The organism is Kitasatospora sp. NPDC018619, from assembly GCF_044391605.1.
Taxonomy (GTDB): Bacteria; Actinomycetota; Actinomycetes; order Streptomycetales; family Streptomycetaceae; genus Kitasatospora.
This window is the reverse complement of sequence record NZ_JBISAI010000003.1, coordinates 225652-280914: the sequence shown is the minus strand read 5'-3', so window position 1 is coordinate 280914 and position 55263 is coordinate 225652. Positions and strand designations below refer to the sequence as shown.

Here is a 55263-nt window from a genome sequence, read left to right as displayed (position 1 = left end):
CTCGTCGACGACCTCTTCGGTCAGCGAAGGACGCTGAGCGATAAGCATGGGGTTTCGATCCTCCAGTTTTCGGCGCCCACTATTTGACGCCGAACGAATGGCCACGAGGCGGTGGCCTCATGCCAAGAGTACGGGGTCCCGCACACGACGGGACCCCGTACCAGGTCAAAGCATTACCCGCGTGCCCGAAGGCGCTGCGTCAGACGCGGCGGCGCTTCGGCGGACGGCAGCCGTTGTGCGGGGTGGGGGTGACGTCCTGGATCGAGCCGACCTCCAGGCCGGTGGCCTGGAGCGAGCGGATCGCGGTCTCGCGGCCGGAGCCCGGACCCTTCACGAAGACGTCGACCTTGCGCATGCCGTGCTCCTGCGCGCGACGGGCAGCGGCCTCGGCGGCCATCTGCGCGGCGAACGGGGTGGACTTGCGCGAGCCCTTGAAGCCGACATGGCCGGCGGAGGCCCAGGAGATCACGTTGCCCGAGGGGTCGGTGATCGAAACGATGGTGTTGTTGAACGTGCTCTTGATGTGCGCGTGGCCGTGAGCGACGTTCTTCTTTTCCTTGCGGCGGATCTTCTTCGCGCCGGCAGCCTGACGACCCTTGGGGGGCATAAGTCTGTTCTCCTACTGAGGTGGTCGGTCCGCTGACCCGCGGGCCGGAGGGATGTCCGGTGACGGGACGGACTACTTCTTGCCCGGCTTCTTCTTGCCGGCGATCGCGCGACGCGGGCCCTTGCGGGTACGCGCGTTGGTGTGGGTGCGCTGACCGCGGACCGGCAGGCCGCGGCGGTGACGCAGACCCTCGTAGCAGCCGATCTCGACCTTGCGGCGGATGTCGGCGGCCACCTCACGGCGGAGGTCACCCTCGACCGTGTAGTTGGCGTCGATGTACTGGCTCAGCTTGACGAGGTCTTCCTCGGAGATGTCGCGAACGCGGACATCCGGGTTGACACCGGTCTCGGCCAGGGTCTGCTGGGCGCGGGTACGGCCGATGCCGTACACGTAGGTGAGGGCGATCTCGATCCGCTTCTCACGGGGGAGATCAACGCCGGCGAGGCGTGCCATTCAAGGCTCCTGTGGTTCTTCAGAGGTCTTGCGTGCCACCTACTCCTTCGCCTCTCGACGAGGGAGCCCCGGCCTCTGACCGGGGGCGGCAGTCCGCCCGCGAACGGACGGATCGGGTGGCCCGCTTATGACGTTTTCGCGTCGCGCGAAGTACTACGAGAAATGCTGGAGAGCGATCAGCCCTGGCGCTGCTTGTGGCGCAGGTTGTCGCAGATCACCATGACCCGGCCGTGGCGGCGGATCACCTTGCACTTGTCGCAGATCTTCTTGACGCTCGGCTTGACCTTCATGTTCAGGTTCTCCGGGTCTAGATCTGACGTTCTTACTTGTAGCGGTAGACGATCCGCCCGCGCGTGAGGTCGTAGGGGCTGAGCTCCACGACGACCCGGTCGTCCGGCAGGATGCGGATGTAGTGCATGCGCATCTTGCCACTGATGTGCGCGAGGACCTTGTGACCGTTCTGCAGCTCGACCTTGAACATCGCGTTCGGAAGAGACTCGATCACGGTGCCCTCGATCTCAATGGCGCCTTGCTTCTTAGCCATGAACTGCGAGATCCACCTTCCGGGACCGGCTACCGTATGCGGAACGCTCGTGCGAACCTGGGTTCACCCCTCCCCCGGAGGGAAGAGGGCGCGCTGAAGCACGCTACGAGTGAGCCGACGGTCCATCCTACGCCAGCGCGTGCGGTGGACCAAAACCGGGGCCCCGGAAAGCGGTCGCCGTCACACCCGTCGCGTCAGGCCTTGGCGACGGCGGCCGGCGGCTCGACGTGGGCGGTGCAGGCCGAGCAGCGGCGGGCGGCCGCGGGGATCTCGGTGAGGCACTCGGGGCAGGGCCGCATCGGCGCCTTCGGCTTCTTCGGCATGTAGCGGGCGGTCGCCTTGGTGATCGGCAGCACCACGCAGAAGTACAGCACCGCGGCGGTCATCAGGAACGCGATCAGGACGTTGAGGAACTGCCCGTACGGGAAGGTCACGCCCGCGACGGTCGCCTTGTACGAGCTGAAGTCGCCGGCCGCGCCGACCACCACGCCCACCAGCGGGGTGAGGAAGGCGGACACGAAGCCGGTCACCACCGCGGTGAACGCGGCGCCGATGACCACACCGACGGCCATGTCGACGACGTTGCCGCGCATCATGAAGTCGCGGAATCCCTTGAGCACGTGCTCTCTCCTGCTCGCTCGTAAGCCACTGCGGACCATGCCAGCGGATAAAAATAGGACAAAAGCCCTGGAGGTCCAAACCTCCAGGGCCCTGATCCCGTGTCAGCAGCGGCCGCCGAGCGCCGGGGGCGACTACCCGAGGGGGTCCGGAGCTGCGGTGACGCCCAGCTTGGCCAGCTCCGCCTTGCCGCCGTCGAAGGCGGTCAGCACCAGCGGACCCTGCTCGGTGACGGCCACCGAGTGCTCCCAGTGCGAGGCCCAGGTGCCGTCGTTGGTGACGACCGTCCAGTCGTCCTCCAGCACGGTGGTGTGCGGCGTGCCGAGCGAGACCATCGGCTCGATCGCCAGCACGGTGCCGGGCACCAGCTTGGGGCCCTTGCCGCGGCCGCGCTCGACGTAGTTCAGCACGTGCGGCTCCATGTGCATCGCGGTGCCGATGCCGTGGCCGCCGTAGCCCTCGGTGATGCCCCACTTGCCCTTGGGCGGCAGCGGCTGGCGGCGGATGTAGCCCTCGATCGCCTTGGAGACGTCCACCAGGCGGTTGTTCTTCTTCATCTGGGCGATGCCGGCCCACATCGAGCCCTCGGTGACCCGGCTCAGCATCTCGACCTCCGGGCGGACCTCGCCCACCGCGACGGTGATGGCCGAGTCGCCGTGCCAGCCGTCCAGGATGGCGCCGCAGTCGATCGAGATGACGTCGCCCTCCTGGAGCACCCGCTCGCCGGGGATGCCGTGCACGACCTCGTCGTTCACCGAGGCGCAGATCACGCCCGGGAACCAGAGCCCGCCGTGGTGGGCCCGGAAGTTCGAGGTGGCGCCGTGGTCGGTGATGACCTTGTCCGCGATGTCGTTGAGCTCCTGGGTGGTCACCCCCGGCACGACCGCCTCGCGGCAGGCCTTCAGGGCCTCGGCGACGACCAGCCCGGCCGCTCGCATCTTCGCGATCTGCTCGGGGGTCTTGATCTCCACCATCTGGTCACGCCTTCCAAGTCCGGATTGCCACTGCTACCACCGTACGACGCCGAAACGGCCGGGCCACCCGCGTGGGCGGGCGACCCGGCCGTACCGTCGTACCTTCGCCGAGGAACTCAGCGGTCCTGCTTCAGCGCCTCGATCGAGCGGGCGGTGACCTCTTCCACCTTGCCGAGGGCCGAGATCGTCGCCACCAGGCCCTGCTGGGCGTAGTAGTCGATGATCGGCTCGGTCTCCGTGTGGTAGACCTCCAGGCGCGTGCGCACCTTGTCCTCGGTGTCGTCCGAGCGCTGGTACAGCTCGCCGCCGCACTCGTCGCAGACGCCGTCGACCTTCGGCGGGTTGTAGTCCACGTGGAAGACGTGGCCACCGTCGTTGCGGCACAGGCGGCGGCCGGCGATCCGGCGGACGACCTCGTCCTCGGGGACCTCCAGGTCCAGCACACCGTCCAGCTGGATGCCCTGCTCGGCGAGGAACTCGTCCAGCGCCTTGGCCTGCCCCAGGTTGCGGGGGAAGCCGTCGAGCAGGAAGCCGTTGGCGGCGTCGTCCTGGAGCATGCGGTCCTTGGCCATCCCGATGGTGACCTCGTCCGGCACCAGGCGCCCGGCGTCCATGTAGCTCTTGGCCTCGAGCCCGAGCGGGGTGCCCTGGCTGATGTTCGCCCGGAACAGGTCACCGGTGGAGATGTGGGGGATGGACAGGGTCTTGGCGAGCAGGTGCGCCTGAGTACCCTTCCCGGCCCCGGGAGGACCAACGAGGACGATACGCATCAGCGGAGGAACCCTTCGTAATTGCGCTGCTGGAGCTGGCTCTCGATCTGCTTCACAGTTTCGAGTCCGACGCCGACGACGATGAGCACGCTGGTGCCGCCGAACGGGAAGTTGGTCTGCTGTCCGAAGGCGACCAGGGCGATCATCGGGATCAACGCGATCAGGCCCAGGTAGAGCGAACCCGGCCACGTGATTCGGGTCAGCACGTAGTTCAGGTACTCGGCCGTCGGCCGGCCGGCCCGGATGCCCGGGATGAACCCACCATACTTCTTCATGTTGTCGGCAACTTCTTCGGGGTTGAAGGAGATGGCGACGTAGAAGAAGGCGAAGAAGACGATCAGCAGGAAGTAGGTGGCCATGTAGATCGGGTGGTCACCCTTGACGAAGTTCGTCCGGATCCACGTGGCCCAACCGGCCTGGCTGTTGGTCAGCTGGACCACCAGCGCGGGGATGTACAGCAGCGACGAGGCAAAGATGACCGGGATGACACCGGCCTGGTTCACCTTGAGCGGGATGTAGGTCGAGGTCCCGCCGAACGCCCGGCGGCCGATCATCCGCTTCGCGTACTGGACCGGGATCCGGCGCTGGGCCTGCTCGACGAAGATGACCAGCATCACGACGATGACGCCGACGGCGACCACGGAGAGGAACTCGACCCAGCCGTCGCCGATGGTGCCGGACTGCTTGATCGCCCACATCGAGGACGGGAACTGGGCGGCGATCGAGGTGAAGATCAGCAGCGACATGCCGTTGCCGATGCCGCGGTCGGTGATCAGCTCGCCGAGCCACATGATGACCGTGGTGCCGGCGGTCATGGTGAGCACCATGACGGCGATCCGGAACACGCCGGTGTCCGGGACGATCTGGTTCGCCAGCGGGCAGCCGGAGAACAGCGCGCCGCTGGAGGCCGTCGCGACGATGCCGGTGCCCTGGAGCACGGCGAGCGCGATGGTCAGGTAGCGGGTGTACTGGGTGATCTTGGCCTGGCCGGCCTGTCCCTCCTTCTTCAGCATCTCCAGTCGCGGGATCACGACGGTGAGGAGCTGGAGGATGATGCTCGCCGTGATGTACGGCATGATGCCGAGGGCGAAGATCGTCAGCTGGAGGAGCGCGCCCCCGCTGAACAGGTTGACGAGTCCGAAGAGCCCGCTGTTCTTGGTCTCCTTCACGCACTCGTTCACGGCCGTGAAGCTCACGCCCGGGATCGGAATGTGCGAGCCCAGCCGGAACAGCACCATGATGCCCAGCGTGAACAGCAGCTTCTTGCGCAGGTCGGGCGTCTGGAACGCCCGCGCGAACGCACTGAGCACGGTGCCTCCTGCGCCTCCCGCGCGTCGTCGGCGGGAGGGTCGGTCCTGAATGGGGAGTTTGGCGGTACGGGCTCCCGTACAGACGGCACAGGCGAGCCTACGCGCAGCCTACAAGGGAACTCCACGGACTCTAACAGTGCGCGGCCACTCGGAAGAAGCACGTCCTGCCCCTCCCCCACTCACGGGGTACGGGATGCCCGGGTTTGCCACACAAAAGAACGAGCACCGCCGCGGCCGGAAAGTCCGGACACGGCGCGAGCCCCGCACCTCCCGGAGGAGGTGCGGGGCTCGTGACGACGGCGTCAGCGGGCTCAGACGAGCTCGGTGACCGTACCGCCGACGGCCTTGATCTTCTCGGCGGCCGAGCCGGAGACGGCGTCGACCGTCACCTGGAGGGCGACCGAGACCTCGCCGGTGCCGAGCACCTTGACGAGGGAGTTCTTGCGAACCGCGCCCTTCGCGACCAGGTCCTCGACCGTGACCTCGCCACCCTGCGGGTAGAGCTCGGCCAGCTTGTCCAGGTTCACCACCTGGAACGTGATCTTGAACGGGTTCTTGAAGCCCTTCAGCTTCGGCAGGCGCATGTGGAGCGGCATCTGGCCACCCTCGAAGCGCTGCGGAACCTGGTAGCGGGCCTTGGTGCCCTTGGTACCACGACCGGCGGTCTTACCCTTGGAGCCCTCACCACGACCCACACGGATCTTGTCGGTCTTGGCACCCGGGGCGGGACGCAGGTTGTGGATCTTGATCGGGTTGTCGCCCATGATCAGTCCACCTCCTCAACCGTCACCAGGTGACGGACCGTGTGGGCCATCCCGCGGATCTCGGGACGGTCCTCCTTCACCACGACGTCGTGCATGCGCTTGAGACCAAGCGAACGCAGGGTGTCACGGTGGTTCTGCTTGCTGCCGATGTACGACTTGGTCTGCGTGATCTTCAGGCGAGCCATCAGGCGCTCACCCCAGCAGCACGCGCCCGCAGCAGAGCGGCGGGGGCCACGTCCTCCAGCGGCAGGCCACGACGGGCGGCGATCTCCTCGGGGCGCACGAGGCCCTTCAGAGCCACCACGGTGGCGTGCACGATGTTGATCGCGTTGTCCGAGCCGAGCGACTTCGACAGGATGTCGTGGATGCCGGCGCACTCCAGGACGGCACGCACCGGACCACCGGCGATAACACCGGTACCGGGGGCGGCGGGCTTCAGCAGCACGACGCCGGCGGCCTTCTCACCCTGGATCGGGTGGGGGATGGTGCCCTGGATACGGGGGACCTTGAAGAAGTTCTTCTTGGCCTCCTCAACACCCTTGGCGATGGCGGCCGGAACCTCCTTCGCCTTGCCGTAACCGACACCCACGGTGCCCTCGCCATCGCCCACCACGACGAGCGCGGTGAAGCTGAAGCGACGGCCACCCTTGACAACCTTGGCGACACGGTTGATCGCGACGACGCGCTCCACGTAAGCGGTCTTCTCGACAGCCGGGGCGTTGCCCTGACCATCACGCTTACGGTCGCGCCGCTCGCCACCCGTGCCGCGACCGGCGCCGCCTTCGCGGCGCTGGGGTCCAGCCATTGGAATTACCTCTCTCGTTTACGTCCGTCGACAGAGTCGACGAGCGGCTTAGAAGTCGAGCCCGGCCTCGCGGGCCGCGTCCGCCAGGGCGGCGATGCGGCCGGCGTACCGGTTGCCCGCGCGGTCGAAGACGACCGACTCGATGCCGGCGGCCTTGGCGCGCTCGGCGACCAGGCTCCCGACCTTCTTGGCCAGCTCGGTCTTGTCGCCCTCGGCGCCCTTGATGGACACGTCGAGGGTGGACGCCGACGCCAGGGTGTGACCCTTGGCGTCGTCGATGACCTGGGCGACCATGTGACGGTTCGAGCGCGTCACGACGAGACGCGGACGCACCTCGGTGCCGACGACGCGCTTGCGAACGCGGATCGCGCGGCGCTTGCGAGCGGCGCTCTTGTAGGCGTTGCCCTTGCCGATCTTGACAGAGACGCTCATCGCTTACTTACCACTCTTTCCGACCTTGCGGCGGATGACCTCGCCCGCGTACTTGACGCCCTTGGCCTTGTACGGGTCGGGCTTGCGCAGCTTGCGGATGTTCGCGGCGACCTCGCCGACCTTCTGCTTGTCGATGCCGTCCACGTGGAACTTGGTGGGCGACTCGACGACGAAGGAGATGCCCTCCGGCGCGGAGACCAGGATCGGGTGGCTGTAGCCGAGCGAGAACTCCATGTCGGAGCCCTTCGCGTTCACACGGTAACCAACACCGCTGATCTCCAGCGACTTGCGGTAGCCCTGGGTCACGCCGGTGATCATGTTCGCCACCAGCGTGCGGGTCAGGCCGTGCAGGGCCTTCGAGCGACGCTCGTCGTTGGGGCGGGTGACGAGCACGGTGCCGTCCTCGCCCTTGCCGATCTCGATCGGCTCGGCGACGACGTGGGTGAGCGAGCCCTTCGGGCCCTTCACCGAGACCGCCTGGCCATCGATGGTGACGTCCACGCCAGCGGGGACCTGGATGGGCAGCCGTCCAATGCGCGACATTGCTGTACCTCCGTTTCCCGAATTACCAGACGTAGGCGAGAACTTCTCCGCCTACGCCCTTCTTGGCGGCCTGCTTGTCGGTCAGGAGGCCGGAGGACGTGGAGATGATCGCCACGCCCAGGCCGCCGAGAACCTTCGGCAGGTTGGTGGACTTTGCGTAAACGCGCAGACCCGGCTTGCTGATGCGCTTGATGCCGGCGATGGAGCGCTCACGGTTGGGGCCGAACTTGAGCTCGATGGTCAGCTTCTTGCCGACCTCGCCCTCAGCCGGCTCCTCAACCTTGTAGGAGGAGATGTACCCCTCCTGCTGCAGGATCTGGGCGACGTGCGCCTTGATCTTGCTGGCCGGCATCGCCACGGTGTCGTGGTACGCCGAGTTCGCGTTACGCAGACGCGTGAGCATGTCTGCGATGGGGTCGGTCATGGTCATGATGGCCTCAGGCCTCTCTCGCCGTGGTTTCTCCGCGCCAGGTCCCCCTTCCGCACTCTCGCGAGTTCGTCAGGGGCACAAGCGCAGGGGACCTACGACGTAGTAAGACTGGGTGCGAGCCCTCCGAGAAGGGCCACGGACGTCCATGGGGAAGCCGCGGCAGGGGGCCCGACCCCACTACCTTACGGGAATCCGTACGGCAGCCCAAACCTCAGCAATGTGAGATCGGCGGGCCGGTGGGGTCGGGCACCTCTGCGTCGCTGTGTGCCTAGGGCGCCTGGATTACCAGGAGCTCTTGGTCACGCCCGGCAGCTCGCCGCGGTGCGCCATCTCACGGAGGCAGACACGGCACAGGCCGAACTTGCGGTACACCGAGTGCGGACGGCCGCAGCGCTGGCACCGGGTGTAGGCCCGGACGCCGAACTTCGGCTTGCGCTCGGACTTCGCGATGAGGGACTTCTTCGCCATTGGCTCACGCCTCCTTGAACGGGAAGCCCAGAGCGCGCAGCAGCGCCCGGCCCTCGTCGTCGGTCTGAGCGGTGGTCACGACGGTGATGTCCATACCGCGCTGACGGTCGACCTTGTCCTGGTCGATCTCGTGGAACATAACCTGCTCGGTCAGACCGAAGGTGTAGTTGCCACGGCCGTCGAACTGCTTCGGGGAGAGACCGCGGAAGTCGCGGATTCGCGGCAGGGCCAGCGAAACCAGACGGTCCAGGAACTCCCACATGCGGTCACCACGGAGGGTGACGTGGGTGCCGATCGGCTGGCCCTCGCGCAGCTTGAACTGCGCGATGGACTTGCGAGCCTTGGTCACGGCCGGCTTCTGACCGGTGATCGCGGTCAGGTCGCGGATCGCGCCCTCGATCAGCTTGCTGTCACGGGCAGCCTCGCCGACGCCCATGTTGACCACGACCTTGACCAGGCCGGGGATCAGCATGACGTTCTCGTACTGGAACTGCTCGTTCAGCTGGCCCTTGATCTCGGAGTTGTAACGCTCCTTGAGTCGCGGGGCCACCTTCTCAACAGACGTCTCAGACATCAGATGTCCTCACCGGTTCGCTTGGCAACGCGGATCTTGTTGCCCTGGTCGTCGAAGCGGTAGCCGACGCGGGTGACGACCTTCTTGCCGTCCTTCTCCACGACCAGCTGGACGTTGGAGACGTGCACCGGGGCCTCGACGGTCACGATGCCACCCTGGGTACCCGGACCCGGCTTGGTGTGCTTCTTGACCCGGTTGACACCCTCGACGAGGACCTTGTTCTCAGCCGGCATGGCCTGGATGACCTTGCCCTGCTTGCCCTTGTCCTTGCCGGTGATGACCTGGACCAGGTCACCCTTCTTGATCTTCATGCTGTTCGCCATGGGTCAGAGCACCTCCGGCGCCAGCGAGATGATCTTCATGAACTTCTTGTCGCGCAGCTCGCGGCCCACCGGGCCGAAGATGCGCGTACCACGGGGGTCACCGTCGGTGTTCTTCAGAACGACCGCAGCGTTCTCGTCGAAGCGGATGTACGAGCCATCCGGACGACGACGCTCCTTGACGGTGCGGACGACGACGCACTTGACGACGTCACCCTTCTTCACCGAACCGCCGGGGATCGCGTCCTTGACGGTCGCGACGATGACGTCCCCGATACCGGCGTAGCGGCGACCGGAGCCACCGAGAACACGGATGCAAAGGATCTCCTTGGCACCAGTGTTGTCGGCGACGCGCAGTCGCGACTCCTGCTGGATCACAGCTTTCTCCTGATCGTCAACGAGAGTCGACGGGCCGGCCGCTGCTCACACCGGCGCCCCAGGGGGACCCGCTGCACATACGGCCGTACCACATCGGCTTCGTTACTTGGCCTTCTCGAGGATCTCGACGACGCGCCAGCGCTTCGTCGCGGACAGCGGGCGGGTCTCCGCGAGGAGAACCCGGTCGCCCACGCCGCACGCGTTCTGCTCGTCGTGCGCCTTCAGCTTGTTCGTACGGCGGATGACCTTGCCGTACAGAGCGTGCTTGACGCGGTCCTCGACGGCGACGACGACGGTCTTGTCCATCTTGTCGCTGACGACGAGACCCTCACGGGTCTTGCGGAAACCGCGCGTCTCGTTGGTGTTCTCAGTCATCAGGCGTTCTCCACCGTCTCGATGCCCAGCTCGCGCTCGCGCATCAGGGTGTAGATCCGCGCGATGTCCTTGCGGACGAGCTTGAGCCGTCCGTGGTTGTCGAGCTGCCCGGTCGCCGCCTGGAAGCGGAGGTTGAACAGCTCCTCCTTGGCCTCGCGAAGCTTGGCAACGAGACCCTCGTTGTCCAGCGAACGAAGCTCAGCAGCCTTGGTAGCGGCCGACATCAGCTCTCACCGTCCTCGCGCCGGACGATCCGGCACTTCATCGGCAGCTTGTGCGCGGCACGGGTGAGCGCCTCGCGAGCAACCTTCTCGTTCGGGTACGACAGCTCGAACATGACCCGACCCGGGTGCACGTTCGCGATCCACCACTCCGGCGAACCCTTACCGGAACCCATGCGGGTCTCGGCCGGCTTCTTGGTGAGCGGACGGTCCGGGTAGATGTTGATCCAGACCTTGCCGCCACGGCGGATGTGACGGGTGATCGCGATACGAGCGGACTCGATCTGACGGTTCGTCACGTAGGCCGGGGTCACGGCCTGGATGCCGAACTGGCCGAACGCCAGCTCGGTGCCACCCTTCGAGGCGCCGCGGCGCTTCGGGTGGTGCTGCTTGCGGTGCTTGACCCGACGGGGGATCAGCATTGCGGTCAGGCCTCCGTTCCGGTGTTCTCGGCAGCCGGAGCCTCCACCGCAGCGGCCGCGGGGGCCTCGGCAGCGGCAGGACGACGGCCGCGGCCACCGCGCTCGCCACCACGGCGGTCGCCACCGCGGGCGGGACGACCACCCTCGGGACGGGCCGGGCGGTTGCCCGAGCGGGCAGCGGCGTTCTCAGCGCGGACCTCGGCGATGTTCTTGACGTCGCCCTTGTAGATCCAGACCTTCACGCCGATGCGGCCGAAGGTGGTCTTGGCCTCGAAGAAGCCGTAGTCGACGTTCGCCCGCAGGGTGTGCAGCGGCACGCGACCCTCGCGGTAGAACTCCGAACGGCTCATCTCGGCGCCGCCGAGACGACCGGAGCACTGGACCTTGATGCCCTTGGCGCCGGACTTCATGGTGCCCTGCATCGACTTGCGCATGGCACGGCGGAAGGAGACGCGGGAGGACAGCTGCTCCGCGACGCCCTGGGCCACGAGCTGGGCGTCCAGCTCGGGGTTCTTGACCTCGAGGATGTTCAGCTGGACCTGCTTGCCGGTCAGCTTCTCCAGGTCGCCGCGGATGCGGTCGGCCTCCGTGCCACGGCGACCGATGACGATGCCGGGGCGGGCGGTGTGGATGTCGACGCGGACGCGGTCGCGGGTGCGCTCGATCTCGACCTTGGAGATGCCGGCGCGCTCCATGCCCTTCGTCATCATGCGACGAATGGCGACGTCTTCCTTGACGTAGTCCTTGTACAGCTTGTCGGCGTACCAGCGGGACTTGAAGTCCGTGCTGATGCCGAGGCGGAACCCGTGCGGGTTAACCTTCTGGCCCATTACCGGGTCCCTTCCTTGCTGCTGACGACCACGGTGATGTGGCTGGTCCGCTTGCGGATCCGGTAGGCGCGGCCCTGGGCGCGCGGACGGAACCGCTTCAGGGTCGGGCCCTCGTCAACGTACGCCTCGGAGATGTAGAGGTCGTCCACGTTGGAGTGGTTGTAGTTGTGCGCGGCGTTGGCGATGGCGCTGTCGAGCACCTTGCCGACCGGCACGGTGGCGGCCTGCGGAGCGAAACGCAGGACGGCCTGGGCCTCCGTGGCATTCATGCCACGGATGAGGTCCACCACGCGGCGGGCCTTCATGGGCGTCACGCGGATGTACCGCGCCTGAGCCCTGGCTTCCATGGTTGTCCCCTTAATGGAGTAAGTCATTGAGTCTTTTTGGCGCGCAAGCTCTGGCTTAGCGACGCTTCGACTTCCGGTCTTCCTTCACGTGGCCACGGAAGGTGCGGGTCGGAGCGAACTCGCCGAGCTTGTGGCCGACCATCGACTCGGTGACGAACACCGGGACGTGCTTACGGCCATCGTGAACCGCGATCGTGTGGCCGAGCATGCTCGGGGAGATCACGGAACGACGGGACCAGGTCTTGATGACGTTCTGGGTACCCGCCTCGTTCTGAGCGTCCACCTTCTTGATGAGGTGGCCGTCGATGAAGGGGCCCTTCTTGAGACTGCGCGGCATCTGACCTGCTCCTAGCGCTTCTTGTTGGTCTTGCGGCGGCGCACGATGAGCTTGTCCGACGCCTTGTTCGGGCGACGGGTACGGCCCTCGGGCTTACCCCACGGCGAGACCGGGTGGCGACCACCGGAGGTCTTACCCTCACCACCACCGTGCGGGTGGTCGATCGGGTTCATGGCCACACCACGCACGGTCGGGCGGACGCCCTTCCAGCGCATACGGCCGGCCTTGCCCCAGTTGATGTTCGACTGCTCGGCGTTGCCGACCTCGCCGACGGTGGCACGGCAGCGCGCGTCGACCAGGCGGATCTCACCGGAGGGCATGCGCAGGTGCGCCATCTTGCCCTCACGCGCCAGCAGCTGGATGCCGGAGCCGGCCGAGCGGGCCAGCTTGGCACCGCCGCCGGGACGCAGCTCCACCGCGTGGATGGTGGTACCGACCGGGATGTTGCGCAGCGGCAGGTTGTTGCCCGGCTTGATGTCGGCGCCAGCGCCGTTCTCGATCCGGTCACCCTGCGCGATGCCGCGCGGCGCGATGATGTAGCGCTTCTCGCCGTCCGCGTAGTGCAGGAGCGCGATGCGCGCGGTGCGGTTCGGGTCGTACTCGATGTGAGCGACCTTGGCCGGCACGCCGTCCTTGTCGTGACGACGGAAGTCGATCACGCGGTAGGCGCGCTTGTGACCGCCACCCTGGTGGCGAGCGGTGACACGACCGGCGTTGTTGCGGCCGCCCTTGCTGTGCAGCGGGCGAACCAGCGACTTCTCCGGGGTGGACCGCGTGATTTCTACGAAGTCGGCCACGCTGGAGCCGCGACGGCCCGGCGTAGTCGGCTTGTACTTGCGGATGCCCATTTGGCTCTCTCGTCCTCGTCCTAATCGACGATCACGATCTCCTGGTTCAGGAGACCGGACCACCGAAGATGTCGATGCGGTTGCCCTCGGCCAGCGTCACGATGGCGCGCTTGGTGTCCTTGCGCTTGCCAAAGCCCGTCTTGGAGCGCTTGCGCTTGCCCTGACGGTTGATCGTGTTGACAGCCTCGACCTTGACCGAGAAGACCGCCTCGACGGCCTGCTTGATCTGGGTCTTGTTGGCGCCCGGCGACACGATGAACGTGTACTTGTTCTCGTCGAGGAGCGAGTAGCTCTTCTCCGAGATGACCGGCTTCACCAGGACGTCACGGGGGTCCGTGAACGTCTTGCTCGTAACGTCGCTCATCAGGCGGCGCTCCCTTCGAGCTCGCCCTCAGCGGCAACGGCCTTGGCGGACGCGACCGGACCGGCCACGAAACGCTCGAAGGCGGCCTGGGTGAAGACCACATCGTCGGAGACGAGCACGTCGTAGGTGTTCAGCTGACCGGCGTCCAGGATGTGCACGTGCGGCAGGTTGCGAGCGGACTTCAGGCCCAGCTCGTCCTCGCGCTCGACGACCAGGAGGACGTTCTTGCGCTCGGTGATCTTGCCGAACAGGCTCTTGGCGGCCTTGGTCGACGGCGCCTCGGTCGCGGTCACGCCGGTGACGACGTGAATGCGGTTGTGGCGGGCCCGGTCGGTGAGCGCACCGCGCAGGGCGGCGGCGATCATCTTCTTCGGGGTCCGCTGCGAGTAGTCGCGCGGCACGGGACCGTGCACGACGCCACCGCCGGCGAACTGCGGCGCACGGGTCGAGCCCTGGCGGGCGCGGCCGGTGCCCTTCTGGCGGTACGGCTTCTTGCCGCCACCGCGGACCTCGCCACGAGTCTTGGTCTTGTGGGTGCCCTGACGGGCCGCAGCGAGCTGCGCCACGACGACCTGGTGCATCAGCGGAACGCTGACCTTCGCGTCGAAGATCTCGGCCGGCAGCTCGATGCTGCCGGTCTTGTCGCCAGCCGGCGACAGGATGTCAATGGTGCTCATATCCTTCACAGCCCCTTCGCCGCGGTGCGGACGAGGACGAGGCCGCCGTTCGGGCCCGGGACGGCGCCCTTGATGAGCAGCAGACCCTTCTCCGCGTCGACCGCGTGCACGGTCAGGTTCTGGGTGGTCACACGCTCGTGGCCCATCCGACCGGCCATGCGCAGGCCCTTGAACACACGGCCCGGGGTGGCGCAGCCACCGATGGAACCGGGCGAGCGGTGCTTGCGCTGGGTGCCGTGACCGGCGCCGAGGCCCTTGAAGTTGTGACGCTTCATGACACCGGCGAAGCCCTTGCCCTTGGAGGTGCCGGTCACGTCGACCTTGACACCCGCCTCGAACAGCTCCGCGGTGATCTCCTGGCCCAGGGTGTACTCGGAGGCGTCCGAGGTACGCAGCTCGACCAGGTGGCGGCGCGGGGTGACACCGGCCTTGGCGAAGTGGCCCGCGAGGGGCTTGTTCACCTTGCGGGGGTCGATCTCGCCGAAGCCGATCTGCACGGCGTCGTAGCCGGCCGGGCTGTCGGCGGTGTGGACCTGGGTCACGACATTCGGCCCGGCCTTGACGACGGTCACCGGGACGACCCGGTTGTTCTCGTCCCAGACCTGGGTCATGCCGAGCTTCTCGCCCAGGATGCCCTTAATCTGCTTAGCCATCTTCGGTGCGCCTCTCAGAGCTTGATCTCGATGTCGACGCCGGCCGGCAGGTCGAGACGCATCAGCGAGTCAACCGTCTTCGGCGTGGGGTCGAGGATGTCGATCAGACGCTTGTGAGTACGCATCTCGAAGTGCTCGCGCGAGTCCTTGTACTTGTGCGGCGAGCGGATGACGCAGTACACGTTCTTCTCAGTGGGCAGCGGCACCGGGCCCGCGACCTGCGCACCAGTACGGATCACCGTCTCGACGATCTTCTTCGCCGAGGAGTCGATGACCTCGTGGTCGTAGGCCTTGAGCCGGATGCGGATCTTCTGTCCCGCCATGGCTACTCAGTAGTCCTTTGTCCTTAGTTACTGCACGACTTCCCCTCCGACCCCCGCGCTCGGGCGTGTCGCACTCGCGCTTGCAAAAAACCGGCGAAGTGCTTCGTCGGTTTCAAACTTTCGGGGTGGGGGCGGCCGGGTCGAGGCCCCGCACACGCTTCCCGGAAGATTCCCGTACTTTCGCCCCGCAGCTGCCGTGGCGTAGAACTCACGCTTGACGGCCATCACGGGAACGACGAGTACATGGGACTCGCTTCCGGTCCTCCCGGCGGGAGGCGCGCAGCATCGGCACTCAACCGAGCAACTTGGACATACTGCCACATGGAGCAGTCCGGATGCCAATCGGGGCCGGTGAGGCGCTCCTCACCGGCCCCGGAGGGGTGACGGCCCCGGTCAGTCCCGGCGCCAGAGCACCCAGCCGCGGTCCTTGTTGTACTTCGCGATGTGCCAGCCCGGCTTCGGGTACGGCCAGCTGGCCTCCGGCGGGGCGTCCTTGCGGGAGGACGTCGCCGCCAGGTACGCGGTGGCCCTCTCCGGCGGGTTGGAGCCGTCCTTCAGGTCGTCCGACCAGACCCGGCCCCAGTAGACCTCGTAGGCCATCGCCATCCGGGTGTCCCAGTCGAGGTCCATGTCCAGGACGACGTTGTCGCCCTTGCGCAGGCCCGCCTCCTTGGCCACCCCGACCGCCTGGTACTTGCGGAACTTGGCGTGCGGCTCGGAGACGTTGTCGGTGACGGCGACCGTCGCGTAGACGGCGAACAGCGCCACGCAGCCCACCACCGCGGCCACCACCCGGCGCCCGCCGGCCACCCGCAGCAGCAGGCAGGCGGCCAGCACCGCCAGCGCGCCGAAGCTGGTGCGGACCATGTGCAGGCCGTCCCAGGTCGAGGCCAGGAACATCGCGTCCGGCACCGTCCACGGGCTGATCCACAGCTTGAGCGCCGACCCGGCGTACGCGCCGACCGACAGCTGGATGATCCCGATCGCCGCCGTCCCGGCCAGCGCCGCCCACAGCAGGGCCCGGGCCCCGGCCCGGAACAGCGCGGCCAGCCCGACCACCAGGAACAGCGGCACCAGCACCGCGCAGTACCGGGCGTACACCCAGTTGTCGGTCCGGTCGTTGTCCGCCAGGCCGGCCGCGGCGGCCAGCGCGGTGCCGAACAGCATCGCCACCAGGGCGAAGGCCACCACCCGGTCGGCCACCGGGTACCGCCGCCGGAAGACCACCGCGACGCACAGCACCAGGGCGACCGCCCCGAAGCCGTAGGTGGAGGTCATGAAGTACCACAGCTGCCCGAAGGTGCGGGCGACGATCGTGCCGATGTACCTGCTGTCCTCCAGGTTCTCGAAGACCTTGTTGCCGACCGTGCTCGGCGGCACGTCCTTGAACTGGCCCTCGACGAAGCGCTCCAGCAGCTTCGCGCCCAGGTACGAGACCCCGAGCCCGCCGAGGCCGGCCAGCGAGGCGAGCCGCGGCGCCCAGCCGGCGGCCAGCACCACCAGCAGGACCAGCGCCGTCAGCGCGACCACCACCCCGCCGCGGTCGTGGGTGGCCATCGCGTAGCCGGCCGCCAGGCCCGTCCCCGCCGCGTACAGCGCCCGGCGGCGCAGCGGGCCGGGCGACAGCCAGCCGTGCATCGCGATCGCCCAGGCCAGCAGCAGCACCGGGAGCACGGTGTCCGACATGGCGAACTGGGAGTAGAAGACCACCGGCGGCACCACGGCCGCGGCGGTGCCCACCAGGTACGCCTGCGGGCGGGACAGGCCCGCCCGGCGCGCCGCCGCCACGGCGAGCGGGAACACCAGCGCGTTGAGCACCGCGTTGATGCCCATCACCAGGTGGTACGCGGCGGCCGGGCTGTCGGCGATCCGCAGCGCCGGCGAGATCAGCAGCGGGTACCCCCCGGGGATCACCACCCCGACCGGCATCTCGGTGGTCGGCCGGCCGGCCAGCACCCGCGCGATCACCAGGTAGGAGTCCTCGTCGGCGTGCACCGAGGGGAAGTAGTTGTGGACCGACAGCACCAGGCGGAACGCCACCTGGGCGCCGTACCCCAGCAGCAGGGCCAGCGGCCAGGACCAGCGGTGGGCGGCCAGCGCCCGCAGCCGGGCCGGCACGGCCGGGCCCGCGGTGCCGGGCGCGTTCGTGCCGCCGCCCTCACCCCGGCCCGGCCCGTCGGACGTGTGGGCAGAGTCGATCAGCGGCTGCACCGAGACACTTCCCTACTTGTATGAGTGGACGACCTCGTCATGGCCGGCCCCGGACGGGGCGCCCGCGGTTCCCGCACCGCTCGTCGAAGCGCATCGGCAGTGTGCCACGCGGCGATCGGCCGGAGCCAACGCGCTCCACCCCCCTGGACGACAACGTCCCGCACGGGCACGGGGGTTCGGCCCGCGCTGAACCCCCGACCGCGGGGCTGGCAGAATCGCGGTGTCCGGCCACCGAAACCACACACCGCCCGCGCACCACCACCGCCGCGGGAGCAGAAGGACCCACCAGTGACGACCAGCGTCGAGCCCGCCCCCGCCTCGGGCAGGCAACAGGGCATACCGCCCAGCCAGGGGAGACGGGCAGCCGCTCTTCGCCTTCCCGCCGTGCTCTGGACCGCCGAGATCCTGACCGCTGCCACGGCGGCGCTGCTGATGACCGGGCTGGCGTGGTCCGTCCGGCTGAACCCCATGTCCAGGATCGGGCAGGTCAGCGGCCTCGCCGCGCTCCAGCTCCGGCTCCTGCTGCTGATCGGCGTCGTCGTCCTGGTGCTCGTCCCGGCGATGCGCCGCTGGGCGGACGTCCCGGTGCGGTTCGCCGCCGCGGCCGTCGCCGGCCTGTCCTCCGGCGTCCTGGCCGCCGGCGTCTCGCTCGCGCTGCGGGACACCAACTGGCCGCTCTACGCCCAGCAGGGCGACTCCGGCAGCCTCCAGGCCTGGGTCGGCGCACTGATGGACGGCAAGTCGCTCGACGGCGCCTACCCGCCGATGTTCCCGCACATCGTCGCCTTCGTCGCCGAGCACGTCACCCACGGGCAGGTCGGCTACGCCCTCAAGCTCGTCGACCTGGTGTTCGTCGCGATGCTCGGCCCGCTCGCCTACCTGTCCTGGCGGCTGCTGCTGCCGCCGCTGTGGGCGCTCGGGATCGGCGTGACCGCCGCGCTGCCGATGGCGCAGCCGTACAAGCCGTACACCACCTTCGTGCTCGTCGCCTTCCTCCCGGTGCTGGCGAAGCTGATGCAGCTGCTCCAGCGCGCCCCGGGGCTGCCGCGCCGCACCGCCGCCGTGCGCGGAGCCGTGCTGGGCCTCGGGATCGGGCTGCTGTTCCTCCTCTACTCCGGCTGGTTCGTGTGGTCCGCCGCCGGCGTGGTGGTGCTGACCGCGGTGCTGCTGCTGCGCGCCCGCCGCACCGGCGGGACGCCCGGGCTGCTCAACGGCCTGAGCGCGATCAGCGCCGCCGGCGGGGTCTTCCTGCTCGTTTCCGGCGTCTACCTGGTCCGGCTGCTCGGGTCCGCCGGCAGCACGATCGACCGGTACTGCTACTTCGACACGTACACCGAGCCGACCTACTTCGCGATGTGGCGCGACGACCTGCCCGGTGCCGACGGCCAGAGCACCTGGCCGGTCCCCGGCGAGATCGGCGGGGTCGGCCTCTTCACGATCCTGCTGCTGGTCGGCCTGGGCGTCGCCCTGGCCCTCGGAATCGGCCGGACCACCGTCCTGACCGCCGCCGCCTGCACCGCCAGCGCCCTGCTGATGCGCTACTGGTACGCCTCCCACATGGAGCGCGACCAGGCCGTCATGCTCTACCCGCGTACCAGCGCGCAGCTGCTCTACTGCCTGCTGGTCCTCGTCGGCCTGGCCTGCTACCTGGTCGTCCGCCGCCGCCAGGGCGCCGCCGCGGCCCCGGCCGCCGACTCCGCCGAGTCCGCCGAGGGCACCGGCCGCCGGCTCCCGCTGCGGCTCAACCCGCGCGGCGTCGCCGTCGGCGCCGTCTGCGCGCTGGGCCTGCTCTTCGGCATGGCCGGCTCCGCCACCGCCAGCAAGTACATGCCCGACCCGCACTGGGGCCCCGGCGCGCTGGCCTGGATCGCGCAGAGCACCGCCGACTTCGAGGGCCACTGCTCGCGCTACGCGCCCGACGGCCAGTGCAAGCAGCCCCGGGACATCAGCGACCTGCTGGTGCCGGTGCCCGACACCGGCAGGCTGATGTGCCCGAAGGTCGACCCGTACCCGCCGCGGCAGCCCGACCCGCTCGGCCCGTCCGGCTGGGGCGAGTAGCCCGGCGGCAGCGCCCGCGAACGGCACTGGGCCGGTAGTCCGAACCCGGACTACCGGCCCAGTGCCGTGATTCAGGCCGTACGGGGGGTCAGTGCCGCTCCCCGCCGGTCAGCGCGTGGCGGACCAGCACCTTGGCGCCGGCCCGCTGGCCGCGCTTCAGGGCGCCCGGCAGCATGGTCAGCGCGTGCAGGCGGGAGGCGCTGCGGAACCGCGCCGCCCGGGCGGCCTTCGGCCAGCCGCGGGCGTCCATCCGCTCGGCCACGGCGTTGAAGTACCGCTCCGCCTCGGTGAACCGGGTGCCGGAGAAGGCCTGCACCGAGGACTCGCTGACGGCGTGCCGGCGGTACTGGAAGACGACGGTGGTGTTGTCCACCATCATCTGCTCGCCGCGCTCCAGCAGGTCGACGACCAGGGCCAGGTCCTGGATCACCGAGTACTCGTCGCGGAAGTTCACCGCGCGCAGCGCCTCGCCCCGCCAGCAGATCGACGGGAAGTAGAGCCAGTTGCCGCGCAGCACGCTCGCGGCCAGCTCCTCGCCGCCCATCAGCCGCCGGCCCTTGACGGTCGGGGCGTAGATCTTCTCCTTGACGTTGTCCGCCAGGCCGGAACGGGTGACGTCGCCGTTGCCGTCGATGACCTCGACGCCCGGCTGCACCATGCCCAGGTCCGGGTTGGCCTTGAGGATGCCCCGGACGGTCTCCAGGTAGTGCGGGTGCAGCAGGTCGTCGCAGCCCATGATGACCACGTGGTCGGCCGTGGACAGCTCCACGCACTTCTGGAAGTTCTTGGTGATGCCGAGGTTCTGCTCGTTGCGCAGGTAGCTCACCCGGTCGTCGCCGAGCTCGGCGAACCAGCCCGGGACGTCCGGCTCCCTGCCGTCGTCGATGACGGTCAGCCGGAAGTCCCGGTCGGTCTGCGCGAGGATGCTCCGCACCGCGGCCTGCATCAGCGCCACGTCGCCGTAGTACGGCAGCATGAACTCGAAGGTCGCCACGGGATCAGGCCTTGCTGCGGTCGACCGGCGCCGAGACCGGCAGGTCCAGGTCGAAGCGCTCCTCGTTCAGGCGGGCACCCTCGTTGATCGCCACGGTGCGCGCCAGGTCGGTGAGCTTCTTCTCCAGCGAGCGGAAGCGCAGGAAGGTGTTCAGGGTCAGGAAGCCCATCGCCAGCACCATCCCGTACAGCACCAGGTCGGTGCCGCGGCCGACGCCGAGCTGGTGGGCCAGCCAGGTCACGTCGGTGGGGCGCAGCACCGCGTAGATGTTCACGATCACGAAGACCGAGAACGCGATCCGCTTCCAGGCGCGGGTGTTGGCACGGTCCCAGCGCCGGATGAACATGTAGGCGAGAGTGACCGAGCCGAGAATGAGAACCAGCTGGATCCAGAAGAATTTCATCGGCGGCTACGCTCCCGCAGCGAGATGTCGAAGATGATGTTGACGCCGTTGATCAGGGACTGACCCTTGGCGCGAGAGTAGTCGGTGTACAGGATGTCCACCGGGAGCTCGGCGACCCGGAGGTCCGAGCCGGCGAGGAAGCTGACGATCTCCGACGCGTGCGCCATGCCGTTCATGGTGATCCGCAGCCGGGTGGCGGCCTCGCGGTTGAGCACGCGCAGACCGTTGTGGGCGTCGGTCAGCTTGAGCTTGCGCGCGGTCGGGCTGACGGTCGCCGCGGTGCGCAGGACGACCCGCTTGATCCACGGCACCTGCCCGTTCTGCTCGATGAAGCGCGAGCCGAGGACGACGTCCGTCTCGCCCTCCCGCAGCAGGGCGACCATCTTCTCGACGTCGGCGGTCTGGTGCTGGCCGTCCGCGTCGAAGGTGGCGAAGTACTTGGCGTCCGGCTGGGCCAGGGCGTAGGCGAGGCCGGTCTGGAGGGCGGCGCCCTGGCCGAGGTTGACCGGGTGGCGCACCAGGTGCGCGCCCGTCGCCATGATGTGCTTGGCCGAGTCGTCGCCGCTGCCGTCATCGACCACCACGATGTTCGGGAACGTCTTTCGCGCCCCCTCCACAACGTCGGCGATCACCTGGCCCTCGTTGTAGGCCGGGATCACCAGCCAAACATCGTCGTACTGGGACACGGAGGCTCCATGAATGGGGTCTGGCCCGCGCTGCTGCGCGGCGATCTGTAGATGGGGGGCGGACACGGTCAGTCACCGGCCGTCCGGCTGCTCAGCACCGCGGTGCCCGGATCCCCCGGCTGCTGGACGGGGCCGGCGGAATTCGTCGTCGAACGGGCGAAACTCTGCCTCAGGACCGCCAGCATACCGAGGACGGTGGCCACCGAACCCGCCGTGTACGCAACGACCACGCGGGTGGACACGTCGCCCGGCAGGAAGGTGATCCCGGCGAGGACCGCCGTACCGACCGCCCAGCAGAGCAGCTGAAGGTTGTGCCGCTTGAATACCATCAGCGCCTGGCCGAGCACCATCGCGAACATGTACGCCACGGTGCCGGCGGACATCCAGAAGAAGTCGAGGCAGCCGAGCACCGGCTTGGCGCCGAACAGCACCTGGATCAGCCACGGCCCGAGCGCGACGGCGGGGATGCCACCGAGCACGCCGAGCGCGCCCACCACGGCGCCGATCTTCTTGAGCATCCCGGTGAAGGCGGCGCGGTCCCCGACCGCGATCGCCGCGGAGAGGCCGTTCAGCAGCGAGGCCTGGAGCGAGCCGAAGACGAACAGCGGCACCCGGGCCAGCACCAGCGCGTTGAGCAGCGCGGCGATCAGCGCGGAGTCGGTGGGCGCGAGCAGCTTGGTGCTCACCACGGCCGCGTTCACCACGACCTGCGAGAGCAGCGTCGAGCAGATCAACAGGCCCAGCCCGGAGCAGAGTTCGGACCAGCCGACCTGCTCACCGGGCTTCACCGCGCGCAGCAGCGGCGGCAGCGTGACGATCGTGGCGAGGATCGGCGCGACGGCCAGGATCAGGCTGAAGGCGAGCGCGGAGTGCACCCCGGCGATGCCGCAGGCGAAGGCCAGGCCGATCCGCAGGCCGCCGTCCAGACCGAGCTGGGTGCCGTACGCGCCGAAGCGGCCGAGGCCGGCCAGCACGCCGCGGGTGAGGTAGCAGACGGCCATGCCGGTGAAGGCTCCGCCGAGGGCCAGCACCAGCGAGCGGTCGCCGTGGAACATCGCCCGGGCGATCGGGCCGGAGAGGGCGCCCAGGGCCAGCAGGGTCGCGCCGAGGATCCCGCCGGTGAGCAGGGTCGCCCGGCGCAGCACCGGCGCGGCGCCGTGGCCGAGCGCCGCGCGCGCCGCGACGATCCGGGTGAGCTCCTGCTCGATCGGGAAGAAGACGCCGATGCCGACGGACATCACGATCGTCCACAGCAGCGAGACGTTCGCCATGTCGTCGACCGACAGGCTGTGCCCCGCCACCCCGAGGTGGATGTAGGAGGCGGCACCCAGTACGACGGTGCCGCCGGCCACCGCCAGGGTCCCCGGCGGTAGCGCGGCAGCCACCTTCGTCAGCGCTTTCTTCACTGAGGTCTGTCACTCTCGGTGGTCCGGGCCGTGACGGCCAGTTCGGCGAAGACGGGTCGGGCCAGCGCCTCGGCCAGCATGGCCCGCCACTCGGGCAGCGGCGCCAGTCCGGCGGCGGCCCAGCGGTCGTGGGCCAGCACGCTGAAGGCCGGGCGGACGGCCGGGCGGACGAAGGCCTCCGACGTGGTCGGGCGGATCCGCTCCGGGTCCAGCCCGCTCAGCGCGTAGGTCTCGCGGGCCAGCCCGCACCAGGTGGTCCGGCCGCTCGCGGTGCCGTGGTAGACCCCGGCCGGGGCCTGCCCGGCGAGCGCGGCCCGGCCGAGCTCGACCAGGCGGCCGGCCAGCGCGTACGTCCAGGTCGGCTGGCCGTGCTGGTCGTCCACCACGTCCAGGGTGTCCCGCTGGGCGGCGAGCTTGAGCATGGTGGCCACGAAGTTCGGGCCGTGCTCGCCGTACAGCCAGGCGGTGCGCACCACGTAGCCGTGCTCGGGGAGCAGTTCGGCGACCGCCTGCTCCCCCACCAGCTTGCTGCGGCCGTAGGCGTTGACCGGCGCGGTCGGGGCGTCCTCCGGGCAGGGCTCGGTGGCGTCGCCCGGCAGGACGTAGTCCGTGGAGACGTGCAGCAGCCGCGCGCCGGCCTCGGCGCAGGCCGCGGCCAGGTGGCGCACGCCGGTGCCGTTGACGGCGAGGGCGGCGTCCTCCTCGGTCTCCGCCGCGTCGACGTTCGTCCACGCGGCGCAGTTGACCACGATGTCGTGGCCCTCGACGGCGGCCCGGACGGCCGCCGCGTCGGTGATGTCGAGGTCCGCCCGGCGCAGCGCGGTGATCTCGGCGGTCGCGTCGGCGCCGAGCACCGACAGCAGGTCCTGCCCGAGCATCCCGGCCGCGCCGGTGACCAACCAGCGCACGGGCGCGGCGGCGTTCGCGGTCACTTGGCCAGGGCCGCCTTCTGCTTCAGCGGCTCCCACCAGGCGCGGTTCTCGCGGTACCACGCGATGGTCGCGGCAAGGCCGTCCTCGAAGCGGACCTGCGGCTCGTAGCCGAGCTCCTCACGGATCTTGCTGATGTCGATGGAGTAGCGGAGGTCGTGGCCCTTGCGGTCCTCGACGTGCTCGACCATGTCCCAGCCGGCGCCGGCGGCCTCCAGCAGCAGGCCGGTCAGCTCCTTGTTGGTGGCCTCGGTGCCGCCGCCGATGTTGTAGACCTCGCCCGCGCGGCCGCCGCGCATGACCAGCTCGATGCCGCGGCAGTGGTCCGAGACGTGCAGCCAGTCGCGGATGTTGCCGCCGTCGCCGTACAGCGGCACCTTCTTGCCGTCGATCAGGTTGGTGGTGAACAGCGGGATGACCTTCTCCGGGAACTGGTAGTGCCCGTAGTTGTTGGAGCAGCGGGTCACCACGACGTCCATGCCGTGGGTGCGGTGGTACGCCAGCGCCAGCAGGTCGGAGGAGGCCTTGGAGGCCGAGTACGGGGAGTTGGGCTCCAGCGGCCAGGTCTCCGTCCAGGAGCCCTCGCTGATCGAGCCGTACACCTCGTCGGTGGAGATGTGGACGAAGCGGCCGACACCGTGCTTGCGGGCGGCGTCCAGGAGGACCTGGGTGCCCACGACGTTGGTCAGCACGAACGGGCCCGCGCCGGCGATCGAGCGGTCCACGTGCGACTCGGCGGCGAAGTGCACCACCACGTCGTGGCCCGGCATGACCTGGTCGACGGCGTCCGCGTCGCAGATGTCGCCCTGGACGAAGGTGTAGCCCTTGTGGTCGGCCACCGGAGCGAGGTTCTCCAGGACGCCCGAGTAGGTGAGCTTGTCAAAGACCGTGATACGGGCGTTCTCGTCCGCTCCGAGGAGCTGACGGACGAACTCCGAACCGATGAATCCGGCGCCGCCGGTCACGAGGATGCGCATAATGCGCGTAGTCTACCGCCGCCCGAACGCCCTCCCGACCCGGCCCCTCCCGCGTTCACGGATCTCGAATAGGGTGCACCCATGCGTGGAATCCTCCTGGCCGGCGGCACCGGCTCGCGGCTGTGGCCCCTGACCCGTGCGGTGTCGAAGCAGCTCCTCCCGGTCTTCGACAAGCCGATGATCTACTACCCCCTCTCGACCCTGGTGATGGCCGGGATCAGCGAAATCCTGATCATCACCACCCCGAACGACCGGGACCAGTTCGAACGGCTGCTGGGCGACGGTTCCCAGTTCGGCCTGAAGCTCCAGTACGCCGTCCAGGAGAAGCCCGAGGGCATCGCCCAGGCCTTCGTGCTCGGCGCGGACTTCATCGGCGACGAGCCGGTGGCCCTGATCCTCGGCGACAACATCTTCCACGGCACCGGCCTGGGCACCGCGCTCACCGAGCACTCCGACATCAAGGGCGGCCGGGTCTTCGCGTACCCGGTGGCCGACCCGACCGCCTACGGCGTGGTCGAGTTCGACGAGACCGGCCAGGTCATCTCCATCGAGGAGAAGCCGGCCGAGCCCAAGTCCCGGTACGCCGTCCCCGGCCTGTACTTCTACGACAACCGGGTCGTCGAGATCGCCCGCACCCTGGAGCCGAGCGCCCGCGGCGAGCTGGAGATCACCGCCGTCAACGACGCCTACCTGCGCACCGGCGACCTGCACGTGACGATCCTCGACCGCGGCACCGCCTGGCTGGACACCGGCACGTTCGTGTCGATGGTCCAGGCCTCGGAGTTCGTCCGGGTCATCGAGGAGCGCCAGGGCTTCAAGATCGGCTGCATCGAGGAGGCGGTCTGGCGGGCCGGGCTGATCGACGACGCCCAGCTGCGCGAGCTCGCCGAGCCGCTGCTGAAGAGCGGCTACGGCCAGTACCTGCTGGGCCTGCTCGAAGAGGCGGCCGCCAAGTGAAGTTCCGCGAGCTCTCCATCGAGGGCGCCTTCGAGGTCATCCCGCAGGTGCACGGCGACTCCCGCGGCCACTTCACCGAGTGGTACCGCTTCGACCTCCTCTCCGAGGTCGTCGGCCACCCGCTGGACCTGGCCCAGGCCAACCTGTCGCTGTCCGCCAAGGACGTCGTGCGCGGCATCCACTTCGCCGACGTCCCGCCCGGCCAGGCCAAGTACGTGGCCTGCACCCGCGGCGCGGTGCTGGACGTCGTCGTGGACCTGCGGGTCGGCTCGCCGTCCTTCGGGAAGTGGGAGTTCGTCCGGCTGGACGACACCGAGCGCAAGGCCGTCTACATCCCGGAGGGCCTCGGCCACGGCTTCTGCGCGCTGACCGACGACGCCACGCTGACCTACCTCTGCTCGGCGACGTACAACCCGACCGGCGAGCACGGCGTGCACCCGCTGGACCCGGAGCTGGGCATCGAGTGGCCGACCGACGCCCCGCAGCTGTCCGCCCGCGACGCGGTGGCGCCCACCCTCGCGGAGGCCCTCGCCGGCGGCCTGCTGCCGGACTACCAGGCCTGCAAGGCCTACACGGAGTCGCTGCGCAAGCAGTAGCGGTTCCCGGCCCACCCGGAGGGGGCGCGTGCTGCGGCACGCGCCCCCTCCGGCGTTCCCGGGCTCAGTGCTCCCGGAAGACCCACACCCTGGCCAGCACGAACCGGACCACCGTGGCGAGGCCGTTGGCCACCACCAGGCCCGTCACCTCGACCGCCCGGGAGGCCTGCGGCACCGCCACGTCCAGCAGCGCCAGGGCCCCGCTGGACAGGCCCAGCCCGATCAGGAACGCCACCCCGCCCTGCAACTGGTGGCGCACCGCGCCCTGGGAGCCGGTGATGCCGAAGGTGAAGCGGCGGTTGGCCGCGGTGTTGGCCACCGCGCTGACCGCCAGCGCGACCAGGTTGGCCACCTGCGGCGAGGCGACCAGCCGCAGCAGCACGAACAGCGCCAGGCAGAAGACGGTGCTCAGCACCCCGATGACGAGGAAGGACGGCAGCTGCCGGCGGACCGGCCGCGCCGCCGCGGCGGCCTCGTCGCCCCCGTCCCGGTCGGCGGAGACGGCCCCGTTCACGCGCCCGCCCCGTACCGGTCCGGCTCCTCCGCCGAGTCGTAGCCGACGAAGTACGCCGGGCGGGCCTGGACGGCCGAGTAGATCCGGCCGACGTACTCGCCCAGCAGGCCGACGCAGACCAGCTGCACCGCGCCGATGAAGAGCATCCCTATGAACAGCGAGGACCAGCCCGGCACGGTGGAGCCGACGGCGTACGCGACGGTGGTGTAGAGCGCCAGCAGGATGCAGACCAGGAAGCTGAACAGCCCGAGCCAGGTGGCCAGCCGCAGCGGGGCGGCGGAGAAGTTGGTGACGCTGTCGAGCGCGAGCCGGACCATCTTCGAGAGCGGGTAGTGGCTGCTGCCCGCGACCCGCTCCTCGCGCACGTAGACCACCTCGCCGCTGGGGAAGCCCAGCCAGGGCACGAGCAGGCGGTAGACCGGCTGGTGCTCGGGCATCGCCTTGAGCGCGTCCACCGCGGCCCGGGAGAGCAGCCGGAAGTCGCCGGCCTGGTTGGGCATCCGCTGGCCGACCAGCCTGCGCATCAGCCGGTAGTAGCCGCCGGCGGTGTGCCGCTTGAAGAAGGTGTCGGTGCCGCGGTCCCCGCGCACGCCGTAGACGATGTCCAGGCGCTGCTCGCGGGCGAGCTCCAGCATCTCCGGGATCTTCTCCGGCGGGTCCTGGAGGTCGGCGTCGATGGAGACCACGTAGTCGCCGAAGGAGCGGTGCAGGCCGGCGGTGAGCGCGGCCTGGTGCCCGGAGTTGCGGGCGAAGCGCACGATGCGGAACTCCGGCCAGTCCTGGCGGATCTTCTGCATCAGCACCGGGGTGACGTCGGTGCTGCCGTCGTCGACGCCGACCACCTCGTAGGCCACGCCGAGCCCGTCGAGGATCGGCCGCAGCCGCTCGACGGTCAGCGGGAGCGCCTCCTGCTCGTTGTAGATAGGCATCACGACCGACAACAGCGGTGCCGTTGACATGCGTTGGTCCCACTTTCCGCGACGGCGGGGCTGGTTGGTGGCCCGACCATAACAGTCGGCGATGAGCTGCCGGTGAGAGGCGGCCCGCTCCGGTGAACTGCCCGTGGGACGCCGAAGGGCCCCGCGCACCGAACGGTGCGCGGAGCCCTTCGAACCGAGCCTGTACGACAGGCAGGTCGGATACCCGAATTACTTCAGGATCTTGGTGACCTGGCCGGCGCCGACGGTGCGGCCACCCTCACGGATGGCGAACTTGAGGCCCTCCTCCATGGCGATCGGCTGGATCAGCGCGACGGTCATGGCGGTGTTGTCGCCCGGCATGACCATCTCGGTGCCCTCGGGGAGGGTCACGACGCCGGTCACGTCCGTGGTACGGAAGTAGAACTGCGGGCGGTAGTTGTTGAAGAACGGGGTGTGGCGGCCACCCTCGTCCTTCGACAGGATGTAGGCCTGGGCCTCGAACTCGGTGTGCGGGGTGACCGAGCCCGGCTTGATGATGACCTGGCCGCGCTCGACGTCCTCGCGCTTGATGCCGCGGAGCAGCAGACCGACGTTCTCGCCGGCCTGGCCCTCGTCGAGCAGCTTGCGGAACATCTCGATGCCGGTGACCGTGGTGGTGGTCTTGGTCTCCTTGATGCCGATGATGTCGACAGTCTCGTTGACCTTCAGGATGCCGCGCTCGATGCGACCGGTGACGACGGTGCCACGACCGGTGATCGTGAAGACGTCCTCGATCGGCATCAGGAACGGCTGGTCCACGGCGCGGGCCGGGGTCGGGATGCTCTCGTCGACGGCCTTCATCAGGCCGAGGAGCTTCTGGCCCCACTCGGCGTCGCCCTCGAGGGCCTTCAGCGCGGAGACGCGGACGACCGGCAGGTCGTCGCCCGGGAACTCGTACTCGGAGAGCAGCTCGCGGACCTCGAGCTCGACGAGCTCCAGGATCTCCTCGTCGTCCACCATGTCGGCCTTGTTCAGGGCGACGACGATGTACGGAACGCCGACCTGGCGGGCCAGGAGGACGTGCTCCTTGGTCTGCGGCATCGGGCCGTCGGTGGCGGCGACCACCAGGATGGCGCCGTCCATCTGGGCGGCACCGGTGATCATGTTCTTGATGTAGTCAGCGTGACCCGGGCAGTCGACGTGCGCGTAGTGACGGTCCTCGGTCTGGTACTCGACGTGCGCGATCGAGATGGTGATACCGCGCTGCCGCTCCTCCGGGGCCTTGTCGATCTGGTCGAACGGCGTGAAGGGGTTCAGGTCCGGGTACGCGTCGTGCAGCACCTTGGTGATGGCCGCGGTCAGCGTGGTCTTGCCGTGGTCGATGTGACCGATGGTGCCGATGTTGACGTGGGGCTTCGTCCGCTCGAACTTCGCCTTCGCCACTGAGTCCTCCTGAGGACAGTTCCTGTACGCCGTGCTGACGCCAGTTGGTCTTTGATCGGTTTTGGTGCGGGTTGTCCGGAGGACATCCCGTGCCGTCCCGCTGGTGGGGGGGCCGGAGGCTCCCCGGGTGGATCCGACCGGATCCACCCGGGTTGCCTCCTAATAGCCTAAGGCTTCGCTATCGTCCCGATTATCGGGACGTCACTCGCCCTTGGCCTTGGCGATGATGTCGTCCGCCACGTTCTTCGGAACCTCGGCGTACGAGTCGAACTGCATCGAGTAGCTCGCGCGACCAGAGGTCTTGCTGCGCAGGTCACCGACGTAGCCGAACATCTCGGAGAGGGGCACCAGCGCCGTGACGACGCGGGCACCGTGACGCTCGTCCATGGACCGGATCTGGCCACGGCGAGAGTTGATGTCGCCGATCACGTCGCCCATGTAGTCCTCGGGCGTCGTGACCTCGACGGCCATCATCGGCTCGAGGAGGACCGGCTTGGCCTTCTTCGCGCCTTCCTTGAAGGCCATCGAGCCGGCGATCTTGAACGCGAGCTCGGACGAGTCGACGTCGTGCGCCTGGCCGTCCAGCAGCTTCACGCGGACACCCTGCAGCGGGTAGCCGGCGAGGATGCCGAACTCCATGGCCTCCTGGCAACCGGCGTCGACCGACGGGATGTACTCGCGCGGAACGCGACCACCGGTGACGAGGTTGACGAACTCGTAGCCCTCGGCCTGCTCGAGCGGCTCGATCGCGATCTGCACCTTGGCGAACTGACCGGAACCACCGGTCTGCTTCTTGTGGGTGTAGTCGATGCGCTCGACCGCCTGGCGGATGGTCTCGCGGTACGCGACCTGCGGCTTGCCGACGTTGGCCTCGACCTTGAACTCACGGCGCATGCGGTCGACCAGCACCTCGAGGTGCAGCTCGCCCATGCCCGCGATGATGGTCTGGCCGGTCTCCTCGTCCGTGTTGACCTGGAAGGACGGGTCCTCCTCGGCGAGACGCTGGATGGCGACACCCAGCTTCTCCTGGTCACCCTTGGACTTGGGCTCGATCGCGACGCGGATGACCGGGGCCGGGAAGTCCATGGACTCCAGGATGACCGGGTTCTTCTCGTCGGACAGCGTCTCACCGGTGGTGGTCTGCTTCAGGCCCATGACGGCGATGATGTCGCCGGCGCCCACCGAGTCGATCTCCTCACGCTTGTTCGCGTGCATGCGGTAGATCTTGCCGATGCGCTCCTTCTTGCCCTTGACGGCGTTCAGCACCGAGGTGCCGGACTCCAGGCGGCCCGAGTAGACCCGGACGAAGGTGAGCTTGCCGAGGTGCGGGTCCGACATGATCTTGAACGCGAGCGCGGCGAGCGGCTCGTCGTCCGAGGCCTTGCGGGAGATCTTGACGGTGTCGTCGCCCGGCTTGGTGCCCTCGATGGACTCGATGTCCAGCGGGGACGGCAGGTACTTGACGACGGCGTCGAGCAGGGGCTGGACGCCCTTGTTCTTGAAGGCGGTACCGCAGAAGATCGGGGTGAAGTCCGAGTTCAGGGTGCCCTTGCGGATCGCGTCCTGCAGCAGCTCGACCGGGATCTCCTCGCCCTCCAGGGCGAGCTCCATGATCTCGTCGCTGACGTTCGAGACCGTGTCGATGAGCGCCTCGCGGTACTCGTCGGCCTGCTCCTGCAGCTCGGCCGGGATGTCGACGACGTCGTACATCTCGCCCTTGGCGGCCTCGGCGGACCAGACCAGCGCCTTCATGCGGACCAGGTCGACGACGCCCTGGAAGTCCGACTCGGCACCGATCGGGAGCTGCATGACCAGCGGGGTGGCGCCGAGGCGGTCCACGATGGTCTGGACGCAGAAGAAGAAGTTCGCGCCCGTGCGGTCCAGCTTGTTGATGAAGCAGATGCGCGGGACGCCGTAGCGGTCAGCCTGCCGCCACACGGTCTCGGACTGGGGCTCGACACCGGCGACACCGTCGAACACCGTCACGGCACCGTCGAGGACGCGCAGCGAACGCTCCACCTCGACGGTGAAGTCGACGTGACCCGGGGTGTCGATGATGTTGATGGTGTTGTCGACGCCGTCGACGGTCCAGTGACAGGTCGTCGCGGCCGACGTGATCGTGATGCCGCGCTCCTGCTCCTGCTCCATCCAGTCCATGGTGGCAGCGCCATCGTGGACCTCACCGATCTTGTACGAGACACCGGTGTAGAACAGGATCCGCTCGGTGGTGGTGGTCTTGCCCGCGTCGATGTGCGCCATGATCCCGATGTTGCGGACCCTGGCGAGGTCAAGGGAGGTTGCAGCCATGGTGGCTCGTTCTCTCTCTGTCTAGTGACGGGGTACGGACTACCAGCGGTAGTGCGCGAAGGCCTTGTTGGACTCGGCCATCTTGTGGGTGTCCTCGCGACGCTTCACGGAAGCGCCCAGGCCGTTGCTGGCGTCGAGGATCTCGTTCATCAGGCGCTCGGTCATGGTCTTCTCGCGACGGGCGCGGGAGTAACCGACCATCCAGCGCAGCGCCAGGGTGCTGGCGCGGCCCGGACGGACCTCGACCGGAACCTGGTAGGTCGCGCCACCGACACGGCGGGACTTGACCTCGAGGGCCGGCTTGACGTTCTCCAGCGCGCGCTTCAGCGTCACGACCGGGTCCGAGCCGGTCTTCTCACGGACGCCCTCGAGGGCGCCGTAGACGATCCGCTCGGCGGTGGAGCGCTTGCCGTGCAGCAGGATCTTGTTGACCAGCTGGGTGACGACCGGGGAGCCGTAAACCGGGTCGATGATGACCGGGCGCTTCGGGGCGGGGCCCTTACGAGGCATTCTTACTTCTCCTTCTTGGCGCCGTAGCGGCTGCGGGCCTGCTTGCGGTTCTTGACACCCTGGGTGTCGAGCGAACCGCGGATGATCTTGTAGCGGACACCAGGAAGGTCCTTCACACGACCACCGCGCACCAGCACGATGGAGTGCTCCTGCAGGTTGTGGCCCTCGCCCGGGATGTAAGCGGTGACCTCGATCCCGCTGGTGAGGCGCACACGGGCGACCTTGCGGAGAGCCGAGTTCGGCTTCTTCGGGGTGGTCGTGTACACACGCGTGCAGACCCCACGGCGCTGCGGGGAGCCCTTCAGCGCGGGAGTCTTGTTCTTCTCGACCTTGTCCTGCCGGCCCTTTCGGACCAGCTGCTGGATCGTAGGCACCGTTTCTCCGTTTTCTGTGTGCCAAGGCTTGGTGGAACTAACCTGCGGTGTCTCCCTCGCACACGACCCCGTGATCGACCCACGCGGTCGGGTGTGTTGGGCTTGTTACGACACGGAATCCCATGGCTGATGTACAGCGACGGCGCTCTACGCGCGGCGCGCTGGGAAGCGCTCCGGCTCGGCGCGGCGACCGGTGTGCATGCACGCACAAGGACCCGGGGACACCCCAGGCACAAGGTCAGAGCGTACCTAGCGCATGGGGCGCGGTCAAAACAAATGCAACGCCGCAGGTCGCGGGGCTCGCGCCGGAAGCGGCCCGGGAACCGGGCCGACGCGGGGCTCCTTACCACAGCCGGGCAGCCCCCGCACGGCGACCCTACGCCTCCGCGTGGGCCCCGGCGAGCCGGGGCGGGTCCTGGCTGGCGTCGCCGCCGGCCGCCCCCGCCGACGACGGCAGCGGGCGGTCCCGGTTGTCCGCCACCGCCGTGAACAGCCCCAGGGCGAGCGCGGCCAGGCTGTACACCGCCAGCCACAGCATCCAGGTGCCGGGCGGGGACCAGTGGGCCGGGTTGATCAGCAGCGGGCCGGTGCTGCCCACCGTGTTGCGGCGCAGCGCCCAGAGGAAGGCCGCGGCGTTGACCAGGGACAGCGAGAAGCCGGAGATCACCAGCAGCCGGCGCCAGGCGAAGCCGCCCCAGGGCAGCCGCTCGTGGCAGATCGCGGCGCACAGGATCGGCAGGCCGACGGCGAACGGCAGCAGGTAGCGGCCCTGCCAGATCATGCCCAGCTGACGGGCCTGCATGGCCTGGGCGACTATCGGTATCACGACGATGCCGAGCATCACCCCGACGATCGCCAGGGCGTCGCGGAACCGTGCGTAGCAGAGCGCGAACATCGCCAGCGCGAGCACCACCCCGCACCAGACCAGCAGCGTCGCGGCCGGCGCCTCGGCGTCCAGCCAGCCGAAGTAGCCGATCATCTGCTTCATGTACAGCAGGCCGAAGTCGAAGGTCTTCCGGGCCGCGGCCAGCGGGGTGAGGTCGCTCGGGGTGTTGATGACCGAGTTGTCCGGGTGGCTCGACGACCAGAGCAGGGCCACCACCGCCGACGCGGCGCCCAGGGCGCCCCAGAGCCAGGTCACCCTGCGGCGGAGCACTTCGCGCACGGCTCCCTTCTGGCTGAGCAGCAGCGCGAAGAACAGGGCCCCGGCGAACCAGATCACGCCCAGCGGGCGGATGCTGATGAGCACCAGGGCGCCGATCCCCAGCCGGGCCAGCCGGCGGTTCAGCAGGTACGGGTCCGGGTTCATCAGCATCGGCAGCCCGGCGCTCCAGACCAGGATGCCCGCCGCGATCTCCGGGCCGCTCGGGTTGACCATGCCGAACAGGAACAGCGCCATCGGCGTGGCCGCGGTGACCACCCCGAGCAGGGTGAAGGACCGCCGCCGCCACTCCGCCGCCGAGACCACCGCGCTCGCCACCAGGGCGGAGCAGATCAGCGCCGACATCAGGCGCATCAGGTAGAAGGCCTTCGCACCGGGGACCAGCAGGCTCGGCCAGCCCACCGCGAAGTAGTACGCCGGGTGGTAGCGGCCGGCCGCGGTGGTCACCAGGGTCTCCCCCGGCCGGTCGATCAGCCGCGGCGCGCAGGAGGCCGGGGTCTCGGACCTGAAGACGTAGCAGGAGTTGACGTCCTTGAGGTCCTGGTAGATCCGCGGGAGCTCGACCCCGGTCTCGGCGAACTGGCCTTCGATGCCGCCCACCAGGTGCGGGACCATGACCTCGCGGCCCTCGACCTGGCCGCGGGCGACGGCGGCGGCCCGGATGAGGTGGGCGTGCTCGTCCGGCGAGGCGCCGACCGGGGTGGCGATCGACCAGGACGCGCTCAGGGCGAACAGGATCGCGAACGCCACGGCCCACAGTCGCCTCGGCGAGGAGACGAGCCGGTCGGCGAGGCTCTTGACGGCGGTGATCATCATCAGGATTGGGCCTTTGGGTCAGTTCGGGCTCGTGGGCGGGAACTGGTTACTTGATCATGCTCTGCCATGACTGGTCACCGGTCTTCGAACAGTGCCCACCCGGCGCGAACTTCGGGCAGGTGCCGTCGAGGTTCTGCATGGTGTGCGACACCCACGGCAGGATGCGGTAGGTGTTCTCCTTCGCCGGCAGGTAGCGGTCCGACATCGACGACGAGACCGTACCGAACAGGAAGAGGAGAGCGAACAGCGTACCGACGACCGCGGCGTGCGGGCCGGGCAGGGGCGTACCGGCGAGTCCCCCGCTCCCGGCGGTCCCGGCGGCCTCCGCGGCCTGCGGAGCCCGTCGGCGCTCGGCCAGCCGCAGCGACACCAGGTGGACCAGCAGCGCGCACAGCAGCAGGCCGCAGTACAGCAGCTGGTTGTTGGTCCGGGTGTAGAGCTGGACCGTCTGCGTCTCGTACATGTGCGAGGCGATGTACATCCGCATCACCCAGGCGCTCGCGAACATGCAGCTGATGGTGACGACCACCGGCTTGCGGATGCCCAGCCAGAGCGCGGCGCCCAGTGCGACGAACATCACCACGGCGAACAGGTCCATGCCGCCGAACTCGCCGGGGACGGGCCAGTCGCCCACCTTGCCCGGCATGTCGGTGCGCCACATCAGGAAGTACGCCGGGTCGGTGAAGTTGTCGAAGCGGAAGTTGGAGTCCTTGGTGTCCTGGCCGTCCGTCAGCATGGTCACCAGGTAGCCGCCGCAGACCAGCAGGAACGCGCCCACGGTGGTGGCGAGGTAGACCAGGCCCTTGAGCCGGTTGTCGTGCCAGGGGAAGTACATCAGCGCCGCGACCACCACGCCGATGGCGCTCCACAGGAACCAGCCGGAGTAGGTGAGGAACAGCAGGCCCAGCAGCGCGCCGAAGCAGGCCGCCTTCACCAGCAGCGCCCGCCAGCCGTCCGTGCCGCTGCGCCGCAGGTGGACCACCACGGCGACCAGGACGGGCACCAGGACCACCAGCACGGTCTGGCTGTACGGCTTGTAGGCGTCGATCAGCGCGAAGGCCGGCAGCACGCCGAAGGCGAGCGCGCGGACCGGGCTGAGCAGCATCCGCCAGGAGAGGTAGACCAGCGGGCCGAACGCGGCGGCACCGAGGATCTGGAGGTCCTTGAAGGCGTACGCGGTGTTGCCGCCGCGGAACCACTCGGCGTAGTAGCCCAGGGTGTAGAGCGGCGCCGGCGGGTAGACCGGCGAGCCCGAGGGCTGGCCGTTCGCCACGGCGTGGGCCCACTCGACGATGCGTCCGCTGTCGCCGTTCAGGCCGAACATCGGCCAGGGCGTGCCGAGCAGCGCCATCACCGCGCCGGCCGCCACGAAGCCGCTGGCCAGGCCCGCGATGGCGGCCGCGGAGAACCGGGCCACCAGGCCGAAGTGCCGGCCGGAGCGCAGGCGCATCGCGAGCACGACCGCGCCGAGCAGGAGGAAGCCGATGACCGCGAACCGCAGCTGGAGCGCGGCGAGGCCGCTCACCTGGGCGATCCGGTCCAGCGGGTCCATGTGGAAGCCGCTCGCCATCACGGGGAGCAGCAGGGCCGCCCCGAAGGCGACCAGCGCCTCGCCCGCGAGCAGCGCCGGGGCCGACTTCCGGAGCCGAGCCACGGAACGGCCCGCCGATCCCCGGACCAGCGAACGCCCTCCGATCGTCGGGATCCTGGAGGCCTCTTCGGCACTGACTGTCACTGGTACGGTCCTCAGCTCGTGGTCTCTCGCGCGGCCCGCCCGGCCCTTCGGCGTCGGCCGGTGGCGGAGAACGTACTGCTTCCCGGGCGCGCGACGGCAGCCCCGGGCATCATAGGTCCTCCGCCTGGGGAAGACCCCATCGGCGGACGGACGGATCCCCCCGCGAGGCACCGGGCCGGGCAGGCCTCAGGCGGCGCCGAGCAGGATCATCAGGGTCCAGAACGCGCAGCCCAGGTAGCCGAAGACCAGGCCGAGCACGGCCGCCCAGTCGCCGTCCATGTCGCGGCGGCGGATCTCCGCGCGGGCGATGTGGCCGGTGATCACGGCGGGCGCGGAGAGGAAGAACAGGCTGGCCACCAGGGAGACCACGGCGAGCGCGTTGGTCTGGCGGCGGGCCGGGGGCGGCGGGACGGCCAGGAAGGTGGCCGGAACGGGGGTGACGGCGGCCGGCGCCGTCATCGGCCCGGAGGGCAGGTCGGCCACCAGCGCGGCCAGCTGACCGTAGGTCTGCGCCGCGGCCACCGCCTCGTGGCGCTGCTCGTACTCCTGGACGGTGAGCCGCCCCTCGGCGAACGCGGCCTTGAGCACGTCGACCGTGCGGTCCCGGTCGGCGTGGCCCGCCCGCATCGCGGCCTGTGAGGACACCGCGGGCACGGGCGCGGGCGGCCAGCCCCCCGCCGGCTGCTTGCCGGGCGGGTAGCCGGCCCCGGGCTCGCCCCATGGTTGTACGGACATCCGCCACCTCCCGGTAGCGCGGCACCCCCGCGCACGTCACTGCTCCCTCATAGTGCAGGACGAACAGCCGAGCTGAGTAGTTGCCGAATCGGCCCAGTCGTCGGCGGGAAGGATCGGACCGGGCGGCGCGTCTCACCCGTTCGGCGGACACTCTCAGGGGATGCTCAACTCGGACGACAACCCGTTCGGGCGATGACAGGCTGACTCCCGAGCGACGCTCCGCCACGACCTCCGCCACCACCACGAGCAGAGAAGGACCCCCATGCAGGCCTCCGCGCCGCCCTCCCCCGGCCTCCCCGGGCCGGGAACCCCGTCCGCCGTCAGCATCCAGGGGCTCTGGAAGCACTTCGGCACCCAGGCCGCGGTGGCCGGGCTGAGCCTGGAGCTGCCGGCCGGGGCGTTCATCGGCCTGGTCGGGCCCAACGGCGCCGGCAAGACCACCACGCTGTCGATGGTCACCGGGCTGCTCCGGCCCGACCAGGGCACCGTCCTGGTGCACGGCGCCGACGTCTGGGCGGACCCGGTCGCCGTCAAGGCCCGGATCGGCATCCTGCCCGAGGGCCTGCGGATGTTCGAGCGGCTCAGCGGGCGCGAGCTGCTCCAGTACACCGGGCGGCTGCGCGGCCTGCCCGGCGCCGAGGTGGACCGGCGGGCCGAGGAGCTGCTGGCCGTCCTGGACCTCGGCCGGGACGCCGACAAGCTGGTCGCCGACTACTCCACCGGCATGCGCAAGAAGATCGGCCTGGCCGCCGCACTGCTGCACAACCCGGACGTGCTGTTCCTGGACGAGCCCTTCGAGGGCGTCGACCCGGTCTCCGCCCAGACCATCCGCGGCGTGCTCAAGCGGTACGCGGCGGCCGGTTCCACGGTGGTCTTCTCCAGCCACGTGATGGAGCTGGTCGAGCAGCTCTGCGACTGGGTCGCGGTGGTCAACGCCGGCCGGGTGATCGCCCAGGGCCCGCTGGACTCCGTCCGGGGCGGGCGCAGCCTGCACGAGGCCTTCCTGGAGCTGATCGGCGTCCGCGAGGACGACGGGCAGGCGCTCGGCTGGCTCGGCGGCGGGCAGTGAGCGCCGTGTCCGGGCCCGCGTCCGTGTCCGGGCCCGCCCCCTCGTCCTCGCCCGCGTCCGCGTCCGCACCGGTGCCCGACGGGCGGACGGTCGTCCGCGCCCTGGTGGCGCTCAAGCTGCGGCTGCTGCGCAACGGGCTGCGGCGCAGCCCCGGCCGGACGGCCGTCTACGTGATCGGCGGTGTCCTGGGGCTGGCCCTCGCGGCCGGCGTCGCCGTCGCCATGGCCGCGCTGAACGGGCGCTACGCGGGCTCCGGGGACGCCGGGGTGATGCTGCTCGGCGTGCTGACCGTGGGCTGGGCAGCGCTGCCGCTGTTCCTCTTCTCCAGCGACGAGAGCGCCGACCCGACCCGGCTGACCATGCTGCCGCTGCGGCCCGGCCCGCTGCTGCGCGGCTCGCTGCTGGCCGCGCTGGTCGGGCCGGGGCCGCTGACCACCCTGGTGCTGGTGACGGCCGCGGTGCTGTCCGGCGCCCGCGGCGGGGCCTCGGCCGCGCTCGCCGTGCTCGGCGTGCCGCTCGCCGCGCTCTGCCTGGTCACCCTCTCCCGGGCGGTCGCGGCGGGCAACGCCCGGATGCTCTCCAGCCGGCGCGGCAAGGACTTCGCGATCTTCGGCGGGCTGGCCTTCGCGCTCCTGGTGCAGGTCGCCAACGTCGGCTCGCAGAGCATCCTCGGCCGGCGCGGCGGGCCGATCGACCTCACCCCGCTGAAGCCGGTCGCCTCGGTGCTGCGCTGGATCCCGCCGATCAGCGCGGCGGACGCGCCGCGCACCGCCGGCGAGGGCCGGTACGGGCTGGCGCTGCTCCAGCTCACCGCGGCCGCCGGGCTGCTGGCGCTGCTGCTGCGCTGGTGGCGGCGGAGCCTCCAGGAGCTGATGGTCACCGCCGACTCCTCGACCCTGGAGGTGGCCCGCGGGGTGCAGAACTCGCGCGGCTGGGGCTTCCTGCCCCCGGGCCGGACGGGCGCGGTGATGCAGCGGCACCTGCGGTACGCCTGGCGCGAGCCGCGGGCCAAGGCCGCGCTGTTCACCAGCATCGGCATGACGCTGGTGGTCTGCGTGCTGTCGATGGTCCAGGGCTGGGCGAGCGTCTACCTGCTGGCGATGACCGGGGTGTTCCTCGGGCTCCAGATGCTCAACCTGTTCGGCATGGACGGCTCGGCGTTCTGGATGGTCGCCGCGACGCTGCGCACGCCCGCCGACGCCCGCGCCGAGCTGCGCGGCCGGGCGTACGCGGTGCTGTCGTACGCGGTCCCGGTGACGGTGGTGCTCGGGCTGGTGCTGGCGGCCGTCACCGGCCGGTGGGGCGAGCTGCCGGCCGCGCTCGGGCTGGCGCTGGCACTGCTCGGCTGCGGGATCGCGCTGGGCGCGGTGTTCAGCGTGCTGGCGCCGTACACCATGCCGGCCGACAGCAACCCGATGCGCAACGCCGCCCCGGGGCAGGGCGGGCTGATCCTGCTCAACCAGTTCGGCTCGATGGTGGGCGTCGCCGTGCTGGCGCTGCCGGTCGTCGGCTACCTCGCCTGGGCGCTGGTCTCCGGCGGGCCGAGCTGGCCGGTGCTGCCGGCCGGCCCGCTGTACGGGGCCCTGGTCGCGGCGCTCGGCGTCCGGGTGGCGGCGGGCCGCCTCCTGGAGCGCGCCCCGGAGATCCTCGCCAAGGCCATCGAGCGCTGAGCTCCTCCGGGCGGCCGCCGGCGGCCTGAGCTCCTCCGGGCGGCCGCCGGCGCGGCTCCGGCATCATGGGCAGGAGGAAACGGGCCGTCGAGGAGAGCAGGGACACGCCGTGGGCGAGCACGCGCAGCAGGCCGGGACCGCCGGGCCGCTGCTGGAGCAGGCGGTGCGGGCGGTGCTGACGGCCCCGGAGGAGTCGCTGGACCTCGCCCTGGACACCGGGGCCTCGCTGCTGGCCGCCTCGGCCGGGCAGTGGCCGGAGGTCAGCCGGGCGCTGCTGGCCCACGCGGACACCGCGGTCGGCCGCTGCTGGTCCGCGGGGTGGCGGCCGGCCGACCTGGCCCGGGTGGTGCGGCGCGAGCTGAAGCCCGTCCACCTGGCCCTCGCGGTCGACCTGATCGCCGCCGAGGCCCGCCGCCACCCCGCGGCCGCCCTGGACCGGCGCTGGCGCGAGCAGCTGCGCGAGCTGGAGGCCGAGGTGTGGTGGTCCGGCGACGACGGGTACCTCGGCGCCTTCGCCGAGCGGCAGCGGCTGGACCGCTTCGCGCTCGCCACCGCCGCCCTGGAGCTGCTGCGCACCTGGGGGCGGCTGCCGCCGATCGCCCCGGTGGGGCCCGCCCCCGGGCAGGCCGTACGGCCGCAGGGCCCGGCGCCGACGGCCGGCGAGCCGCGGATGCTGGCGCGGATCCGGGCGCTGCTGGCCAAGGCGGAGTCCACCGAGTACCCGGAGGAGGCCGAGGCGCTGACCGCCAAGGCCCAGCAGCTGATGGCGCAGCACAGCATCGACGAGGCGCTGCTGGCCGCGGCCGGGGCCGACCGGGACGCCCCGGCGGCGCTGCGGATCGGGGTGGACAACCCGTACGAGGGCCCCAAGACGATGCTGCTGGACGCGGTCGCGGCGGCCAACCGGTGCCGGGTGGTGTGGGCGAAGGAGTTCGGCTTCTGCACCGTGGTCGGCTTCGACGGCGACCTGGACGGCGTCGAGCTGCTCTACACCTCGCTGCTGGTGCAGGCCACCCACGCGCTCAACCGGGCGGGCGCCCGCAAGGACTCCCGCAGCAAGGCGTTCCGGCAGTCCTTCCTGGTCGCGTACGCGGCCCGGATCCGCGAGCGGCTGACCGCCGCGACGGAGCGTGCCACCAGCGCCGCGGCGGCCGGCCGGCACCTGCGCGAGGACGGCACCGAGGAGCAGCTGCTGCCCGACGAGCGGCTGCTGCCGGCGCTCGCCGCCCGCTCCGAGGCGGTGGACGAGGAGATCGGCCGGCTGTTCCCGAAGCTGGTCTCGCAGCGGGTGCGGGTCAGCGACGGCGTGGGCTGGGCGGCCGGGCGCGCCGCCGCCGACCGCGCCGCACTGCACGGGCGCGCCGGGGCGATCCGCCGCTGATGCGGGGCCGCCCGCCCGTCCCCGCCGCTCCCCCGGCCGACCCGCGCAAGATCCACAAGAGCCGCACCGCCCCCTCGCCGACCTGATAGAACGTAGTCCGCCACGAACGAAGGGGGACTCGACGTGACGGAGCCGGCGGCGGAGTCGGGGTACCGGGACCGGGTGCGCGGAGCACTGCTCGGCGGAGCGGTCGGTGATGCGCTGGGCTGGCCGGTGGAGTTCCAGCAGCTCCACCAGATCCAGGACCGGTACGGGCCGCAGGGCGTGACCTCGCTGCCGGCCGGGCCCGGCCCGGTCGAGGTGACGGACGACACCCAGATGACGCTGTTCACCGCCGAGGGCCTGGTCCGCGGCTTCGTCCGCGGCTGGACGGGCGGCGGCGGCTCGGTGCCGGAGGCCGTGCACGGCGCCTACCGGCGCTGGCTGCGGACCCAGTACCAGGCCGCGCCGGACACCTCCCCGCAGCCCCGCCCGTACGACGGCTGGCTGCTCGGCCGGCCGTTCCTGTACGCCCAGCGGGCGCCCGGCAACGCCTGCCTGAGCGGGGTGTCCGAGCACCCGGTGTTCGAGGCGCCGTCCGCGATCGGGCTGCCGGGGCCGGTCAACCCGGGCTCCAAGGGCTGCGGCACGGTGATGCGCTCGGCGCCGTTCGGGCTGGCCCGGCTGGGCGTCGAGCAGTCCTTCGGGCTGGCGGTGCAGTGCGCCCAGCTCACCCACGGGCACCCGACCGGCTACCTGGCGGCGGGCGCCTTCGCGGCGCTGGTCGAGCGGCTCGCGGACGGCACCGAGCCGTGGGCGGCGGTCGGCGAGACGGTGGAGCAGATCCGCGAGCTGCCGGGCTCCAAGGAGACCGTCCAGGCGCTGGCCCGGGCGGTGCGGCTCGCCCAGGAGGCCGAGCCGGCGGCGGAGACGGTGGAGCGGGTCGGGCTCGGCTGGATCGCCGAGGAGTGCCTGGCCATCGCGGTGTACTCGCTGCTGGCCGCCACCCTGGACCCGGACCCGGTGCGCACCGCGCTGCTGCTGTCGGTGAACCACTCCGGGGACAGCGACTCGGCCGGCGCGGTCTGCGGCAACCTGGTCGGGGCCGCGTACGGCGCCTCGGCACTGCCCGCCGAGTGGGCCGGGGCGGTGGAGGGGCGGGCCGAGCTGCGGCAGGTCGCGGACGACCTGCTGGTGCTGTTCGGCAGCCGCGACCCGCTGCATCCGGCGCTGGGCGGGCGCTACCCGGCCTGGTGAGCCCGGCCGCCCGGTCCCCCGTCCGGGTCACCCGGCCTGCGGGTCGGTGACCTGGCCGAGGAAGAGCGGCGCCCCGCCCCGGGCGTCCCGGACCAGGAACAGGAACGGCCGGTCGAGGTGCACCTCGACCGGCCGGTCGGCGTTGGGCGCGACCGCCGCGGCGATCCCGGCGCCGCTGCCGGCCGCCGCGACCGTACCGTCCTCGTCGACCTCGACGGTGGCCTTCTGCACCACCGTGCCGACGGCCAGCGGGTCCTTGGCGATGCCGCCGAAGTCGGCCGCGTCGAAGGCCGCCCGCACGCCGAGCGAGCGCAGCGCCGGGGTGAGCTCCTTCGTGGTGCCGAAGCGGAAGCGCGGCACCCGCAGGTCGACCGGGCGCTCGGCGAGGGCGCCGAGGATCCGGTCCAGCTGGGGCTGGTCCAGGCCCTTGACGAAGGAGGCGAAGCCGCCCTGCGCGGGGACGACCAGGTCCATCACCAGCCCGCCGTCCGCGTACGGCAGTTCGACGGCCTGCCAGGGCTCGCCGACGATCCCGCCGGAGCCCTCGGCGTACCGGAAGTCGCCGCTCTGCCCCATCGTGGGGACGGCCGGGGCGGAGCCGTCGAGCCGGTGGAACGGGCGGTCGGCGGTGTGCGAGGGCTTGAAGGCGGCGGCCCACTTCGCCTTCAGGTACAGCGCGTCGGTGAGCGCCAGCCGGGTGGAGGGGGTGATCGCGTCCGGGCCGAACAGGTCCTTGATCCGGCCGTCGGTGGCCTTCTCCACGGCCGCGTTGACGGTCCTGCGCGAACCGTCCGGGTCCTTGGCGAAATCGGCCTGGTGCACCCCGGCGTCGAAGGCGCCGGCCAGGGTGGCCAGGTAGTCCGGCTCGACGGCCTGGCCCCGCTGCGTCCAGACGTCGTCGCTGCGGCGCAGGGTGAGCCGGTCGGTGGCCGGGACGGGCCGGTTCAGCGCGCCGGTGGCGTAGGCGTACTGCCGTGGGTCGAGCCCGGTGTGCAGGGCCCCGGCCAGTTCCTCGGCGGTGGCGCCGCGGGCGCCGGGCAGCAGCATGGCGAGCAGGGTGGCCAGGCCGGACGGGGAGACCACCAGGTTGCCGCCGGCGGCGTCCGGCGCGGCGGTCAGCACGTGCAGGAGGTCCAGGCCGAAGGCCTCGGTGGCGGCCGCGGTGGCGGCCACCTGGGCCGGGTCGACGGCCGGGCGGCTCGCGGGCGCGGCCGCCCGCAGCTCCCCGGGCGCGGCGGGCCCGGGGCGGCCGCAGCCGGCGAGCAGCGGGGTGGCGAGCGCGGCCGCGAGGAGCAGCGCCGCCGGTCGGCGGAGGGTGCGGCGGGGTGCGGTGCTGCGGTTCGTCATGGCCCTTCGACGCGCCGCCGCACCGCCCGGTTCCGCCCGCCCCACCGCGCCCCGGTCAGTCCCAGAGCGCGCCGAACTCCAGCAGTTCGTCCCGGTGCTCGATCCGCTCGACCCAGTCGGCCGGCCAGGCCGCCGAGCCGTGGTGGGCCCCCGCGAAGGCGCCGGCCAGGCAGGCCAGGGAGTCGGAGTCGCCGCTGGAGTGGGCGGCCCGGCGGACGGCGGCCACCGGGTCGTCCGGCAGCAGCAGGAAGCAGAGCAGGCCGGTGCCGAAGGCCTCCTCGGCGAGCCAGCCCTCGCCGGTGGCCAGGCAGGGGTCGGCGTCCGGGTTCCGGGCGGCGAGCGCGGCCTCCAGTCGGTCGAGCACCGCGAGGCAGTCCGCCCACCCCCGGGCGATGGCCGTCCGCGGGGAGCTGCCGTGCCGGCGGTCGGCGAGGTCGCCGAGCCAGAACCCGTCGTACCGCTCGCGGCTCGCCAGCGCGTACGCCCGCAGCACCGCGGGCAGCCCGGCGGGCGGGACGCCCTCGGCGAGCCTGCGGACGGCGTACGCGGTGAGGTCGCCGGCGGCGAGCGCGGTCGGGCCCCTACACCTCGACCAGCAGTTCCCCGAGCCCGCGGATCACGTAGCCCGGGTTCCACTCGGGCTCGCGCACCAGCCGCAGGCCCGGGGCCCGGCGCAGCAGGGTGCCGTAGGACTCGGTGAGCTCCAGTCTGGCGAGCGGGGCGCCGAGACAGAAGTGGATTCCGGCGCCGAAGGTGATGTGCGGGTTGTCGGTGCGGCCGAGGTCGAGGCGGTCCGGGTCGGCGAAGCGCTCGGGGTCGCGGTTGGCGGAGCCGAAGAGCAGGGCGATCTCGGCGCCGCGCGGGATGGTGACGCCGCGGACCTCGATGTCCTCCAGGACCCAGCGCTCGAACATCTGCAGCGGGGTGTCCCAGCGCATCAGCTCCTCGATCGCGGTGGGCAGCAGCCCGTCCACCGCGCCGCGCAGCCGGGCGAGCTCCCCGGGGTTGCGGAACAGCGCCCACCAGCCGTTGCCGGTGGTGTTGACGGTGGCCTCGTGGCCGGCGTTGAGGAGCAGCACGCAGGTGGAGACCATCTCCTGCTCGCTGAGCGCGTCGGAGCCCTCCTGGGCCTGGATCAGCGCGCTGATCAGGTCGGTGCCGGGGGCGGCACGGCGCTCGCGGATCAGGGCGCGCAGGTAGTCGGAGAACTCGGTGCTCGCGGTGACGGCCCGGCGGGCGGCCTCCTCGCTCGGGTTGAGCTCGAACATCCCGGTGATGTCGGCGGACCACGGCCGCAGCAGGTGCCGGTCGCCCTCCGGGACGCCGAGCATCTCGGCGATCACCGCGACCGGCAGCGGCTCGGCGACGGTGGCGATCAGGTCGCCGCCGCCGGCCGCGACCAGGTCGTCGACGAGCCCGCCGGCCAGCCGGCGCACGGTGGGGCGCAGGCCCTCGACCATGCGCGGGGTGAAGGCCTTGGAGACGAGCCGGCGGATCCGGGTGTGGTCGGGCGCCTCCAGGTCGAGCAGCCCGTGGTCGTTCAGGGTGTGGAACGGCTCGTGCGCCGGGTCGGGCTCGGGGCGGCCGAACTCCGCGTGGCTGAAGCGGTGGGTGTAGGTGCGGCCCAGCCGGCGGTCGCGCAGCAGCGCGCTGACGTCCTCGTGGCGCGAGACGAGCCACTGGTCCGTCGGCTCGAAGTACGTCACCGGCGCGTGCTCGCGCAGCTCGGCGTACGCGTCGTACGGGTGGGCCACGAACGCCGCCGACCAGGGGTCGAACTTCGCCGTCGTCGTCATCGGTCGATCACTCCAGGCCAGAGGGGGGAGCCGGAAGGATCATGCTACGGACGCGGTCCGTCCGCGGCCATGTCCCCTCCGGCCCTGCTCAGGCCCGTTCCAGGACGAGCCGGCGCACCAGCTCCGGCAGCGCCCGGGAGATCGGCTCCCGGATCACCTCGCTCGCGGCCTCGTCGTACGGCGTCGGCTCGCCGTTCACGATGACCAGCCGCGCCCCGGACCGCACCGCTTCGAGCGGCAGCGCCGCCACCGGGAAGACCTGGAGGCTGGTGCCAACGGCGATGAACAGGTCGCAGGCCCGGGCGATCGCGTCGGCCCGCCCGAGCACCTCAGGGTCCAGGTTCTCGCCGAACATCACCACGCGCGGCTTGAGGACGCCGCCGCAGGCCCGGCAGTCCGGGTCCTCCTCCCCCGCCGCGACCCGCGCCAGCGCCTGGGCCATCGACCCGACCGCCTGGCAGCGCAGGCACTGGGTCTCCCGGGCGGTGCCGTGCAGTTCGAGCACCTTGCGGGCGCTCAGCCCGGACTTCTGGTGCAGCCCGTCGATGTTCTGGGTGAGCACCCGCAGCGGCAGTCCGGAGCGCTCCAGCTCGACCAGCGCCCGGTGCCCGGCGTTCGGCTCGGCGGCCAGGGCGCCCGTCTCCAGCCGCATCCGCCAGGCCCGCCGGCGCACGGCCGGGTCGTCCCGGTACGGCCCGATGGTGACCGTCTCCTCGGCCGACGGGTCCTGCTGCCACAGGCCCTGCGGGCCGCGGTAGTCGGGGATGCCGGAGTCCGTCGAGATGCCCGCGCCGGTGAGCACGGCGATCAGGGGGCGCTTCGCGTTCATACCCGGGACGGTACGGCCGGCGGCCCCGGCCGGGCCACCGAAAATCGTGGCCGGCCCGGGGCCGCGGGCCTGCCCGGCACGATCCGGCCCGTCCGCAGCGGTTCCGGCCCCTCCCCCGCGACGGAGCCGGCGGCCCGGGGACGCCGAAGGGCCCGGAGGCTTGGTGCCTCCGGGCCCTTCGTTCTCGTAGCGGGGACAGGATTTGAACCTGCGACCTCTGGGTTATGAGCCCAGCGAGCTACCGAGCTGCTCCACCCCGCGTCGGTGAACACGACCTTACGCGACTTCGGCCGGATGTCCTAATCGGATCCCGCCGCACCCCGACGGCCCCCGGGAACGCCGCAGGGCGGCCACCCCGGAAGGGGTGACCGCCCTGCGGTCGGAGACCTCGACCCCCTGCCCGACGGGCGGGGAGGCGGACTCAGCCCGTGTACGGGCCGTAGTCGTAGTCGTCCAGCGGGACGGCCTGGCCGGAGCCGGCGCCGAAGGGCGACAGGTCGTAGTCGTCGTAGCCGACGGCCGAGTACATCGCGGCCTTGGCCTCCTCGGTCGGCTCGACCCGGATGTTGCGGTAGCGGGGCAGGCCCGTACCGGCCGGGATGAGCTTACCGAGGATGACGTTCTCCTTGAGGCCCAGCAGCGGGTCCGACTTGGCGTGGATCGCCGCGTCGGTGAGGACCCGGGTCGTCTCCTGGAAGGAGGCGGCCGACAGCCAGGACTCGGTGGCCAGCGAGGCCTTGGTGATACCCATCAGCTGCGGGCGGCCGGAGGCGGGGTGACCGCCCTCGGCGACGACGCGGCGGTTCTCCTGCTCGAAGCGGCCGCGCTCGACGAGCTCGCCCGGGAGCAGCTCGGCGTCGCCCGACTCGATGATCGTCACGCGGCGGAGCATCTGCCGGATGATGATCTCGATGTGCTTGTCGTGGATCGACACGCCCTGCGAGTTGTAGACCTTCTGGACCTCGGCGACCAGGTGGACCTGGACGGCACGCTGGCCCATGATGCGCAGGACGTCGTGCGGGTTGGTGGCACCCATGGTCAGCTTCTGGCCGACCTCGACCGCCTCGCCCTCGCTGACCAGCAGCTTCACGCGCTTCGAGACCGGGTAGGCGATCTCGTCGCTGCCGTCGTCCGGGGTGACGACCAGCTTGCGGGTCTTCTCGGTGTCCTCGATCCGGACCCGGCCGGCGGCCTCCGAGATCGGAGCCACACCCTTCGGGGTACGGGCCTCGAACAGCTCGACGACACGCGGCAGACCCTGGGTGATGTCGTCACCGGCCACACCACCGGTGTGGAAGGTACGCATGGTCAGCTGGGTACCGGGCTCACCGATGGACTGGGCGGCGATGATGCCGACCGCCTCACCGATGTCGACCAGCTTGCCGGTGGCCAGCGAGCGCCCGTAGCACATGGCGCAGGTGCCGACGGCCGACTCACAGGTCAGGATCGAGCGGGTCTTGACCTCGCTGATGCCGTGGCGGATCAGCTCGTCGATCAGGACGTCGCCGAGGTCCGTGTTGGCGGTGGCCAGCAGCTTGCCGTCGACGGTGATGTCCTCGGCCAGCATGCGGGCGTAGACGCTGGTCTCGACGTCGTCGGCCTTGCGCAGCACGCCGTCCGCACCCACGGAGCCGATCGCCAGCTTCAGGCCGCGCTCGGTGCCGCAGTCCTCCTCGCGGATGATGACGTCCTGGGAGACGTCGACCAGACGACGGGTGAGGTAGCCGGAGTCGGCGGTACGGAGGGCGGTGTCGGCCAGACCCTTACGGGCACCGTGGGTGGAGATGAAGTACTCCAGCACGGACAGACCCTCACGGAACGACGCCTTGATGGGTCGCGGGATGGTCTCGTTCTTGGCGTTCGACACCAGACCGCGCATACCGGCGATCTGGCGCATCTGCATCATGTTTCCACGGGCACCCGAGTCGACCATCATGAAGATGGGGTTCGTCTTCGGGAAGTTCGCAGACATGGCCTCGGCGACCTCGTTGGTCGCCTGGGTCCAGATGCCGACGAGCTCCTGCTTGCGCTCGTCGTTGGTGATCAGACCGCGCTCGTACTGCTTCTGGACCTTCTCCGCCTTGGCCTCGAAGCCCTCCAGGATCTGGGGCTTGCTCGGCGGGACGATGACGTCCGAGATCGAGACGGTGACACCCGAACGGGTCGACCAGTGGAAGCCGGCCGCCTTCAGGTTGTCCAGCGTCGCCGCGACGACGACCTTGGGGTAGCGCTCCGCCAGGTCGTTGACGATCGCGGAGAGCTGCTTCTTGCCCACCTCGTAGTCGACGAACGGGTAGTCCTCGGGCAGCAGCTCGTTGAAGAGCGCGCGGCCCAGGGTCGTGGTCAGGCGGAAGGGCTCGCCGTCGAACCAGGTCGACTGGCCGTCCTCGTCCACCGGCGGGGTCCAGCCGCGCGGCGGGACGGTGCCGGCCGGCAGGCGCAGCTCGATCGGGGCCTGGACGTCCAGGTCGCGGGCGTCGAAGGCCATGATCGCCTCGGCGGTCGACGAGAAGGTGCGGCCGGCGCCCTTCACGTTCTCGCGGTCCGAGGTCAGGAAGAACAGACCGAGCACCATGTCCTGGGTCGGCATGGTGACGGGGCGACCGTCGGCCGGCTTCAGGATGTTGTTCGAGGACAGCATCAGGATGCGGGCCTCGGCCTGCGCCTCCGCGGAGAGCGGCAGGTGGACGGCCATCTGGTCACCGTCGAAGTCCGCGTTGAACGCGGTGCAGACGAGCGGGTGGATCTGGATGGCCTTGCCCTCGACCAGCTGCGGCTCGAAGGCCTGGATGCCGAGGCGGTGCAGGGTGGGCGCACGGTTCAGCAGGACCGGGTGCTCGGCGATGACCTCTTCGAGGACGTCCCACACGACCGGACGGGCGCGCTCGACCATGCGCTTGGCCGACTTGATGTTCTGCGCGTGGTTCAGGTCGACCAGGCGCTTCATCACGAACGGCTTGAAGAGCTCCAGCGCCATGGCCTTCGGCAGACCGCACTGGTGCAGCTTGAGCTGCGGGCCGACGACGATGACCGAACGGGCCGAGTAGTCGACTCGCTTGCCGAGCAGGTTCTGGCGGAAACGACCCTGCTTGCCCTTCAGCATGTCGCTGAGGGACTTCAGCGGGCGGTTGCCCGGGCCGGTGACCGGACGGCCGCGGCGGCCGTTGTCGAACAGCGCGTCGACGGCCTCCTGGAGCATGCGCTTCTCGTTGTTCACGATGATCTCGGGGGCACCGAGGTCGAGGAGGCGCTTCAGGCGGTTGTTGCGGTTGATCACGCGGCGGTACAGGTCGTTCAGGTCGGAGGTCGCGAAGCGGCCACCGTCCAGCTGCACCATCGGACGCAGGTCCGGCGGGATGACCGGGACGCAGTCCAGCACCATGCCGTTGGGCTTGTTGGTGGTCTGCAGGAACGCGGAGACGACCTTGAGGCGCTTGAGCGCACGGGTCTTCTTCTGGCCCTTGCCGGTGCGGATGATCTCGCGCAGGCGCTCGGACTCCTCCGCCAGGTCGAAGGTCTCCAGGCGGTCCTTGAGGGCCGCCGCGCCCATCGAGCCGGAGAAGTAGGTGCCGAAGCGGTCGCGCAGCTCGCGGTAGAGCAGCTCGTCGCCCTCCAGGTCCTGGACCTTGAGGTTCTTGAAGCGGGCCCACACCTCGTCGAGGCGGTCGAGCTCGCGCTGCGCGCGGTCGCGCAGCTGCTTCATCTCGCGCTCGGCGCCCTCGCGCACCTTGCGGCGCACGTCGGCCTTGGCGCCCTCGGCCTCCAGCTCGGCCAGGTCGGTCTCGGCCTTCTTGGCGCGGGCCTCGAGGTCGGAGTCGCGGCGGTTCTCGATCTGCTGGCGCTCGACCGAGACGTGCGCCTCCAGGGACGGCAGGTCGCGCTGGCGGCGCTCGTCGTCGACCCAGGTGATCATGTAGGCGGCGAAGTAGATGACCTTCTCGAGGTCCTTCGGCGCCAGGTCCAGCAGGTAGCCCAGGCGGGAGGGCACGCCCTTGAAGTACCAGATGTGGGTGACCGGGGCGGCCAGCTCGATGTGGCCCATCCGCTCGCGGCGCACCTTGGCGCGGGTCACCTCGACGCCGCAGCGCTCGCAGATGATGCCCTTGAAGCGGACGCGCTTGTACTTACCGCAGTAGCACTCCCAGTCCCGGGTGGGGCCGAAGATCTTCTCGCAGAAGAGGCCGTCCTTTTCGGGCTTCAGGGTGCGGTAGTTGATGGTCTCCGGCTTCTTGACCTCGCCGTGGGACCACTGGCGGATGTCGTCGGCGGTGGCCAGGCCGATGCGGAGCTCGTCGAAGAAGTTGACGTCAAGCACTGGTCGTCAAGCCCTCTTTCGTAAGTCGAGAGTCGTTCATGTGGTCTGAGGGGGGCCTGGGGGCGGGCCGGCCGCTGCCGCGGCCGGCCCCACCTCCGTCAGACCTCTTCGACGCTGCTCGGCTCGCGCCGGGACAGGTCGATGCCGAGCTCCTCGGCGGCGCGGAAGACGTCCTCGTCGGAGTCCCGCATCTCGATGGACTGGCCGTCCGAGGACAGCACCTCCACGTTGAGGCAGAGCGACTGCATTTCCTTGATGAGGACCTTGAAGGACTCGGGAATGCCGGGCTCGGGGATGTTCTCGCCCTTGACGATGGCCTCGTAGACCTTGACACGGCCGAGGACGTCGTCGGACTTGATGGTGAGCAGCTCCTGGAGCGCGTAGGCCGCGCCGTACGCCTCCAGGGCCCACACCTCCATCTCACCGAAGCGCTGACCACCGAACTGCGCCTTACCACCGAGCGGCTGCTGGGTGATCATCGAGTACGGACCGGTCGACCGGGCGTGCAGCTTGTCGTCGACCAGGTGGTGCAGCTTGAGGATGTACATGTAGCCGACCGAGATCGGCATCGGGAACGGCTCGCCGGAGCGGCCGTCGAACAGCTGGGCCTTGCCGGTGGAGTTCACCAGGCGCTCACCGTCACGGGTGAGGGTGGTGTTGTCCAGCAGGCCGGTGATCTCGTCCTCGCGGGCGCCGTCGAAGACCGGGGTGGCCAGGTTGGTGCCGCCCTCGACGGTGTCGGCGCCGATCGCCTGGAGGCGCTGGGCCCACTCGTCGGCGAGGCCGGAGACGTCCCAGCCCTGCTTGGCGAGCCACCCGAGGTGGATCTCCAGGACCTGTCCCGGGTTCATTCGGGACGGGACACCCAGCGGGTTGAGGATGATGTCGACCGGGGTGCCGTCGGCGAGGAAGGGCATGTCCTCGACCGGGAGGATCTTGGAGATGACACCCTTGTTGCCGTGGCGGCCGGCGAGCTTGTCACCGTTGGTGATCTTGCGCTTCTGGGCCACGTAGACGCGGACCAGCTGGTTGACACCCGGGGGGAGCTCGTCGCCCTCCTCGCGGTCGAACACGCGCACGCCGATGACCTTGCCGGACTCACCGTGCGGGACCTTCAGCGAGGTGTCGCGGACCTCACGGGCCTTCTCGCCGAAGATCGCGCGGAGCAGGCGCTCCTCGGGGGTCAGCTCGGTCTCACCCTTCGGGGTGACCTTGCCGACCAGGATGTCGCCGGTGACGACGTCGGCGCCGATGCGGATGATGCCGCGCTCGTCGAGGTCGGCCAGGACCTCCTCGGAGACGTTCGGGATGTCCCGGGTGATCTCCTCGGGGCCGAGCTTGGTGTCACGGGCGTCGACCTCGTGCTCCTCGATGTGGATCGAGGAGAGGACGTCGTCCTGCACGAGGCGCTGCGACAGGATGATCGCGTCCTCGTAGTTGTGGCCCTCCCACGACATGAACGCCACGAGCAGGTTCTTGCCGAGGGCCATCTCGCCCTCGTCGGTGCACGGGCCGTCGGCCAGCACCTGGCCGGCCTCGACCCGGGCGCCCTCGTCCACGAGCACCTTCTGGTTGAAGGAGGTGCCCTGGTTGGAGCGGGTGAACTTGGCGGCGCGGTACGTGGTGTACGTGCCGTCGTCGTTGGCGACGGTGACGTAGTCGGCCGAGACCTCCTGGACGACACCGGCCTTCTCGGCGGTGATGACGTCCGCGGCGTCGACGGCGCAGCGGTACTCCATGCCGGTACCGACCAGCGGAGCCTCGCTCTTCAGCAGCGGCACCGCCTGGCGCATCATGTTCGAGCCCATGAGCGCGCGGTTGGCGTCGTCGTGCTCCAGGAACGGGATCATGGCGGTCGCGACCGACACCATCTGGCGCGGCGAGACGTCCATGTAGTCGATCTCGGTGCCCGGGATGTAGTCGATCTCGCCGCCGCGGCGGCGGACCAGGACGCGCGGCTCGGCGAAGTGCAGGTCCGCGGTCAGCGGCGCGTTCGCCTGGGCGATGACGTAGCGGTCCTCCTCGTCGGCGGTGAGGTAGTCCACCTGCTCGGTGACCACACCGTCGACGACCTTGCGGTACGGGGTCTCGATGAAGCCGAACGCGTTGACCCGGCCGTACGAGGCCAGCGAGCCGATCAGACCGATGTTCGGGCCTTCGGGCGTCTCGATCGGACACATGCGGCCGTAGTGCGAGGGGTGCACGTCACGGACCTCGAAGCCGGCGCGCTCACGGGAGAGACCGCCGGGGCCGAGCGCGGACAGACGGCGCTTGTGGGTCAGGCCCGACAGCGGGTTCGTCTGGTCCATGAACTGCGACAGCTGGCTGGTGCCGAAGAACTCCTTGATGGAGGCGACGACCGGCCGGATGTTGATCAGGGTCTGCGGCGTGATCGCCTCGACGTCCTGGGTGGTCATGCGCTCGCGCACGACGCGCTCCATACGGGCGAGACCCGTACGGACCTGGTTCTGGATGAGCTCGCCGACGTTGCGCAGGCGGCGGTTGCCGAAGTGGTCGATGTCGTCGACCTCGACCACGATGTCGCGGCCCTCGTCGTCACGCCACTCGGTCTCGCCCGCGTGCAGCTTCACCAGGTACTTGATCGCACCGATGATGTCGGGCTCGGTGAGCACGCCGGAGTCCAGCGACTCGGCGTTGCCGAGCTTGCGGTTGACCTTGTAACGGCCGACCTTGGCGAGGTCGTAGCGCTTCGGGTTGAAGTAGAGGTTCTCCAGAAGCGTCTGCGCGGCCTCGCGCGTGGGCGGCTCGCCCGGGCGCAGCTTGCGGTAGATGTCCAGCAGCGCGTCGTCCTGGCCCTGGGTGTGGTCCTTCTCCAGGGTGGCGCGCATCGACTCGTACTCGCCGAACTCCTCGAGAATCATCTCGTTGGTCCAGCCGAGCGCCTTGAGCAGCACGGTGACGGACTGCTTGCGCTTGCGGTCGATGCGGACGCCGACCATGTCGCGCTTGTCGATCTCCATCTCCAGCCAGGCACCACGCGAGGGGATGACCTTGCAGGAGTAGATGTCCTTGTCGGACACCTTGTCCAGGGTGGAGTCGAAGTACACACCCGGGGAGCGGACCAGCTGCGAGACGACGACACGCTCGGTGCCGTTGATCACGAACGTGCCCTTGTGGGTCATGAGCGGGAAGTCGCCCATGAAGACCGTCTGAGACTTGATCTCACCGGTCTCGTTGTTGGTGAACTCGGCCGTGACGAAGAGCGGGGCCGCGTACGTGAAGTCGCGGTCCTTGCACTCGTCAATGGAGTTCTTCGGCGGCTCGAAACGGTGGTCGCGGAAGGTCAGCGACATCGACCCGCTGAAGTCCTCGATCGGGGAGATCTCCTCGAAGATCTCCTCCAGACCGGACTTCGTGGGGACGTCCTGACCACTCTCCAGGGCCGCCTCGACCCGGGCCTTCCAGGCCGCGTTGCCGAGCAGCCAGTCAAAGCTCTCGGTCTGCAGGGCCAGGAGGTTGGGGACCTCGAGGGGCTCCTTGATCTTCGCGAAGGAGACGCGGAGCGGGGCGGTGGATGCGGCGGAATTGTTCGAGGCGTTGCGCGGCGCGGCCAAGAGGGGGGTCCTTCCGAGGGCTCGGAGCTCACTACGCGCGTACCAGCCGGGCCTGCTTGGGCTTGGTCCCGCCTCCCTCGCCGCTGGCCTCCGCCGGGGTGGAATCCCTGGTCAGAGCCGCTTTGCGGAGGCGATGCCAGACCCCTTCAGGGCAACGCAAACTCCGGGCGACGAGTCACGGAGCAGCTAACAGGCAGCGCAAAGGGACAGTGTAGCCAATGGCGACACTGCTGTCCAGCTCTGATTCGGAGACCGAATCGGAGACTCCTCCCGGTAGCCGGCGAGCGCGGACGCCCGCCGGGTACTGCTCTAACTCACGTGGAGTCATTTCCCGCCGGAGCCGCTGGTTATGCATCCAGCAGCGGACCAACCGGGCGGACTCGCGCCTCGAGAATCGCGCGCCGCGCCGGGTTCGTCAAGGGCCCGCCGACGGCGCGGGCCTCGTCCCGTCTATCGGCCCGGACCCCCTCGGCGTTACAGAAGCCGTGGTGGGGCCGCCCCGACGACGTTGATCACCCTACCCCCCGGCACCGACGGTGCCGAGTGGGCCTTCGGCCACACCGGTGGGCCCCGGCGGCCACCCGGGGGAACGCGCGCCCGCCCGTGCCGGGGCGGGCCCGGGAACGCGAAAAGGCCGGGCCGACCACCCGCAAGGGTGATCGGCCCGGCCGTACGCCCCCTCGGAGGGGGCGCGGGATCACTTGACGGTGACCTTGGCGCCGGCACCCTCGAGGGCGGCCTTGGCCTTCTCGGCAACGTCCTTGGCAACCTTCTCCAGGACCTTGGCACCAGCGGTGTCAACGAGGTCCTTGGCCTCCTTCAGGCCGAGGGAGGTCAGGGTGCGCACCTCCTTGATGACCTGGATCTTCTTGTCGCCGGCGGCCTCGAGGATGACGTCGAACTCGTCCTGCTCCTCGGCAGCGGCCTCGGCGCCACCGGCACCGCC

Annotated in this window: 59 protein-coding genes, 1 tRNA gene and 1 pseudogene (2 of these 61 cut by a window edge); 7 read left to right on the top strand and 54 right to left on the bottom strand. The window is 70.1% G+C overall.

Annotated features, from left to right (window positions below; translation table 11 throughout):
* The 31 genes from ACH5AR_RS06335 to ACH5AR_RS06185 form a co-directional block, all read right to left on the bottom strand.
* Positions 1-48, bottom strand: the 5' end (the start) of a protein-coding gene (locus ACH5AR_RS06335) for a DNA-directed RNA polymerase subunit alpha (RefSeq protein WP_049649049.1). The gene continues 975 nt to the left of window position 1, outside the view; only the first 48 of its 1023 coding nucleotides appear in the window; it begins with the start codon at positions 46-48; the stop codon falls past the left edge of the window.
* A gap of 151 nt (positions 49-199) precedes the next feature.
* On the bottom strand, positions 200-607 hold the full coding sequence (rpsK, locus tag ACH5AR_RS06330; protein WP_014136257.1) for a 30S ribosomal protein S11: 408 nt from the start codon (positions 605-607) through the stop codon (positions 200-202).
* A gap of 72 nt (positions 608-679) precedes the next feature.
* Positions 680-1060, bottom strand: coding sequence for a 30S ribosomal protein S13 (gene rpsM, locus ACH5AR_RS06325; RefSeq protein ID WP_097237495.1), 381 nt, complete (start codon positions 1058-1060; stop codon positions 680-682).
* A 176-nt stretch (positions 1061-1236) separates the two neighbouring features.
* Positions 1237-1350 carry a 50S ribosomal protein L36 gene (rpmJ, locus tag ACH5AR_RS06320; protein WP_003956441.1) on the bottom strand — a complete coding sequence of 38 codons (114 nt, stop codon included), beginning with the start codon at positions 1348-1350 and terminating at the stop codon, positions 1237-1239.
* Between the two features lie 32 nt (positions 1351-1382).
* Positions 1383-1604 carry a translation initiation factor IF-1 gene (gene infA, locus ACH5AR_RS06315; protein ID WP_003956442.1) on the bottom strand — a complete coding sequence of 74 codons (222 nt, stop codon included), beginning with the start codon at positions 1602-1604 and terminating at the stop codon, positions 1383-1385.
* A 194-nt stretch (positions 1605-1798) separates the two neighbouring features.
* A complete protein-coding gene (gene mscL, locus ACH5AR_RS06310) occupies positions 1799-2224 on the bottom strand; it encodes a large conductance mechanosensitive channel protein MscL (protein ID WP_396300202.1) in 426 nt (141 codons plus the stop codon).
* A gap of 132 nt (positions 2225-2356) precedes the next feature.
* A complete protein-coding gene (gene map, locus ACH5AR_RS06305) occupies positions 2357-3196 on the bottom strand; it encodes a type I methionyl aminopeptidase (protein WP_396300201.1) in 840 nt (279 codons plus the stop codon).
* Between the two features lie 116 nt (positions 3197-3312).
* Positions 3313-3966, bottom strand: coding sequence for an adenylate kinase (locus ACH5AR_RS06300; RefSeq protein WP_396300200.1), 654 nt, complete (start codon positions 3964-3966; stop codon positions 3313-3315).
* Entirely contained in the window at positions 3966-5276 is a 1311-nt protein-coding gene (secY, locus tag ACH5AR_RS06295) for a preprotein translocase subunit SecY (protein WP_350573989.1), read from the bottom strand. Before secY ends, ACH5AR_RS06300 begins: the two co-directional genes overlap by 1 nt.
* Positions 5277-5587: 311 nt before the next feature.
* Positions 5588-6040, bottom strand: coding sequence for a 50S ribosomal protein L15 (gene rplO / locus ACH5AR_RS06290; protein WP_396300199.1), 453 nt, complete (start codon positions 6038-6040; stop codon positions 5588-5590).
* A gap of 2 nt (positions 6041-6042) precedes the next feature.
* Positions 6043-6225, bottom strand: a complete 183-nt coding sequence (rpmD, locus tag ACH5AR_RS06285) for a 50S ribosomal protein L30 (RefSeq protein WP_030055835.1) — start codon at positions 6223-6225, stop codon at positions 6043-6045.
* Positions 6225-6845 carry a 30S ribosomal protein S5 gene (gene rpsE / locus ACH5AR_RS06280; protein ID WP_316523510.1) on the bottom strand — a complete coding sequence of 207 codons (621 nt, stop codon included), beginning with the start codon at positions 6843-6845 and terminating at the stop codon, positions 6225-6227. The genes rpmD and rpsE overlap by 1 nt, the downstream gene beginning before the upstream one ends.
* A gap of 48 nt (positions 6846-6893) precedes the next feature.
* Positions 6894-7277: a 50S ribosomal protein L18 gene (gene rplR / locus ACH5AR_RS06275; protein WP_030280785.1), complete on the bottom strand. Its 384-nt coding sequence runs from the start codon at positions 7275-7277 to the stop codon at positions 6894-6896.
* A 3-nt stretch (positions 7278-7280) separates the two neighbouring features.
* Positions 7281-7820 (bottom strand): 50S ribosomal protein L6, encoded by a 540-nt coding sequence (gene rplF, locus ACH5AR_RS06270; protein ID WP_316523508.1) that lies wholly within the window; start codon positions 7818-7820, stop codon positions 7281-7283.
* A 22-nt stretch (positions 7821-7842) separates the two neighbouring features.
* Positions 7843-8250 carry a 30S ribosomal protein S8 gene (gene rpsH / locus ACH5AR_RS06265; RefSeq protein WP_350503566.1) on the bottom strand — a complete coding sequence of 136 codons (408 nt, stop codon included), beginning with the start codon at positions 8248-8250 and terminating at the stop codon, positions 7843-7845.
* A 282-nt stretch (positions 8251-8532) separates the two neighbouring features.
* Positions 8533-8718: a type Z 30S ribosomal protein S14 gene (locus ACH5AR_RS06260; protein WP_030055830.1), complete on the bottom strand. Its 186-nt coding sequence runs from the start codon at positions 8716-8718 to the stop codon at positions 8533-8535.
* Between the two features lie 4 nt (positions 8719-8722).
* Positions 8723-9292 carry a 50S ribosomal protein L5 gene (rplE, locus tag ACH5AR_RS06255; RefSeq protein WP_396300198.1) on the bottom strand — a complete coding sequence of 190 codons (570 nt, stop codon included), beginning with the start codon at positions 9290-9292 and terminating at the stop codon, positions 8723-8725.
* Entirely contained in the window at positions 9292-9603 is a 312-nt protein-coding gene (gene rplX / locus ACH5AR_RS06250; RefSeq protein ID WP_030263484.1) for a 50S ribosomal protein L24, read from the bottom strand. Before rplX ends, rplE begins: the two co-directional genes overlap by 1 nt.
* 15 nt (positions 9604-9618) lie before the next feature.
* On the bottom strand, positions 9619-9990 hold the full coding sequence (rplN, locus tag ACH5AR_RS06245) for a 50S ribosomal protein L14 (protein WP_030300391.1): 372 nt from the start codon (positions 9988-9990) through the stop codon (positions 9619-9621).
* A 102-nt stretch (positions 9991-10092) separates the two neighbouring features.
* Entirely contained in the window at positions 10093-10365 is a 273-nt protein-coding gene (gene rpsQ / locus ACH5AR_RS06240) for a 30S ribosomal protein S17 (RefSeq protein ID WP_030280777.1), read from the bottom strand.
* Positions 10365-10589: a 50S ribosomal protein L29 gene (gene rpmC / locus ACH5AR_RS06235; RefSeq protein WP_030232478.1), complete on the bottom strand. Its 225-nt coding sequence runs from the start codon at positions 10587-10589 to the stop codon at positions 10365-10367. Before rpmC ends, rpsQ begins: the two co-directional genes overlap by 1 nt.
* Entirely contained in the window at positions 10589-11008 is a 420-nt protein-coding gene (gene rplP / locus ACH5AR_RS06230) for a 50S ribosomal protein L16 (protein ID WP_030300385.1), read from the bottom strand. The genes rpmC and rplP overlap by 1 nt, the downstream gene beginning before the upstream one ends.
* Before the next feature lie 5 nt (positions 11009-11013).
* The gene (rpsC, locus tag ACH5AR_RS06225) at positions 11014-11838 is read right to left on the bottom strand and encodes a 30S ribosomal protein S3 (RefSeq protein WP_396300197.1); all 825 of its coding nucleotides are present in this window, start codon (positions 11836-11838) and stop codon (positions 11014-11016) included.
* A complete protein-coding gene (gene rplV, locus ACH5AR_RS06220) occupies positions 11838-12185 on the bottom strand; it encodes a 50S ribosomal protein L22 (protein ID WP_030280773.1) in 348 nt (115 codons plus the stop codon). Before rplV ends, rpsC begins: the two co-directional genes overlap by 1 nt.
* Before the next feature lie 55 nt (positions 12186-12240).
* The gene (rpsS, locus tag ACH5AR_RS06215; protein WP_030280772.1) at positions 12241-12522 is read right to left on the bottom strand and encodes a 30S ribosomal protein S19; all 282 of its coding nucleotides are present in this window, start codon (positions 12520-12522) and stop codon (positions 12241-12243) included.
* 11 nt (positions 12523-12533) lie between these two features.
* Positions 12534-13370: a 50S ribosomal protein L2 gene (gene rplB, locus ACH5AR_RS06210; protein ID WP_030232466.1), complete on the bottom strand. Its 837-nt coding sequence runs from the start codon at positions 13368-13370 to the stop codon at positions 12534-12536.
* A 46-nt stretch (positions 13371-13416) separates the two neighbouring features.
* A complete protein-coding gene (rplW, locus tag ACH5AR_RS06205; protein ID WP_030280768.1) occupies positions 13417-13734 on the bottom strand; it encodes a 50S ribosomal protein L23 in 318 nt (105 codons plus the stop codon).
* Positions 13734-14411: a 50S ribosomal protein L4 gene (gene rplD, locus ACH5AR_RS06200; RefSeq protein WP_396300196.1), complete on the bottom strand. Its 678-nt coding sequence runs from the start codon at positions 14409-14411 to the stop codon at positions 13734-13736. The genes rplW and rplD overlap by 1 nt, the downstream gene beginning before the upstream one ends.
* 5 nt (positions 14412-14416) lie before the next feature.
* Entirely contained in the window at positions 14417-15064 is a 648-nt protein-coding gene (rplC, locus tag ACH5AR_RS06195) for a 50S ribosomal protein L3 (protein WP_031063055.1), read from the bottom strand.
* A 14-nt stretch (positions 15065-15078) separates the two neighbouring features.
* Entirely contained in the window at positions 15079-15387 is a 309-nt protein-coding gene (gene rpsJ, locus ACH5AR_RS06190; RefSeq protein ID WP_012785157.1) for a 30S ribosomal protein S10, read from the bottom strand.
* A 393-nt stretch (positions 15388-15780) separates the two neighbouring features.
* Entirely contained in the window at positions 15781-17598 is a 1818-nt protein-coding gene (locus tag ACH5AR_RS06185) for a hypothetical protein (protein WP_396300195.1), read from the bottom strand.
* Positions 17599-17982: 384 nt separating this feature from the next.
* Here ACH5AR_RS06185 and ACH5AR_RS06180 point away from each other — a divergent pair, with 384 nt between their 5' ends.
* Positions 17983-19656 carry a hypothetical protein gene (locus ACH5AR_RS06180; RefSeq protein WP_396300194.1) on the top strand — a complete coding sequence of 558 codons (1674 nt, stop codon included), beginning with the start codon at positions 17983-17985 and terminating at the stop codon, positions 19654-19656.
* An 88-nt stretch (positions 19657-19744) separates the two neighbouring features.
* Here the strand turns inward: ACH5AR_RS06180 and ACH5AR_RS06175 are convergent, their stop codons facing one another.
* The 6 genes from ACH5AR_RS06175 to rfbB all read right to left on the bottom strand — a co-directional run bounded on the left by ACH5AR_RS06175 (position 19745) and on the right by rfbB (position 25051).
* On the bottom strand, positions 19745-20650 hold the full coding sequence (locus ACH5AR_RS06175; RefSeq protein WP_396300193.1) for a glycosyltransferase family 2 protein: 906 nt from the start codon (positions 20648-20650) through the stop codon (positions 19745-19747).
* 4 nt (positions 20651-20654) lie between these two features.
* A complete protein-coding gene (locus tag ACH5AR_RS06170) occupies positions 20655-21053 on the bottom strand; it encodes a DUF2304 domain-containing protein (protein ID WP_396300192.1) in 399 nt (132 codons plus the stop codon).
* Positions 21050-21739: a glycosyltransferase family 2 protein gene (locus ACH5AR_RS06165; protein ID WP_396300191.1), complete on the bottom strand. Its 690-nt coding sequence runs from the start codon at positions 21737-21739 to the stop codon at positions 21050-21052. Before ACH5AR_RS06165 ends, ACH5AR_RS06170 begins: the two co-directional genes overlap by 4 nt.
* A 68-nt stretch (positions 21740-21807) precedes the next feature.
* Positions 21808-23124 carry a lipopolysaccharide biosynthesis protein gene (locus ACH5AR_RS06160; protein ID WP_396300190.1) on the bottom strand — a complete coding sequence of 439 codons (1317 nt, stop codon included), beginning with the start codon at positions 23122-23124 and terminating at the stop codon, positions 21808-21810.
* 17 nt (positions 23125-23141) lie between these two features.
* Entirely contained in the window at positions 23142-24077 is a 936-nt protein-coding gene (rfbD, locus tag ACH5AR_RS06155; protein ID WP_396300189.1) for a dTDP-4-dehydrorhamnose reductase, read from the bottom strand.
* Positions 24074-25051 (bottom strand): dTDP-glucose 4,6-dehydratase, encoded by a 978-nt coding sequence (gene rfbB / locus ACH5AR_RS06150; protein ID WP_396300188.1) that lies wholly within the window; start codon positions 25049-25051, stop codon positions 24074-24076. Before rfbB ends, rfbD begins: the two co-directional genes overlap by 4 nt.
* Positions 25052-25132: 81 nt before the next feature.
* On the opposite strand from rfbB, the gene rfbA reads away from it, so the two are divergent.
* The gene (gene rfbA / locus ACH5AR_RS06145) at positions 25133-26008 is read left to right on the top strand and encodes a glucose-1-phosphate thymidylyltransferase RfbA (RefSeq protein WP_396300187.1); all 876 of its coding nucleotides are present in this window, start codon (positions 25133-25135) and stop codon (positions 26006-26008) included.
* On the top strand, positions 26005-26604 hold the full coding sequence (gene rfbC, locus ACH5AR_RS06140; protein WP_396300186.1) for a dTDP-4-dehydrorhamnose 3,5-epimerase: 600 nt from the start codon (positions 26005-26007) through the stop codon (positions 26602-26604). The genes rfbA and rfbC overlap by 4 nt, the downstream gene beginning before the upstream one ends.
* A gap of 64 nt (positions 26605-26668) precedes the next feature.
* Here rfbC and ACH5AR_RS06135 read toward each other — a convergent pair whose 3' ends face one another.
* The 9 genes from ACH5AR_RS06135 to ACH5AR_RS06095 all read right to left on the bottom strand — a co-directional run bounded on the left by ACH5AR_RS06135 (position 26669) and on the right by ACH5AR_RS06095 (position 37099).
* The gene (locus tag ACH5AR_RS06135; RefSeq protein ID WP_396300185.1) at positions 26669-27118 is read right to left on the bottom strand and encodes a GtrA family protein; all 450 of its coding nucleotides are present in this window, start codon (positions 27116-27118) and stop codon (positions 26669-26671) included.
* Positions 27115-28047: a glycosyltransferase family 2 protein gene (locus ACH5AR_RS06130; RefSeq protein ID WP_396300184.1), complete on the bottom strand. Its 933-nt coding sequence runs from the start codon at positions 28045-28047 to the stop codon at positions 27115-27117. Before ACH5AR_RS06130 ends, ACH5AR_RS06135 begins: the two co-directional genes overlap by 4 nt.
* A 219-nt stretch (positions 28048-28266) precedes the next feature.
* Positions 28267-29460 (bottom strand): elongation factor Tu, encoded by a 1194-nt coding sequence (gene tuf, locus ACH5AR_RS06125; RefSeq protein ID WP_396300183.1) that lies wholly within the window; start codon positions 29458-29460, stop codon positions 28267-28269.
* A gap of 201 nt (positions 29461-29661) precedes the next feature.
* On the bottom strand, positions 29662-31767 hold the full coding sequence (fusA, locus tag ACH5AR_RS06120; RefSeq protein WP_396300182.1) for an elongation factor G: 2106 nt from the start codon (positions 31765-31767) through the stop codon (positions 29662-29664).
* A 39-nt stretch (positions 31768-31806) separates the two neighbouring features.
* A complete protein-coding gene (gene rpsG / locus ACH5AR_RS06115) occupies positions 31807-32277 on the bottom strand; it encodes a 30S ribosomal protein S7 (RefSeq protein WP_030055803.1) in 471 nt (156 codons plus the stop codon).
* A 2-nt stretch (positions 32278-32279) separates the two neighbouring features.
* On the bottom strand, positions 32280-32651 hold the full coding sequence (rpsL, locus tag ACH5AR_RS06110) for a 30S ribosomal protein S12 (RefSeq protein WP_014144289.1): 372 nt from the start codon (positions 32649-32651) through the stop codon (positions 32280-32282).
* 376 nt (positions 32652-33027) lie between these two features.
* Entirely contained in the window at positions 33028-34629 is a 1602-nt protein-coding gene (locus ACH5AR_RS06105) for a DUF2142 domain-containing protein (protein WP_396300181.1), read from the bottom strand.
* 46 nt (positions 34630-34675) lie between these two features.
* Complete coding sequence (locus tag ACH5AR_RS06100) at positions 34676-36283, bottom strand: hypothetical protein (protein ID WP_396300180.1); 1608 nt, start codon at positions 36281-36283, stop codon at positions 34676-34678.
* A gap of 267 nt (positions 36284-36550) precedes the next feature.
* Complete coding sequence (locus ACH5AR_RS06095) at positions 36551-37099, bottom strand: DUF1707 and DUF4190 domain-containing protein (RefSeq protein WP_396300179.1); 549 nt, start codon at positions 37097-37099, stop codon at positions 36551-36553.
* 262 nt (positions 37100-37361) lie between these two features.
* Between ACH5AR_RS06095 and ACH5AR_RS06090 the strand changes: the two genes are divergently transcribed.
* From ACH5AR_RS06090 to ACH5AR_RS06075, 4 genes are all read left to right on the top strand, one after another.
* A complete protein-coding gene (locus ACH5AR_RS06090) occupies positions 37362-38168 on the top strand; it encodes an ABC transporter ATP-binding protein (RefSeq protein WP_396300178.1) in 807 nt (268 codons plus the stop codon).
* Between the two features lie 71 nt (positions 38169-38239).
* A complete protein-coding gene (locus ACH5AR_RS06085) occupies positions 38240-39838 on the top strand; it encodes a transporter (protein WP_396300177.1) in 1599 nt (532 codons plus the stop codon).
* A gap of 109 nt (positions 39839-39947) precedes the next feature.
* Positions 39948-41219: a DUF2786 domain-containing protein gene (locus ACH5AR_RS06080; RefSeq protein ID WP_396300176.1), complete on the top strand. Its 1272-nt coding sequence runs from the start codon at positions 39948-39950 to the stop codon at positions 41217-41219.
* Between the two features lie 123 nt (positions 41220-41342).
* On the top strand, positions 41343-42455 hold the full coding sequence (locus ACH5AR_RS06075; protein ID WP_396300175.1) for an ADP-ribosylglycohydrolase family protein: 1113 nt from the start codon (positions 41343-41345) through the stop codon (positions 42453-42455).
* 27 nt (positions 42456-42482) lie between these two features.
* On the opposite strand, the gene ACH5AR_RS06070 is transcribed toward ACH5AR_RS06075, so the two are convergent.
* The 8 genes and pseudogenes from ACH5AR_RS06070 to rplL form a co-directional block, all read right to left on the bottom strand.
* On the bottom strand, positions 42483-43802 hold the full coding sequence (locus ACH5AR_RS06070; protein WP_396300174.1) for a serpin family protein: 1320 nt from the start codon (positions 43800-43802) through the stop codon (positions 42483-42485).
* Positions 43803-43857: 55 nt separating this feature from the next.
* A pseudogene (locus tag ACH5AR_RS06065) lies at positions 43858-44379 on the bottom strand (ADP-ribosylglycohydrolase family protein); the annotation flags it as partial.
* Positions 44380-44383: 4 nt separating this feature from the next.
* Complete coding sequence (locus tag ACH5AR_RS06060; RefSeq protein WP_396300173.1) at positions 44384-45598, bottom strand: cytochrome P450; 1215 nt, start codon at positions 45596-45598, stop codon at positions 44384-44386.
* 88 nt (positions 45599-45686) lie between these two features.
* Positions 45687-46427 carry an SIR2 family NAD-dependent protein deacylase gene (locus ACH5AR_RS06055; protein WP_396300172.1) on the bottom strand — a complete coding sequence of 247 codons (741 nt, stop codon included), beginning with the start codon at positions 46425-46427 and terminating at the stop codon, positions 45687-45689.
* Between the two features lie 187 nt (positions 46428-46614).
* Positions 46615-46688 (bottom strand) — tRNA-Met (locus ACH5AR_RS06050).
* Between the two features lie 160 nt (positions 46689-46848).
* Complete coding sequence (locus ACH5AR_RS06045) at positions 46849-50742, bottom strand: DNA-directed RNA polymerase subunit beta' (protein WP_396300171.1); 3894 nt, start codon at positions 50740-50742, stop codon at positions 46849-46851.
* Positions 50743-50840: 98 nt separating this feature from the next.
* Positions 50841-54317 carry a DNA-directed RNA polymerase subunit beta gene (gene rpoB, locus ACH5AR_RS06040; RefSeq protein ID WP_380314067.1) on the bottom strand — a complete coding sequence of 1159 codons (3477 nt, stop codon included), beginning with the start codon at positions 54315-54317 and terminating at the stop codon, positions 50841-50843.
* 697 nt (positions 54318-55014) lie between these two features.
* On the bottom strand, positions 55015-55263 hold the 3' portion of the coding sequence (gene rplL / locus ACH5AR_RS06035; protein ID WP_396300170.1) for a 50S ribosomal protein L7/L12. It continues 138 nt past the right edge of the window; only the last 249 of its 387 coding nucleotides appear in the window; the start codon falls outside the window, past its right edge; it ends in the stop codon at positions 55015-55017.

Excerpts from the sequence above, each read along its gene's own strand:
- rpsK (WP_014136257.1), bottom strand. The coding sequence starts at position 607 with ATGCCCCCCAAGGGTCGTCAGGCTGCCGGCGCGAAGAAGATCCGCCGC.
- rpsM (WP_097237495.1), bottom strand. The coding sequence starts at position 1,060 with ATGGCACGCCTCGCCGGCGTTGATCTCCCCCGTGAGAAGCGGATCGAG.
- rpmJ (WP_003956441.1), bottom strand. The coding sequence starts at position 1,350 with ATGAAGGTCAAGCCGAGCGTCAAGAAGATCTGCGACAAGTGCAAGGTG.
- infA (WP_003956442.1), bottom strand. The coding sequence starts at position 1,604 with ATGGCTAAGAAGCAAGGCGCCATTGAGATCGAGGGCACCGTGATCGAG.
- map (WP_396300201.1), bottom strand. The coding sequence starts at position 3,196 with ATGGTGGAGATCAAGACCCCCGAGCAGATCGCGAAGATGCGAGCGGCC.
- ACH5AR_RS06300 (WP_396300200.1), bottom strand. The coding sequence starts at position 3,966 with ATGCGTATCGTCCTCGTTGGTCCTCCCGGGGCCGGGAAGGGTACTCAG.
- rplO (WP_396300199.1), bottom strand. The coding sequence starts at position 6,040 with ATGGGCGACAACCCGATCAAGATCCACAACCTGCGTCCCGCCCCGGGT.
- rpmD (WP_030055835.1), bottom strand. The coding sequence starts at position 6,225 with ATGGCTCGCCTGAAGATCACGCAGACCAAGTCGTACATCGGCAGCAAG.
- rpsE (WP_316523510.1), bottom strand. The coding sequence starts at position 6,845 with ATGGCTGGACCCCAGCGCCGCGAAGGCGGCGCCGGTCGCGGCACGGGT.
- rplR (WP_030280785.1), bottom strand. The coding sequence starts at position 7,277 with ATGAGCGTCTCTGTCAAGATCGGCAAGGGCAACGCCTACAAGAGCGCC.
- rplF (WP_316523508.1), bottom strand. The coding sequence starts at position 7,820 with ATGTCGCGCATTGGACGGCTGCCCATCCAGGTCCCCGCTGGCGTGGAC.
- rpsH (WP_350503566.1), bottom strand. The coding sequence starts at position 8,250 with ATGACCATGACCGACCCCATCGCAGACATGCTCACGCGTCTGCGTAAC.
- ACH5AR_RS06260 (WP_030055830.1), bottom strand. The coding sequence starts at position 8,718 with ATGGCGAAGAAGTCCCTCATCGCGAAGTCCGAGCGCAAGCCGAAGTTC.
- rplE (WP_396300198.1), bottom strand. The coding sequence starts at position 9,292 with ATGTCTGAGACGTCTGTTGAGAAGGTGGCCCCGCGACTCAAGGAGCGT.
- rplX (WP_030263484.1), bottom strand. The coding sequence starts at position 9,603 with ATGAAGATCAAGAAGGGTGACCTGGTCCAGGTCATCACCGGCAAGGAC.
- rpsQ (WP_030280777.1), bottom strand. The coding sequence starts at position 10,365 with ATGACTGAGAACACCAACGAGACGCGCGGTTTCCGCAAGACCCGTGAG.
- rpmC (WP_030232478.1), bottom strand. The coding sequence starts at position 10,589 with ATGTCGGCCGCTACCAAGGCTGCTGAGCTTCGTTCGCTGGACAACGAG.
- rplP (WP_030300385.1), bottom strand. The coding sequence starts at position 11,008 with ATGCTGATCCCCCGTCGGGTCAAGCACCGCAAGCAGCACCACCCGAAG.
- rpsC (WP_396300197.1), bottom strand. The coding sequence starts at position 11,838 with ATGGGCCAGAAGGTTAACCCGCACGGGTTCCGCCTCGGCATCAGCACG.
- rplV (WP_030280773.1), bottom strand. The coding sequence starts at position 12,185 with ATGGAAGCCAGGGCTCAGGCGCGGTACATCCGCGTGACGCCCATGAAG.
- rpsS (WP_030280772.1), bottom strand. The coding sequence starts at position 12,522 with ATGCCGCGCAGTCTCAAGAAGGGCCCCTTCATCGACGGCCACCTCATC.
- rplB (WP_030232466.1), bottom strand. The coding sequence starts at position 13,370 with ATGGGCATCCGCAAGTACAAGCCGACTACGCCGGGCCGTCGCGGCTCC.
- rplW (WP_030280768.1), bottom strand. The coding sequence starts at position 13,734 with ATGAGCGACGTTACGAGCAAGACGTTCACGGACCCCCGTGACGTCCTG.
- rplD (WP_396300196.1), bottom strand. The coding sequence starts at position 14,411 with ATGAGCACCATTGACATCCTGTCGCCGGCTGGCGACAAGACCGGCAGC.
- rplC (WP_031063055.1), bottom strand. The coding sequence starts at position 15,064 with ATGGCTAAGCAGATTAAGGGCATCCTGGGCGAGAAGCTCGGCATGACC.
- rpsJ (WP_012785157.1), bottom strand. The coding sequence starts at position 15,387 with ATGGCGGGACAGAAGATCCGCATCCGGCTCAAGGCCTACGACCACGAG.
- ACH5AR_RS06170 (WP_396300192.1), bottom strand. The coding sequence starts at position 21,053 with ATGAAATTCTTCTGGATCCAGCTGGTTCTCATTCTCGGCTCGGTCACT.
- rfbB (WP_396300188.1), bottom strand. The coding sequence starts at position 25,051 with ATGCGCATCCTCGTGACCGGCGGCGCCGGATTCATCGGTTCGGAGTTC.
- rfbA (WP_396300187.1), top strand. The coding sequence starts at position 25,133 with ATGCGTGGAATCCTCCTGGCCGGCGGCACCGGCTCGCGGCTGTGGCCC.
- ACH5AR_RS06130 (WP_396300184.1), bottom strand. The coding sequence starts at position 28,047 with ATGCCTATCTACAACGAGCAGGAGGCGCTCCCGCTGACCGTCGAGCGG.
- fusA (WP_396300182.1), bottom strand. The coding sequence starts at position 31,767 with ATGGCTGCAACCTCCCTTGACCTCGCCAGGGTCCGCAACATCGGGATC.
- rpsG (WP_030055803.1), bottom strand. The coding sequence starts at position 32,277 with ATGCCTCGTAAGGGCCCCGCCCCGAAGCGCCCGGTCATCATCGACCCG.
- ACH5AR_RS06105 (WP_396300181.1), bottom strand. The coding sequence starts at position 34,629 with ATGATGATCACCGCCGTCAAGAGCCTCGCCGACCGGCTCGTCTCCTCG.
- ACH5AR_RS06095 (WP_396300179.1), bottom strand. The coding sequence starts at position 37,099 with ATGTCCGTACAACCATGGGGCGAGCCCGGGGCCGGCTACCCGCCCGGC.
- ACH5AR_RS06090 (WP_396300178.1), top strand. The coding sequence starts at position 37,362 with ATGCAGGCCTCCGCGCCGCCCTCCCCCGGCCTCCCCGGGCCGGGAACC.
- ACH5AR_RS06070 (WP_396300174.1), bottom strand. The coding sequence starts at position 43,802 with ATGACGAACCGCAGCACCGCACCCCGCCGCACCCTCCGCCGACCGGCG.
- ACH5AR_RS06060 (WP_396300173.1), bottom strand. The coding sequence starts at position 45,598 with ATGACGACGACGGCGAAGTTCGACCCCTGGTCGGCGGCGTTCGTGGCC.
- ACH5AR_RS06055 (WP_396300172.1), bottom strand. The coding sequence starts at position 46,427 with ATGAACGCGAAGCGCCCCCTGATCGCCGTGCTCACCGGCGCGGGCATC.